This is a genomic window from Acutalibacter muris, from assembly GCF_002201475.1.
Classification (GTDB): Bacteria; Bacillota; Clostridia; order Oscillospirales; family Acutalibacteraceae; genus Acutalibacter; species Acutalibacter muris.
Genome location: NZ_CP021422.1, coordinates 2,607,570 through 2,665,240, shown reverse-complemented (window position 1 = coordinate 2,665,240; position 57,671 = coordinate 2,607,570). Strand labels below are relative to the sequence as shown.

Here is a 57,671-nt window from a genome sequence, read left to right as displayed (position 1 = left end):
ACGGAGGAGTTCAAGGAGAACATAGGCAAGGTCAACAGTATCCTCAAGAGTATCCGGGAGCTCAACGAGTCCATCAAAAAGGCGGAGATAAGCAGCGGCGCCATCAGCGACGCAGAGCGCAAGGAGGGCATGATAGGCGAAAGGGGCCAGCAGGCCCTGGAGCTTAGGGACCAGCGCAACGTGCTTATCGACGAGCTGTCGAAGCTTATCCCCATCGACGTGAAGTATTCCGACGAGTCCATCGGCGCGGGCATGACCGTGGAGAAGCTGACCATCACCTTGAAGGGCAATAGCGACGCTGTGCTGGTGGACGGCGTGTACTTCGGCCAGATATCCGTGCAGGAGGACCCCACAAAGCCCGGGAGCGGGGAGGAGGACCCCTATCTTCGTTTGCAGATCTCCGTGCTGGAGAACAACCTGGGCCAGAAAATGGCCAAGAACAAGCCCGGCGGGGAGATTTATAAGATAGGCGATCAGGAGCTAAAGGGCGGCACCATACAGGCTCAGCGGGAGATGCTCACAAAAACCGGCGAGTATTCGCCGGCGGGGGATGTGACGATGGACGCCGCCGCCACCACAAAGCGGGGCATAAGGTACTATCAGAACGTGCTGGACGCGCTGGCGAGAAAGACTGCGGAGATATTTAATAAGGCGAATACCACCGATAAGGATGGAAACTCACTGCTTGACGCCAATGGAAAGCCCCTCCTTGGGGCCGACGGCAAGCCCCTTATTAACGGCGCGGGAGTGCTGTTCAGCAGCGAGGGCGACGGGGATAACCCCAACGGCATTACCGCCAGCAATATCGCCATTTCCTACAGCTGGTCCCATGAGGAGGCGCATATTATCCAGACTCGTGACCCGGCGAAGAATGGCCTGAGCACCGCCAACGACAATATCATACACCTTATCGCCCAGATGCAGGCGAACCAGGACTTTAAACCCAGCGATATACTGGCGGATAACCATAACCCCCGGCCCGGCAGCCCGGCCAACAGCGACACGGTTTTCTTCAGCGGCAGCCTGCAGGGGATGCTCACGTACATCAACAATAACCTGGGCGGCGACAAGAAAACCACCATGGAGGTGCTGGACAATTACTACTCCTCCGCCGAGGAGCTGGACCTTGGTCGGATGTCCGTTTCCGGCGTGGACCTTAACGACGAGGCCATCAGCATGATGCAGTTCCAGAAGTCCTATTCCGCCTCCTGCCGTCTGCTGACGACCCTTGACGAGATACTGGATAAGCTTATTAACGGCACCGGGATAGCCGGGCGCTGATGGAGATAGATCAGATAAATTTTAGATAAAGAAAGAAGTGACAGCATATGGTACAACGCATAACCACAAACGGTATGATGACCAAGTATAAGACCAACCTTATGAAGTCCTATAATAACCTGGCGAAGGTCAGCGAAAAGGTCACCACCGAGCGCAACTTCAACTCCTATGCCGAGAGCCCCACCAAGGCCGCCCAGGCCTTCCAGCTGCGGCGCAACCGCTGGAACGTGGAGAACCAGATAGCGAACTCCAAGCAGGTGCGGCACAAGTTCCAGCAGGCCTGGGACTGCCTTGAGGACACCTATCAGGACATCGGCGTGAAGCTGGGCGATTATTCGGCCCTGATCGGGTTCAACGCCGCCAACGCCCCCGGCCGCAACGCCCTGGGCGAAGTTATGAAGGGCGCGGCGGAGTCCGTGATGCAGACCATGAACGCCCAGTACGGTGAAAACTTTATCTTCTCCGGCGCGGACGGCGCGACGGTGCCCTTTAGCTGGGGACAAAACGGCGAGGTCCTTTACCGGGGCCACCCGGTGGACTGTAAGGCTGGAGGCGCAGATGATGCTTGGTTTGAAAACTCCATTGAGAACGAGAAAACCTTTGTGGACCTGGGCATGGGTATGCAGGAGGACCCCAATGACGGCAAGTTCATTGAGGCCAGCGGCTTTGACACGGCGCTGAACGGCGCGGAGTATGCCGGGTACGGCTATCAGGAGGTTGAGCTGAACGACGGCAAGACTGTCAGTGTACCCAACAATATAATCTCGCTTTTGAACCAGATGGGCCAGATATTCTGCGACTGCGACCCGAACACCGGGGCTTATGACCCGAACAAGACCTATACCGATGGCAACGGTAATCAATTTACCGGCCAGCAGATGGCCGAGGCGCTGGAGACGGGCCTTAAAAATACCCTCAATGAGATACACGCCAACTATGTGGAGCTTGACACCCGGGCCACCTTCGTGAACACTAACCAGGAGCGGCTGGAGTCCCTGGATGATTCCATGAACGAGCAGATAGTCAGTATCGAGGATATAGACCCCGCCGAAGCCATAACCGCGCTGATGTGGGCACAGTATTCCTATAACGCCGCGCTGCGCATAGGCACCAATATCCTGTCGCAGTCGCTGATAGACTATATGAATTAAGCGATTCCTTTTAGCCATATTACTGAAGGAGGAGGATTATTGTGGGACCGTTGATTGAGATCACTACCGTACCTATCGAAATCGAGATGAAGACCACCAATGCCCATCTGGTATACTCCAGGGGCACCGCCGAAGTGGAGATATCCCGTGACAAGGGGGGCCTGAATATTAAGAGCAGGCCTATAAAGCTGAACGTGGACTCCTTCCAGGCCCAGAGCTCCATCCGCCCCACCACCGCCCAGAGCGTGAAGCAGGCGGCCCAGGCGGGCAAGCAGGCGGCCTATCAGGCCACGGCCACCTACGCCAAGCGGGGCCAGCTGGTGATGGACGCGAAGCTTGGCCAGGAGCTTATCACCCACTTTGCCCAGGAGACCCAGGACGCCCATCTGGGCCGCAGCCTGGACGAGTTCGGGCTGGGCTTTTTGCCCGAGGGGGGCATAGACCTGGACTGGGAGCCCGGGCAGATGCAGATACGCTATGAGATGGATAAGCTGAACTTTGACTGGAAGACCGGCGGCCAAGGCTTTGAGTTCGTGCCCGGGGACATCGAGTTCTCCGTGACCCAGCGGCCCGAGGTCATCATCAAGTACGTAGGCGGCGCGCTGTATGTCCCGCCCTCGGCCGACCCCAATTATGAGCCGGTGGATGTGCGCGCCTGATATAGGAGGGATAGCTTGAAGCTTTCGACAAAGTATTTTGGCGAGATAGATTACGGGGAGGAGGACGTTATCCGTTTTCCGGAGGGGATCTTTGCCTTTGAGGAGGAGAAGGAGTTTGTGCTCCTGCCCTTTTCCGGCAGCGACGGAACACTCCTCTGCCTGCAGAGCGTTGCGACCCCCCAGCTGGCTTTCGTGGTGATGAATCCTTTTGCCCTGCATTTGGAGTACGCGCCAGTGCTGCAGCCCGAGGAGCTGGAGGGGCTGGGCGTGAAGGACAGCCGGGAGCTGTGCTACTATGTGCTCTGCGTGGTGAAAAACCCGGTCTCCACCAGCACGGTGAATATGAAATGCCCGGTGGCCATCAACGACGAGACCCAGACCGGGGCTCAGGTGATCCTTGATACTGATGAGTATGGAATGAAGCACCTTCTGTCCGAGTTCCAGGCGGGGGAGGGGTCGTCATGCTGATCCTGCGCAGAAGGGCGGGGGAGTCCTTCCTCATCGGAGAGGGGGTCAAGGTGACCGTTATCGCCACAAAGGATAAAGAGGTGCAGCTGGCCATTGACGCGCCCAAGGAGGTGGCCGTGCTGCGTGCGGAGCTGGCCAACGCCATGCGCGAGAACCGGGAGGCCGCGGACGAAAAGAGTATGCCCCAGGAGCTTATCGCGGCGTTCTCAATGCTGAGGGAGAAGCCCGGGGAAAGCGAATAAAAAGCGCGGAGCTTTCGCTCCGCGTTCTTCGTTATCACTTATTCTTTGCCGCCCGGCGGGTCAGTCCTCCCGGCGCGGCGCGCCCAGGCGCAGCCGCCCGTCGCTTTCGCCGGAGTGCCTGGGGTTTGCCGACACCTTCTGGCAGGCGGCGATAAGCTGGGCGGTTACCGCCGCGCCATAGCGGCTCTCATAGATGGAGAGCATGGGCACGCTCTCGTGCTCGGGCACCACAATGTACTTTGCGGGCAGGGTGGTCAGGGCCAGGGCCACCACGTCGGTGCGGCAGCGGCGGCAGGCGCACATCTTGAACTGCTTCATATACTTGTCCACCTTGTCCTCTACCAGGGCCTGCAGCACATTGATATAGGTGATGTCCTCCATGGGATTTGCCTTCTGGGGGGGCTCCTGGGGCTGGGGTTCCGCCGCCTTTACAGGCTCCGGCTCGGGCTCGGGTTCGGGCTCTGGAAGGGGCTCCGGCTCTGGCTCCGGTACCGGCTCTTCTTCTGCCGGGGCGGGTTCAGGCTCGGGCGACTCTGCCGCCAGGGGGGGCTCCGCCGGGACGGGGGTCTCCTCAGAGAGCTCGGACAGCAGGTCCTCCTCAAGGGCGTCGCGGATGGCGCTTGCCACCTCCTCGGAGTTATCCGGGGTGGGGGCAGGGGCAGGGGCGGCCGCAGGGGTGCGCGCGGGCTCCTTCGAGGCCTCGCCGGGCTCGGTGAGCAGGTTCAGCACATGGGCGGTCTTGTTGGATCGGGAATTTTTTGTATTAGCCATAGCATTTTCTCCTTTCGGGGACGTTATCTGTATATATCACAAAAACTCCGAAGGTGCGTTTTACGTACATTATATCAGATACTCATAAGCTCGTCAAGCAGCGCCTGGAAATCCTGGGACGGGTTGGAGCGGGGGGCATAGGACAGCACGCTCTCCCCGTGGGCGGGGGCCTCGGCCACCACGACGCTTGTGCGTATCTTGGTGTCCAGCACCTTGGTGTCCAGCTTACGGGCAATCTCGCCGGAGAGCTCCAGCACCTCCCGGTTCAGGGTCAGGCGCTGGTTATACTTGTTCAGCAGGATGCCCAGCACCCGAAGGTCCGGGTTGTAATATTTCTTCACCGTATTGATGGTGTCCCGTATCTGGGAGATGCCCAGAAGGCTTAAGATCTCCGGGGCCATGGGGATTATCAGAGCCCCTGAGGCCACATAGGCGTTGATGGTCAGCACGTTCAGCGCCGGGGGGGTGTCGATGATGATATAGTCATAGCGGCTCTCCACCTTGTCCAGCTCGTTCTTCAAAAGATACTCCCGGCCGGGGGCGTTGAATTCCAGCTCGGCGGTGGACAGCAGTATGTTTGAGGGCAGTATGTCCCCAAGGTCCGTGGAGACTATCGCGTCACGGACCTCCGCCGTGCCCTTCATCACCTCATAAACCGTGTCCGAGTTCTCGATGTCAAGCCCGGCGGAAAAGCCCAGGCTGCCCTGTGGGTCCAGGTCCACGCCCAGGACCCGGTAGTTCCTAAGGCGCAGGGCGTTGATAAGGGAAAGCGCGGTGGTCGTCTTGCCGACGCCGCCTTTCTGGTTGGTGATGGCAATGATTTTTTCCATAGGAAGGCCCCTCTCAAAATGCAAAATTTTCGCGGAAAGCTCTTATCTTTCCCACACTAATGTCGATATAAATATAGAAGTTCCTAAAAGTTTTGTCAGGTTTTTTCTTCATGGGAATTATTCCCGGGGGATCGCCCACAAAAACAGCCTGTCCGTCCCTTCTATAAGATATGTTACCACAAAAAAGGAGTGAAATCAATGGCTTCTGTAACAAGTTTAATGAACAGCACCAGCAGCACCAGCAGCCTTTACGGCAACCGCAACGTTATAAGCGGCCTTGCCAGCGGCATGGACACCGAAGCGATGATTGAAAACAGCGTTGCGGGGTATAAGACCAAGATATCCTCGCTGCAGCAGAAGATGACCCAGATGCAGTGGAAACAGGATGCGTACCGCAGCCTTATCACCCAGATGAACAACCTGCTGAATAAGTACACCTCCTATACCAGCAGCACGAATTTGTTCAGCTCCAGCTTCTTCTCCAAGGCCATCAATACCGTGGCAAACGGTGCCAACGCCGCCAAGGTCAGCGCCACCGGGAAGAGCAGCAGCAACGTGTCTATCGACGCAATTAAGCAGCTGGCCGAGGCCGCAAGCTATACTGTCGGCACGAACCATCTGGTGGATAAAGGGTCCGACACCAGCAAGATAGAGTGGAACAAAAATGTGGAGACCAGCAAGGTGGCGGGCTCCATAACCCTTGAGTACGGTGGCGGCGACAAGAAGAGCGGCAGCACTATCAGGCTGAGCTTCGGCGAGGACGAGGTCTTTAACTCCGCCCAGGAGATGGCCGACGCCATCAACGCGAAGCTCAAGGAGGCGAAGATCACCACCAGCAGCGGCTCCAACTCGGCGGACAACTACCTGGAGGCTTCTGTGGACGCTACGGGCAGGGTTGTCATAAACGACAAAAAGAACAATAATTTCCGCATAACCGGCGTGTCCGGCGAGGGCATGGAGAAGATATTCGAGGAGACCGAGCGCGGCAGCCTTGCGGTGTCAAAGGCCCCGGTGAAGAAGGCTGACCTGGTGGACAGCGTCGGGCGTGAGGAGTACCTAAAGGACCAGACCATCTATGTGAACCTGGACGGAAAGACAAAGAGCATAAAGCTTGAGGATATTTTCAACAGCGACACATATAAGAACACCGCAAAGGGCACGGAGCAGGAGAAGAGCGAAGCCTTTGCAACGGCGCTGAACGAGCGCCTTAATAGCGAGTTCAACGGCAAGGTCAAGGTGGAGGCCAACGCTGACGGTTCCTTGAAGTTCACCGGCCCCGAGAACAACGGCTCCACCCTGACGATCAAGGGCGGCAGCGACGCGGTGAATAACGCCCTGGGCCTGGGCGAGGGCGGCTACAGCACCACGCTGCAGACCAGTTGGACCCTCAAGAAGGTGCTGGGCGATTCGGCGGCGGGCCTGTTTACCGAGGCGGCCACGAACGCGGACGGCGACTATGTCGACAGCGCCGACAAGGCGGCGAAGGTTGCCACCATTGAGATAAACGGCACCAAGCTCCAGTTCGGCGAGGACGACACCATACAGACCGTGATGGATAAGATAAACGGCTCCGACGCCGGGGTCGAGCTGAAATACTCCTCCATGACCGGCAACTTCGCCTTTACGGCTAAGGAGACCGGGGCGGACAGTAAGATAGATATCGGGGGGACGCTGGGCACGGCGCTGTTTGGCAGAGTGGATTCCTCCCAAATTGCGGACGACAAGGCCGAGGTCAACCCGGATATCAAGGGCACCTATACCAAGGGCAAGGACGCGGAGTTTGTAGCCACCGTCAACGGCGAGCGGCTCGAGCTGACCCGCTCCTCCAACACTGTCGACCTGGACGGCCTGTCCGTCACCCTGAAGGGCACCTTTGACGAGGGTTCGGAGAAGATAACCTTTACCACCACCTCCGATTCGGATAAGATAGTCGACACCGTAAAGGCCTTTGTAGAGGACTATAACAAGCTGGTCACCGAGCTGCACAACGCCTACAGCACCATGCCGTTACAGGACAGCAAGGGCAACGACTATCTCCCCCTGACTGAGGACGAAATATCCAAGAACAGCGAGAGCTATATCAAGAGCTATGAGGAGAAGGCCAAGACCGGCCTGCTGTTTGGCGACAGCGACCTGTCGAACCTGTACACCCGGCTGACCCAGTCCGTGCAGAGTTCCGGGGAGATAGGCGCGGCCCTTCGCAGCATAGGCCTCAGTGTGGAATACTCCTCTTCTAACGGCCTGTCCACCCTGAACCTGGACGAGGAGAAGCTGCGCAGCGCCCTGGACTCCGACCCCGACAAGGTAAAGAACGCCTTTACCGCCAGCACCTCCACGGGGGCGTCCTCCAACGGCATAATGGCCGGACTGAAGAGCACCCTGGAGATGTACGGCAAGACCTCCATAGGCAGCCCCGGAATCCTGGTGAAGAAGGCCGGCACCACCCTTTCCAGCTACTCCCTGAGCGACAACGAGATACAAGACAAGATAGACAGCCTGCAAAAGCAGATCGACAAGTGGCAGGATAAGATGAGCGACCGCATAGACTTCTACACGAACCAGTTCACACGGCTGGAAATGCTCATAAACCAGATGAACTCTCAGAGCTCCGCGCTGTCCGGCATGATGGGCGGCTGATGAATATATCTATAGAAACAGAAAAAGAGGGACCTAATGGAACACGATCCGATACAACAATATAAGGAACGATCCATAAGCACCATGACGCCCGATGAATTGCTCCTGCTGCTGTTTGATGAGCTGATGAAGGACCTTATGCGCTGCGGGCTGGCCATAGACCAGCAACAGTACGACCTGCTTGAGACCTACGCCGACAAGAGCGTGGCCATAATCAACTACCTGGACGATATCCTAGACGACCAGTACCCTATAAGCCAGAATATGCACAAGCTGTACGACTACTTCGGGTATCAGATGGCGCGGGTAAAGATAGGCCGGAACAAGCAGGTGCTGGAGGAGGTACACCGAATGATAGGCGAGCTGCGGGACAGCTTCCGTCAGGCTGAAAAGAACTGTGCCGAGGAAGCCGAGAGGAAGGCCGCCGGCGCGCGAAGCTAGGGGGCGGCAGATGGATATCCGGATATTGGAGGAACTGCTTTTAAAGGAGCGGCTCCTATATGTGAAGCTCAGTGAGTTTGAGGATTTGACCCGCCAGTTGGGCGAAGCCCTTGACCGCAGGGACGAGATATCTGTGCAGATGCTGCTGAATATGCGCGGCGAGCCCGCGAACCAGCTTCAGGAGGCGGACGGGCAGCTGCGCCGCCGGCTGCTGGAGCTCCCGGAGGAGGACGCCATACGGGCCAGAGAGCTTCTGGAGGGCGGAGAACAGCAGGGGCCCGAGGAGGCTGCCCTGTGCGCCCAAGTGAAGCAGAACCAAAGGCTTCTGCGGCGGTGCAGGGAGATGGATAAGCATATAAGCGTCAGGATGGGGGGCAATAAGTCCTTCTATAAGAAATATCGGTAAACCGAAGAAAAGCGCCGCCGGGATAACAATCCGGGCGGCGTTTTTGCAAAATTTGACTTGTAGAGGAAGGGAAAAGGTGCTATAATTTAGAAGCGGCAAATCGCGGCTTCACCCCAGCAGCCAGATACAGACCCCGTCGCCGCTGCTGGCCTTTGCCTCCTCAAGTATAACCTGGGGGTCCCAGAGGGCCAGGCTGTTCTTGCGGCTGTTGGGGTCCGCCACCAGCACCTCCCCCGCGGAGGAGGTGCCGTGGAGCAGTATGAAGTGCCCGCTTTTGGTGAAGTGCCCCGGGCCCACCAGGGCCACGGCAAGGCCGCCGCCCTCAAGGTGTGAGCGCAGCATTTTCGCGTCGCAGTCCTTTGCCTCGCGGCACTCTATGCCGAAGGTCTTTGAGGCCCCTTGGATAAGGCTGGGATAGGACCCGCTGCCGGAGCACCAGTAGCCGTTGTCATAGGCCCAGGCGGACATTTTCTCCGGGTCGGTATCCGTGTCCGTCAGTGTCGAAACTATAATGGCCATTACCGTGGGCCCGCAGGCGTATTTGCCTATGTAGTCCGTGCCGAAGGGCTTATCCCGCCACTGGGGGTCCCCCTGGTTATAGTAGACCACCGGGGTGCCGCCGGTGAGTATGCTTTGGCCGTTCTCCTCTGTGAATTCGGTCAGGGCGGGCTCGGCCGGCTCCGGCGGGGGCTCCAGCAGCTCGGGGTATATGGCGTACTGGGGCCGCTCTGGAAGGGGCATGGGCCGGGGCTGCTTATATTGAGCGGAGAACTCCCCGATATCGGCAAGGGTGCGGTCCAGACGCAGGTCGAACTCCCATTGGTCCAGCCGGGCCTTTACGGCCCGGGCCGCCCGGGTTACAGGCTCCACCACCGGGTCCGTTATCCTGTGGTACAGCGCCGGGGAGAAATGTGCGCAGAAGAGAAGCTCCATGCCGCCGACGCAGAACAGCGCCAGCAGCAGGGTGGGGATCAATAGGCTGTGGTTTTTTTTGTAACGCGGGTCTTTCACAGGCTCCTCCTTGAGACGGGGCGGGTCTTAAAACGAATATACCGACAAGATTATATCAAAAAACTTTGGTTTTGTAAAGGAGCCGTATCGGAGATGCCAACCATACGCTTGGAGGACGTTTCAAAAATATATAAGGGACAGAAAGGAGGAGGGGGGCTGCGGCCAGGCCGCCGGGGCTTTGAGACCCTCTCGAGGGTTAACCTGGAGATAGCCCAGGGGGAGTTCGTGTTCTTCGTGGGCAGCCGCGGGGCGGGCAGCAGCACCCTTCTTAACCTGATATCCGGCCTTTTGCAGCCCGACGAGGGCGCGGTCTACCTGGACCAGGTGAATCTCTCGAAGCTGAAGCGCCGCCAGGAGAAAAAGCTGCCCTATATCTTCGGCAGGGTGCCCCAGGAGCCAAGCCTTGTGCGCAGCGCCACCGTGTTCGAGAACCTGTGCCCCCCGGGGAGGTTCGGGAGGGTCGGCGGCACCCTTACCGACGGTCCGCTGATTGCGAAGGCCCTGGCCCTTGTGGGGCTGCCGGACAGCGAGGAGAAGTATCCGGGGGAGTTCAGCGCCTCGGAGCGCAGGAGGATAGAGCTTGCCAAGGCCATACTTTACAGCCCGCCCATACTTATACTGGACAGGATAACCGACGATATGGACGACGACAGCATCTGGGACATGATGCACCTTCTGGACGAGATGAACCACAGGGGGACAACGGTGCTTATGGCCACAGGGGCAAGGCAGTTCGTGAACCTCATGCGCCGGCGGGTGATAACCCTGGTGGACGGCCGGATAGTGGGCGACGTGCAGAAGGGCCGCTTTGGGGATATCGTGTGAAAAAATTTCTCTATACTGTACACCGCTATATAGTATGGCGGCGGGAGCGTACATAAAATGTTGTGGTGTGCGAAAAAATAACCATTTGACAATTCAGGGACCCGGGTCTATAATAGACGTTAGGGAAATGCTGAGGGAGTATTTTGCCGCCTTTACCGGACAAAGCTTATTGACAAACGCGGTGTAAAGGCTTATAATCTATTATGGCAGTTTCAAAGCCGCGCATGATGGAGCCTGCGCAGCGGCGGAGAGACCGGTGCTTTCTAAAAGAGAGCGCGTGAAAGCCGCTCTTTTTCACAAGGCACACCCTCGCTGCAACCGAGTCAATCAAGTCCAAAGAAAGAAGGAGGAGCAGTCATGCTCAAAAACATGAAGGTCAAGATGAGCCTTATCATGGGCTTCAGCGTCACAGTTCTGGTCAGCATCATCATCGTTGTGGTGTCGCTGGTAATCATGAACATCCAGTCATCCAGCTATCAGGGCATTATCGACACGGAAGTCCGCGCCAGCGACCTTGTAAGGACCTGCCGTCTTCAGGTCAACATGACGGCGCGTTACTTGAGGGACGTGGTTCTGGATCCCCAAGGGGAGAGCGGCCAGCAGTCCGCGACCAAAACCACAGATAGCCTTTCACCCCTCTCCGACTACATCACCGAGCTGAGGAGCCTCAACGTGCTGAGCGATTCAACTCTCATAGATGATTACATAAGCGCCGTGCAGGTTTGGGGAGAGGCAGTACCCAACATTATGAACACGGCCCTTGGCGGAGACCAGGAGGAGGCCATCCGTATGGTCCAAGAGGAGTGTACACCGGCACTCACGAAGGTCGACGACGCGGCCAGCGCCTTACAGACCGCCATTACCGCCGAGCAGGACAGCATTGTTAAGCGGCAGGAGAACCTGGTCACCATCTCCATCGTGGCTATTATCGCCGCGCTGATTCTGGGCACTGTACTGGTCATGCTGCTTGAGCTGCGCATCATCAGAAGCATTACCGGACCCGTTGAGGAGGTCCGCACCGCCCTTATCGGCTACAGCGAGGGCAAGCTGGACCTTCCGGTGCACTTTGAGAGCAAAAACGAACTGGGCGATATGTGCCATGCCCTTCGCACCAGCCAGACAGTCCTCAGCAACGTTATCAACGACACGAACCGGCTGCTGGAGGCTATGGCCGACGGCGACTTCGACGTGCGCACTAATGCCGAGGAGTCCTATGTGGGCGCTCTGAGCGGCCTGCTCAAGTCCATACGCGGCATCAACCGCAGCCTGTCCGTTGCCCTGACCCAGATACAGTCCTCTGCCGATCAGGTTTCCTCCGGCGCGGACCAGGTATCCAACAGCGCACAGACCCTGGCGCAGGGCGCCACCGAGCAGGCCAGCGCCGTGGAGGAGCTGTCCGCCACCATTACCGAGATTGCCCAGGGCGCCGAAGAGGGCGTTACCCTGGCACGGGATTCCAGCCAGCTGTCTAACGACGCCTCCGCCCAGATTACCGTGTGCAGCGACCTGATGCAGGGCACCGTTGGCGCTATGAACGACATAAAGGCCGCCGCCGAAGAGGTGGGCACCATTATCGATTCCATTTCCCAGATCGCTTTCCAGACCAACATTCTGGCCCTGAACGCCGCCGTCGAGGCTGCCCGCGCGGGCGTTGCCGGCAAGGGCTTTGCGGTTGTGGCCGATGAGGTGCGCGTGCTTGCCTCCAAGTCCGACGAGGCCAGCAACGCCACCAAGGAGCGCATCGAACACGCTATCTCCGCCGTGCAGAAGGGCAGCGAATACGTGGCCGAGGTGTCTGCGGCCCTTGATAAGACCGTGGGCATGGTGAACGGTGCCGTGGCCAAGATGGGCGACGTGGCCGACACCACCGAGCACCAGGCCGAGTCCATCGAGCAGATCCGCGAGGGCATCAGCCAGATTTCCGCCGTTGTACAGAGCAACTCTGCCACCAGCGAGGAGAGCGCCGCCGCCAGCGAGCAGCTGTCCTCTCAGGCCCAGATCATGAACCAGCTTATGTCAAAGTTCCGTATGCGGGACTATAGCGCAGAGGGTCCCATGGTCACCGCTCCCGTCCATACCAACAGCGGCAGCGTGAGCTCCAGCGACAGCTTCAACGGAGCAGGGTACGACAAGTATTAAGAGCTTGCCGCAGGCTGCTGTTAAATAAAGAACATAGCCGGACGGCCTATACTTATTGGGCCGTCCGGTTTCCTTTAGAGAGGTGAGGTTCATGATGAAAGAGCAGGAGGCCGGCACGGTATTTGCCCTGGATATCGGCACCCGGAGCATTATCGGTATGCTGGGCCGGGTGGAGCAGGGCCGCCTCTATGTGACGGCCATCGAGAAGGAGGAGCACGGCCGCCGGGCCATGCTGGACGGCCAGATTGTGGAGATCGAGCAGGTGGCCGCCGTGGCCGGGGAGGTCATACGGCGGCTGGAGGAGAAGTCCGGCACGAAGCTGAGAAGGGTGTGCGTGGCGGCGGCGGGTCGTGCCCTCAGGTCCCAGAGCGCCAGCTTCACCTTGAAATTCGATGAGCTGAGAAGGGCCGACGCGGACCTGATAGGACAGCTGGAGGCCGGGGCCGTCACCGAGGCGGAGCGGCTTATCGCCGGGGACAGCGCGGGCCAGGGCCGCTTCTACATGGTAGGGTATACCGCCAGGCAGTACACGGTGGACGGCTACCCCATGACAAACTTGATGGACCATAGGGGCCAGGTGTTCGAGGCCGACGTGGTGTCCACCTTCCTGCCCAGCGGGGTGGTGGAGAGCCTTTATGCCGTTACGAACCGGCTGGGACTGGAGGTCTCAAGCCTGACTTTAGAGCCCATCGCCGCTCTGAACGCGGCCATACCCGCCGGTATCAGGCTTTTGAACCTGGTGCTGGTGGACATAGGCGCGGGCACCTCGGATATTGCTGTCTGCCGGGAGGGCAGCGTGGTGGGGTACACCATGGCCACCGTGGCCGGGGACGAGATAACCGAGCTTTTGATGCGCAGCCTGCTGGTGGATTTCAAGACCGGCGAGCGGCTGAAGCTCTCCCTTGGGTCCATGGAGCCGGCGCAGTACCCGGATATCCTGGGAATAAAGCACGAGATAAGTCCGGCGAACCTCAGCGAGGTGATACAGCCCGCAGCCCAGAAGCTGGCCAAGGAGATTGCGGAGAAGATATTGGAGCTCAACGGCGGGGCGCCCTCGGCGGTGTTCCTGGCGGGGGGCGGGAGCAAGCTCCAGGGGCTGCCGGCGCTGGTGGCCGGGGAACTGGATATGAGCGAGGCCAGGGTGGCCTTGGCGGGGAACCACTTTACAAACAGCGCCTTCTCCGACGAGTACCAGCTGGAGGACCCGGAATACGCCACGCCCCTGGGCATTGGGGCCTCGGCAGCCCTGGGGATGATAAACGACAGCTATATGGTTACCCTGAACGGCTATCCGGCGAAGCTCTTTAGAAACGGCGCCTTAAGCCTGCGGGACGTGCTCTTGATGAACGGGTTCCACTACGGCGACATGATGGGCAGAACCGGGGCAAACCTCAGCTTCACCCTTAACGGCCAGCGGGAGTTCCTCCATGGGCTGCCGGGGGTGGAGTCGCAGATAAGCATAAACGGCCGGGAGGCCCAGTTCAGCACGGTGGTCCGGGCCGGGGACAGGATAGAGTTCACCCCCGCCCGTTCCGGTCAGGCGGCCGTCATGACCCTTGGAGAGCTGCTGGGGCAGGACTACCCCGGGGAGGTGACGGTGAACGGCCGTCCCCAGCCTATGGACTACTCCATACGCCAGGGGGATGAGGTGCAGGCCCAGGGCGCGCCGGTGCCCCCAAGGCAGCAGCGGCGGGTGCGGGCGCCAGAGCAGGCGAAGCCCCTGCCAAAGCCCGAGCCCCCAAGGCCGGTGTTTACGTCTAAACCGGAGCCAATTATGGAGCCGGCCGCAAAGACAGAGACAAAGCAAGAACCCGCCAAGGAGAAAGCGGCAGAGCCTAAGCCTAAACCAAAGCCGGGACCTATAGCGGAACAAAAGGTCAAGCCCCAGCCGGAGCAAAAGGCGGAACAGGAAGCAAAGACGGAGCCGAAGAGGCAGGCCGAGCCAAAGCCAAAGGAGCCGCCCGAGGAGCCCCTGCAGCTTTCCTTCGGGGGGCTGCCGGTGGTGCTCAACGGCGCGCCCCTGCGGCTGGAGCCAAAGGAGCAGGGGGGGGACTACTACCTTATGGACCTTCTGGAGCGCTCTGGCATGGACTTTTCAAAGCTTGACCGGCCGGTGGACCTGCTTGTAAACGGAGCGGAGGGGCAGTTCAGCCAGGTGCTGCGCCCCAACGACCAGGTGACCATACGGTATAAGGACCGGCAAACCACTTGACATAGATAAGCGTATAACGAAAGGAAGATTTCCATGAAACTGAACAGCCTTGCCCTGGCTGTCTGCGGGGCGGCCTTGGGGCTGATGCTGGCCGGGTGCGGCGGGGGAGGGAACTCCTCGTCCTCCTCTATTACCCTTGCCCAGGCCTCGGACCCGGCAGTGAACGGCTCCGGCTCCCTGGTGAGCTCTGCAGCCGCCAGCAGTGAAGTTAGCGAAGCCAACGGCGAGAAGCTGGTGATGATGACCGTGGACGAGGCCATCACGCGCTTCAAGAGCCTTGACCCTGAGATACTGGGGCTGCCGGGGGAGGATATGTCCGGCTATCAGATGTACCCCACAGAAAAGGCCGTGCCTGTGGACGGCCTTCCCTGTTTGAAAATTACAGTTTATGATGAGTCTGAGGTGGGCACAAACCACCCCGAGGGCACTTTCCTGATGGCCAGGGACGGCACCGCGCTCTACAAGCTGGAGGGCAATGAGGTGACGCGGCTGGAGATGGAATAGGCGGTATTTACAGGGAGCCCACAGCCGCCAAGGGCGTTATACTATAGCCGTCGACAGATTAGTAAAAATAATTCACTATAATATCTCATACACTGTTTCAGGCGCGGCTGTCCCCCGGTTTTTGGGTATTTTGCCGCTGGAGAAGAATCCCAGAGAAAAAATCCGGCCTGGGGGTTGAAGTTGGATTGAGATTGTGATATACTTTCTGAGGGACGGCGTGCGAAGCCGCTGGTTTCCAGATAGTATTTTTAAACAAGATATAGTGTAAACCCTGGCAGATATTCGGAAAATCTTGTTTTGCAAATAGGAGGACGCTATGGAGGGTATTACCAATAATAGTATGCGCATGATGGAGAAGTCCATGGAATTCCTGTGGACCAAGCAGACGGCGCTGCTGGACAATATTGCCAACGCGGAGACGCCAAACTACCGGGCCAAGCTGGTCACCTTTGAGGAGGAGTTCCAGCGGGAGCTGGAGGCCGCGGACCACGGGCGGAACAAGCTTACGAAGAAGACCATGCGGGAGGCCATTGAGAACTCCTCCTGGCAGGCAAGGGAGCTGGAGGAGGTGGCGCGCAGGGATGAGAACGGCGTGAACGTCACCGAGCAGATGACCGAGCTTGTGCGCAACGCCTATCAGATGCAGTATGTGTACCAAAGCCTGAACAGCGACCTGGCGGCACTGCGCACGGCTATCAGCGGATAAGGGTAAGCTTTACCGAATACTAATGGTAAATTGACTATATATTTATAGAAAGGCAAGGACATAGCCATGGCATTTTTAGGCACCATAAATATTGTAGGCTCGGGATTGACGGCCCAGCAGCTGAGGCTGGACGTGATATCCGAGAATATCACGAATATGAGCACAACACGCACGGAAAACGGCGAGGGGCCCTATCGCCGGAAGATGGTGGTGTTCGAGGCCGAGGGCGGCCGGAACAGCTTCCGCAGGGCTATGGCGGACGCGGCGGTGGGCGCCTCCAACCGTGGGGCGGAGAAGGCCGGGGGCGTGAAGGTCACCGACATAATCGAGGACGAGAGCGACTTTCCCATCAGCTATGACCCGACGCACCCCGACGCAAACGACCAGGGATATCTTGAGATGCCCAATGTGATCCTTGTAAAGGAGATTACGGACGCAATGGCGGCGACCCAGGCCTATTCGGCCAATGTCACGGCCTTTTCCACCCTAAAGACGGTTATCGCCAGGGGACTGGAGCTGGGCAGCAGATAAGGCCCTTTGGGCTTTTCTCGGAGAATTAGCTGAAAAGCGGAGCAAAAACGTGTCGAATTTTGGCTGAATTTGGAGGTTTCCAAGCCTTGAAATGAGCCGCGCAAAGAGTTATAATATATTTGTTTTATTGTCGAAATTCAGAAGAATTCTGCAACGGACTGTATAGGAGGTTTGCTTTATGCTTATAAATGAGATAACGCCGCTGTCCCCGCTATGGGAAACAGAGAAGCCTGAAGCCAAGACGGAGACAGGCTTTGAAAGTATGTTCGGCGGAATTTTTAAGTCTGCCATCGATAATGTGAAGGAGACCGACGCCCAGAAGACCCAACTGCAATATCTGATGGCCACGGGCCAGCTGGACAACCCGGCGGAGCTGACCTTGGCCAGCTCCAAGTATGAGATGTCCGTGAACCTTCTGGTGCAGCTTCGCAACAAGGCCGTAGAGGCGTATAACGAGATAATGCGTATCAGCCTGTAAAGCTGGAAAATAACTTGCTGTCGGGCTGAGGAGGTAACGGAAAATTGGAAGAAAAGGCAAAAGACGTTTGGCAAAAGGTTAAGGGGACCGTCGGCGGCCTTAGCAGGACCGTGAAGGGTATAATAATCGCGGGTGTCGTGGTTACCCTGGTGGTGGTGGCAATAGTGCTGGCCACCGGCTCCAAAACTGAATCCAAGGAGCTCTTTACCAATCTGACCGGCGAGGACATGACGAGGGTCTGCGCCTATCTGACCGAGATCGGGGCCGACTTCGAGGTCAGGGGTGAGGACACTATTATGGTGCCTGCCGACCAGGAGGCAAAGCTGAAGGCCGGGGTCATTGGCGGGGGCTATCTTGACTCGGGGGCAAACTATAACCTGTACCTGGACAATATCAGTTCCCTTTCCACGGAGTCGGACAGGGCACAGCTGACCCTTTATCAGATCCAAGAGCGGCTGGAGGCCACTATCCGCAACCTTGAGGGCGTGCACGACGCGACGGTGAATATAGCCCTGGGCGAGGACCGCAGGTTCGTCCTGAGCCAGGACAGCACCCTTGAGGCCAGCGCCTCGGTGATAGTGACCATGACCGACGACGCGCCCATCAACGCGAAGCTGGCCGAGGCCATCAAAAACGCCGTCAGCCACGCGGTGAAGGGCCTGGACATAGACCAGGTGGACATCAGGGATTCCCAGGGCAACACCTATGACGGCACCGACGGCGGGGACGTGAGCGACGTGGCCGCCAAGCGCATGGAGCTGGAGGATTCGATGAATAAGCGCCTTACCAGGCAGGTGCTGGGCTTGCTGGAGCCTATGTACGGCACGGGGAACGTGGCCGTGGCGGTGAACACCACCGTGGGCATGAGCAGTTCATATTCTGAGTCCACTGAATATTCGGTGCCGGACTGGGCCGAGGACAACGACTATGAAGGCATACTGAAAAGGAAAATTTGGGAGGGCTCCCTTGTCCCTGGCGACGACGCCGCGGGCGGCCCTGTGGGCACTCAGCCCAACGCGGACATTCCCGGTTATTTTGAGGATTACCAGCCCACTGGCGATGAGGATTCGCTCAGCGGAAGCGGAGAAAAGGAATTTGAAAATAACAAGACCGTCACCCAGTCCCAGCGTATGGCCGGGTATATCGAGGACGTGACGGTGTCTGTGACTATAAACAGCGACGTGCCGAACCAGGCTTCCATTGACGCGCTGGTGGGCCATGTAGCAAACGCCGTGGGGCTTACGCAGGACCAGACAGACAAGATATCCGTGCTGGCGGCGCCCTTCTGGAGCCCGGAGGAGAGCAACCAGCCGGCGGATACCCAGCCGATGCTCAATCCCCTTGGGGACGTGCCGCTCTGGGTGTACTTAGCGCTGCTTGCCGGACTGTTCCTGTTCATGACCCTGTTCGCAGTGTTCATCCTTCTGGGACGGCGGCGCAGCCGCAGGCAGATACAGCAGCTGGAGCCCGCCGTTGAGATGGGCCCGCCGGTGATACTTGAGCCCATAGAGGAGGAGCCCGAGCCTGCGGGAGCGGATATCATGGACGTACATACCGAGAAGAGCATGGAGCTGCGCCGCAGCGTGCGCGAGCTGGCCGAAAGCAATCCTGAGATAGCGGCCCAGGCCATCAAGGCGCTGCTGAGGGGAGATGAAGATTCCAATGCCTGATAAGGTGAAGGCGGAAAAGCCAAAGAAGCTGAAAAAGGGCGAACAGCCCCCCGAGGAACCGGCGGCGGAGGCCGCGGCGCCCCCGGCCCTGTCGGGCCCGTCCCTGATAGAAGCCATGAGTGGTGCCCAGAAGGCGGCGGCAGTCATAGTGTCTCTGGGGGTTGACAAGGCCTCGCAGCTGTACCAGTACATGGACCCCGAGGACGTGGAGATGATAACCCTCGAGGTGGCGAAGCTGGGGTATCTTGATTCAGACTCCACCGAGGCCATACTGAACGAATACTACCAGATGTGCATGACCAACAAGGCCGTGACCGAGGGCGGCCTTGAGTATGCGCGGACCGTACTTGAAAAGGCCTTCGGGGCCCAGACGGCCAACGAGCTTTTGGGGAAGGTGACGAAGTCCCTGAAGAACAGGGAGTTCTCCTTCATGAACAAGGCCGGGGAGAAGGACCTGTTTACGGCTTTGCAGAACGAGCGGCCCCAGACCATCGCCTTGGTGCTGTCGTACATAGAGCCGGACAAGGCGGCGGCGGTGATAGCCCAGCTGGAGCCGGACGCGCAGATAAAGGTGGTAGAGCGCATAGCCCTGATGGACAGCGCGTCGCCCACAGCAGTTAAGATAATAGAGAATGAAATGAGCAATAAATTCGCAAACATCTTCAGCAGCAACAACGTCCAGGTGGGCGGCATAGACTTCGTGGCCGACGTGATGAACAACGTGGACCGTGTCAGCGAGAAGAGCATTTTCGACGGCCTTACCATGTACGACGCGGGGCTGGCCGACGAGATCCGCAAGCGTATGTTCGTCTTCGAGGATATCCTCACTATGGACGACCGCTCCGTGCAGCGCTTTGTGCGTGACTGTGACACCCACGACCTGGTGCTGGCCCTCAAGTCCGCCACGGCGGAGCTGTCCAACAAGCTCTACAAGAATATGTCCACCCGTATGGCCGAGAGTATCCGGGACGACCTGGAGATCACCACCAATGTGCGCATGAAGGACGTGGACGACGCCCAGCAGCGCATTGTGGGCATTATCCGCGACCTGGAGGCCAAGAACGAGATTATCATACTCAAGGGCGGCAAGGACGATATTATTGCCTAATCTGCCCTGCTGGAACATGGATATAAACACAACTTGACGCATAAAGGAGGTCTTCTGTATGCCGGGAATATTCAAGCGCTTCACCAGCGTGAGTGCGGACAAATACGTTTTCCCGGACGCGGAGGACCTTAGCTTTCCCGCCGAGGCGGAATATGAGCCGCCGGCTCTGGAGGACTTGGGGGGGGGAGACGGGGAAAGCCCGCCGCCGGATACCGAGGAACAGGCCCGTGAGGCCGAGCAAAAGAAGCCGGTAAAGAAAAAGGAACCGGGTCCCATCGACTTTGCCCAGGTGCAGGCAGAAGCTATTCTTGCCGAAGCCGCCGAGGAGGCCCGGAAGCTTCGGGAAAAAGCCCTGGCCCAGGCAGAGGAGGAGGCCGAGGAGCTGAAAAGGCAGGCCCATACCGAGGGATATCAGGCCGGGTTCGCTCAGGGCATGGCCGAGGGGCGCCAGGAGGCCAAGGTCCAGCGGGAGCAGATGGCCGCCGCCCAGGAGAAGGAGATTACGGCGTTCCTAAAGGACGCGGTAAGGGCCCGGGACCAGCTTTTGGAGGACAGCAAGCAGGACCTTAAGGAGCTTGCCCTTGCTATCGCCGAGAAGGTTATCCACGTGAGTTTAAAAAGCAGCGGGGACATACTGATAAGGATGATAGAGGCCGCCACGGCCAAGAGAAGACGCTGCGAGTGGGTACAGGTGTATATCGCCGACTGCGACGCAAAGGCTTCGGTGAACACTGTGCCGGAGCTGACGGAGTATCTGTCGAGACTATCGGACCGGGTGCGGGTGATACCCATGACCGGGGACGAGAGCGGCACCTGCATTGTAGAGATGCCCGACGAGATAATCGACGCCAGCGTGTCCACCCAGCTTGACAACCTGCGGGGGATAATCACCGACGAGCCGGACCGCAGGCCGTAAGAGGTGGCGAGGATGTTTCAGGATACCATCAAGCGGGTGCGCCAGGCGGAGACCATCGGCCACACCGGGAAGATAGAGAACATTGTGGGTATGTCCATCGAGGCCAGCGGCGGCCGGGCCGCCGTGGGGGACATATGCCGCATATACAGCGGGGAGTCCGGCGGGCAGATACCGGCGGAGGTGGTGGGTTTCAAGAACGACCGTATGCTTCTTATGCCCTACGCCGAGATGACCGGGATTTCCTCGGGAAACTTTGTAAGGAATACAGGCAGGCAGCTCCAGCTGAAGGTGGGTCCCTTTTTAAAGGGGCGCATAATCAACGCGCTGGGACAGCCTATTGACGATAAAGGCCCCTTTGAGGGCGGCGAGTATTACTATCTTGGCAGCGGCTACATAAACCCCCTGACCCGCCCGCCCATTCGGGAGCGCATGGAGTTTGGTGTAAAGGCCATCGACGGACTGCTGACCATCGGCAAGGGCCAGCGTATGGGGATCTTCGCGGGCTCCGGCGTGGGTAAGAGCACCCTGATGGGAATGATCGCCAAGAACGTAAAGGCAGACATCAACGTGATAGCCCTGGTGGGCGAGCGCGGCCGCGAGGTGCTGGAGTTCGTGGAGAAGGACCTGGGCGAGGAGGGCATGGCCCGGTCGGTGCTGGTGGTGGCCACATCGGACCAGCCGGCAATGCTGAGAAAGAAGTGCCCGACGGTGGCCACGGGTATCGCGGAGTATTTCCGGGACCAGGGGCTGGACGTGCTCCTGATGATGGACTCTTTGACCCGCTTTGCCATGGCCCAGCGTGAGGTGGGCTTGGCCGTGGGCGAGCCGCCGGTGGCAAGAGGGTATACGCCCTCTATCTACGCGGAGCTGCCGAAGCTTTTGGAGCGCAGCGGCAATTTTCAGCGGGGCTCTATCACCGGCATCTACACAGTGCTTGTAGAGGGTGACGACACCAACGAGCCCATAGCGGATACTGTACGCGGAATCCTTGACGGGCATATAGTGTTAACAAGGAGCCTTGCGGCGGCAAACCACTACCCGGCCATAGACATTGGGGCAAGCATTTCCCGACTGATGGTGGAGATAGTGGACGAGAGCCACCGGCAGATGGCCTCAAGACTTCGGGATATATTGAGCACCTATAACCAGAACGCGGACCTGGTGTCCATCGGCGCGTATAAGGCGGGGACCAATCCCAAGCTGGATTTCGCGCTGACAAAGATAGACAAGATAAATGAATTTTTGATGCAGGGCACCACGGAGGCTTTCAGCTATGAGGAGTGCCTGGAGCGTATGAACGCGATACTGACAAGATAAGTATAAAGGAGGGCGGCGGCCATGAAGAAGTTTAAATTCCAGCTGGATACCGTCTTGAGGTACAAGACTCAGGTGCTGGATATCCGGCTGGCGGAGCACGGCACCGCCCTTGCCAATGTGCGCCGGCAGGAGGGCGTGCTGGAACAGGCCGTAAAGCATAGGGAGGCCTGCGAGGAGGAGTATAGGGAGATGAAGGAGCAGGGGCTGACCATAGCCGACGCCATGAAATATGAGACCGGCATAGAGGTGCTGGAGCGCACGGTGCAGAGGGAAACGGAGAAGCTCCGCGAGCTGCGCAAGATAGAGGAGCAGCGCCGGGCCGCCCTGGTACAGGCCAAGCAGGAGACCCAATCCCTGGAGAAGCTTCGGGAGATGAAGCGCGGGGAGTACGACAGCATGGTGGCCAAGGCCGAGGAGAAGGAGATAGACGACCTGGTGATGGCCAGGCGCTCGGCGAGCCTGAGAGAGGCCGGGGAGCCGGGCTGAACGGTTTAATTTATGATAACAAGGCCCGCACTTTGGGCAGTATATACAGCATATATTTTGAAAGGAGGTGAAAGAAAATGAACATCGATCTGTTATTCCCGACCCTTACCGGGGACTTGGCAAAGCTGCCAAAGGCGGATCCCGCGGGCTCTGAGGGCGCAGGCCAGGAGTTCGAGGAGATGCTTGTGCAGCAGAGCGAGGCCCAACAGGGGAACAGCCGCCCCCAGAAAAAGGCGGAGGAAAAGGAGGCCCCGGAGAAGCCGGAGCAGAAAAGCACCCAGGAGGAGAAGACGGCAGAGGAGGGCGGTCAGCTGGCCGCAGCCCTGGTGACCTCTCAGCCCGTGGTGCCTATTGCTGCTTTTGAGGAGGCACAGGTTACCGTTTCCGAGGACGGCACGGTTATCCTGGAGCCCGCCATAGCGGAGGGCATTGGCCAGGAGCAGGCCGCCGGGGTAGTCGAAACCGTGGAGATGCAGCCGGAGGAGACCGTGCAGCAGGAGCAGCCAGTAGAGGCCCAGTTCCAGCAGACGGCCGAAACCGTACAGGAGGCTCCGGTTGAGGAGCAGCCCAAGGCAGAGGCGGAGGTCACCAACGTGGAGCCCGGAGCCAAAGAGACCGGCAGGCCCGAGGTCACCGTGCAGAGGTCCAAGGAGGGCGATAGGCCCCAGGACGAGGACATGGACGCGGACGCCGGGCAGCAGAGCCAGCCGGTATTCCATGACGTGAAGTCAGCACCCGTGAAGGTGGGCGACACCCGCCTGACACACCTTGAGCCCGAGCCCGTAGAGCCTCAGAACGCCCAGCAGATGGCGGGGGTGCTGTCCCGCGCCATACAGGGAGGCGCGGACCTGGTGCGTATACAGCTTAACCCGGCGAACCTGGGCAGCGTGACCATCGAGCTCACCAGGGACGCGGCGGGAGCCATCTCCATCGTCATGACCCCCGAGACCGCCAGGGCGGCGGACCTTCTCAGCTCCCACACGACCAACCTTATGGCCAGCCTTGCACAGCGCGGCGAGAACGTGGCAAACGTCCAGGTGAATATGCCGGAGAACTCTGAGAACGCCGGCATGATGATGAACCCCGACGGCCATAACGGCAACGCCCCCGAGAACGAGGAGGACGGGAGGAAAAAGAAGCGCGAGAACCGCACCGAGGGCGTGAACGCCGCGGACTTCCTGTCACAGCTCAGGCTTGGGCTGATAGGCAGGGCGGAATGAACGCTCAAATACCTGACGGAAAGGCAGTGATACAATGGCAAATACAGCGATGAACGACCTGAGCAATATTCTGGGCACCACAGCACCCATAAAGCAGGCCCAGAACAGCACCAACAAGAAGGCCGGCTCCAGCCTGGACATGACGGATTTCCTGACGCTGATGGTGGCAATGTTCCAGAACCAGGACATCGACAACGCCGCGTCCACCACGGACATGATGAACCAGTTTGTACAGATGTCCGTGGTCCAGGCCATCACCAACATCAGCACCCTTATCGACGACTCCACCGTGCTGACCTACGCCGCGTCCCTTGTGGGCAAGGAGGTCACCATAGGCGAGGTGGTGGGCAAGGAGATGGTGGAGACCGTGGGCACGGTCATAGGCACCGGTACCCTTAACGGCCAGCAGGTCATCTTCCTGGACAACGACAAGAGCTACTACCTCAACCAGATACTGGCCGTGGGCCGCCTTCCTGAGAAGCAGGAGGACGTGGACCCGGACAAGGACGAGGGTGACGGTGACGGCGACGGCACAGGGGAGACCACGGGGCCCGAAAAGCCGGGAGAGGTGACAGCGTAAGCAAGCAGAAAGGAGGAGGGGTATGATCGAACGCGTGCAAAGCGCTGCTGCGGCTATAGGGCAGCAACAGCAGCACAGCGCCCAGAGTACCGCGCCAAAGACAGGCTTTACCGAGCTTATGCGGCAGGTACAGGACGGGAGCCTCAAGGCCCCGGCCACGCCGCAGCAGGCCGCCCAGCAGGAGCAGTCTGTGGAGTCGGTGATAAACTTCTCCAAGCACGCCATGAGCCGCGCCCAGGAGCGGGGCATAGAGCTTACCCCCGACCTGATGGAGAAGCTCTCGGGCTCGGTGGAAAAGGCCCAGGAGAAGGGCGCGAAGAACATCCTGGCGTTTAACGCCACCCAGGCCTTCATCATCAACGTCCCCTACGGCAGGGTGATAACCACCATGAACCAGGACGAGATGAAGGAGAATATCTTTACAAATATAGACGGCGCGGTTTTGATCTGAACCGGACCCGAAATTCCGGGAGGTTCGGGCGGCAGGCCCGAATGGTCTGCCGCCGCACCCCCGCCGTTTTAAAGCAGAAAAGGAGCATGAGCTAATGACAGGAGCAATGTATGCGGCCGTGTCGGGTCTTAAAGCGCACATGAGCGCCCTGAACGTCATCGGCCAGAACATCTCAAACGTAAACACAAACGCCTATAAGGCCACCCGCTATACCTTCCTGGAGGCCCTCTACACCAGCGTGCGCGGCGGCAGCGACGGCTCGAACCTTCTGGGCGGCAAGAACCCCGCCCAGGTGGGCTACGGTTCGTCCATAGGCACCATTGACCTTGATATGAGCACAAAGAACTATACGCCAACAGGCCGCCCTACGGACATTATGATAGACGGCGACGGTATGCTGATCGTGGGGGATAAGGGAGCGACATTTGGTTCTACGACCGGCAATAAGGAGCTTAAAGACATGTACCTGACGAGACTTGGCAACCTGGAGTTTGATCGTAACGGTTATCTGGTTGACGGTCAAGGGCAGGTCGTGTATGGTTTCCTTGCTGTTGAAAGCCCGGCCTATAAGGCGGCTGTGGCATATGGTAACACAATTGAGGCCGATAAGGGTGTTGATGCATTAAAAAATATTAAGGACATTACAGACGCTGAAATTGAGGCCGCCTATGGAGCAACATCTCCAGTTTTCTATGTCAATGATAAAGACCAGATTGTCATGTTGACACCAAAGAAATTAGGCGACGGCCAGACTGCACCCGCTCCGCCGAAATTGTCTGACCTAGACGTAACGGTGGTGGAGCAATATATAGAAGCCCCTGTGCTTACGCCTATTCGCGCACCAATGGCTAATGCTGACGGCGGCGCGTCATATCCTACTTGGGATAGGGACCCAGCCAGCGCAACTTATGGGCAGATTATTGATTCCGACCAGGGGGCCGGCCGTATTGTAAAGCACAGCGTCAGTATTGATGAAAACACCGGGCGCATCACCTGCACGACAGGGAACGGCGAAGCGGTTGTAATCGGTGCAATCGCCATTGCTCAGGTTGAGAACCCCAACGGCCTTACCCACGTTGACGGACACTATTATCAGGCTTTGGGCGGCGCGGGCCGTGTTACGCTGACTTCAGTGGGCCATGCAGTTAAGAACAGCAGCGACCCGTTGAGTCTGTTCTATATGTTTGATGAAAATGGTGATGTCATACCGGAGGACCAGAGAGGCAAGACCATTGAAGGCGAAAGTGGTATAAGTTCTTCTGGCAGCACCAAGGTTATCAGCAATGGCCTTGAGAGTTCTGGCACGGACCTTGCCAACGAGATAAGCAATATGATCATGATCCAGCGCGGCTATCAGGCAAACACCCGTATCGTCACCGTTACAGACAGTATGCTCGAAGAACTGGTGAACATGAAGCGCTAAAGCTAGTTTGACGTAAGAGGGAACCCTGCCGGACCCGGGAGGGCGCACGTTGGACGCTCTCTTCGGGGGGCCGGCTGATATAAGGAGGAGTTATCTATGATAATGCTCACGAAGACCAGCGGCGAGCGGTTTTTGGTGAACCACCTGCAAATCGAGTGCATCGAGCTGATTCCCGAGACTAAAATAGTCATGATGAACCGGGACTTCTATCTGGTGCTGGAATCAGTGCAGGACATCACCGCGCGCATTGCCGACTATAATGCCAAGGTCATGGATGTGCACCGCATAGTGACCGTAAACGAGAACCCAAATTCCGGGGCCCCCGCGGCCCGGAGCTCTACCCAGCGGCCGGGTTTCAGGCGATAAGGCGCTGGAAATAAGGAAATGAAGGTGAAGGACCAATGAATATAGCTTATATTATCGGCATGGTGATATGTATCGCGGTGCTGGTGCTGGGCCTTGCAGGAGGCCTGCCACCCTATCACTTTGAGCAGATAGGGAACTTCTTCGACCCCTCCAGTATTATGATAGTTATAGGCTGCTCCATCGCCATCGTGCTGGCGAGCTTCCCGCTGAAGACCTTCCTGAGCATACCCAAGCACTTTGCCGTTATGCTCAAGAACCCTAAGCAGAAGCCCGAGACCATTATCGACGCCCTGGTGGACCTGGCGCAGATAGCCCGTAAGGACGGCCTTCTGGCCCTGGAGGAGAAGGCCGGCGAGCAGGAGGACCCCTTCTTCAAGCAGGCCATCATGCTCATTGTGGACGCCAACGATCCCGACCGGGTGCGGGCCACTTTGGAGAACGACATCGAGTGCATGTCGGACCGGCACAACGCCGCGGCGGCCCTGTACGACAAGGCCTCGGCGGTGTCCCCGGCCTTCGGCATGGTGGGCACGCTGGTGGGACTTATCAATATGCTCAAGCAGATGGACCCCACAGAAGGCTCCTCGGACCTTGGGGCGAACATGAGCGTGGCCCTGATTACCACCTTCTACGGCTGCCTTCTGGCCCATATGATATTCGGGCCCGTGGCCAACAACCTGCGCATAAGGGACAGCGAGGAGGTCCTCAACAAGATGATAATCGTCGAGGGCATCACCTGCATCCAGGCCGGCGAGAACCCCAAGATGCTAAGGGAAAAGCTTTTGACCTTTGTGGCCCAGAAGCAGCGGGAGAAGCTGGCCGAGGGCTCGGGCAGCTCCGGCGGCGAGGGCTGATTTTGGCCAAAATGTACAGCATATTGTGTGTACGCAATTTAGAATATGTAACAGAACTTTCCTATAAAAGCTTCCCCGTGGTACTTGACGCGGGGGGTGCAAGTTTGGTATAATAACACGATGGAACGCTTCCCTGCGGCCACGGCACCGGCTGGCTTCGAGTGCCGCTTCGCTGGCCATGGCGTTATCCATGCCCAGCGAAGCGGTATTGAACGGTAAATAGCAGGGGCGCGGGGACTATAAGAAGTTTTTAGAAGAAACGGAGGTGTCACGTCAATATGAAAAAGAAAAGCGGCGGCGGTGAAGGCGGCGGCGCGAACTGGATGGACACCTATGGCGACATGGTCACGCTTCTGTTATGCTTTTTTGTGCTGCTGTACTCCATGTCAACCATCGACGAAAACAAGTGGAAGGCCCTGGTCCAGAGCTTCAACCCCAACGCCACTCCCTCGGAAACGGAGATAGAGGCGGGCGACGAGCACGGCCCCTTTGCCGACCCCAACGAGCTGGAGGCGGGCATTATGGACCCCAATATGCTCAAGGAGCTGATGGAGGCGGCCCAGGAGGCCTCCATGGCGGGACAGCAGGGACAGGTGGATAAGGAGATAGACCAGCTCTATGAGCAGCTAAAGAGCCTGGTGGAGGCTTCCGGCGCGAACATAGAGATAACAAAGGGCGACGGCTATGTGTTCCTGTCCCTGGTGGATACGGTGTTCTTCTACCCTGACCAGTATGTGATGCTGCCCGAGGGCCGGGAGCTCTTAAACCAGATAGCCCCGATACTGAAGGCGGCAGCCCCGTCCATTGACGAGATACGCATATCGGGACACACGGCCCAGGGCCAGGACGACGCGGAAAACGACCCCGAGGGCGACCGTATGCTTTCGGCCCAGAGGGCGGCGCAGGTGTCCTACTATCTGCAGCAGCTCTGCCGGCCAAAGGACAGTTCGGACCAGGGACTGGATCCCGCCAGGATAGTGGGACAGTCCTTCGGCCAGTGGAGGCCCATTGCGGCCAATGACGACGATAACCGCCGCAAGAACAGGCGGGTGGAGATGACCATCACCGGCAAGGACCTGGGCAGCAAGCTTGGCGACGCGCTTGAACAATACTATACCCAGCGCGAGGGCGGTTCTTTGAAGGAAGACGAGAGCTCTGCCCCGGCGGAGAGCGCGGGCGCGACGGACCAAAGCGGTCAGGAGGGTTAAACCAATGCCAGAGGTATTATCCCAAAGCCAGATAGACGCCCTGCTGAACTCCATGAACAGCGGGGGCGCAGGGCAGGCCCCCGCTGAGGAGGAGCCGCAGGAAAAGAAATACAGAAAGTACGACTTCAGCAGCCCGAGGAAATTTACCAAAGACAGGCTGAAGATGCTCAACTCCATCTTTGACAACTACTCCCGAGTGCTGACCACCAGGATAAACGGTCTGGTCCACGCCACCTGCGAGATCAGTGTGGAGTCGGTGGAGGAACAAAGGTATTTTGAATTCTCCAACGCCCTTTCGGACAGCGCGGTGCTGACCACGGCCCACCTGATACTCAAAGAGGAGATGGAGGACACCCCGGTGCTGTTCTACGCCTCGGCACCCATAATGGTGAGCATGATGGACCGCATGACCGGCGGCAATGGGGACGTGGACAGCCTGCCGGACGAGTACACATATACCGAACTTGACCTTAAGCTCTTTGAGGTGCTTATGAAGGACTTTATAAGCATGATGGGCGTCACCTGGGAGAACTACATACAGCTGGAGTTCGAGTTCGGCCGGGTGGAGAACAACCCGACTCTTGTGCAGCTTATCGGCCTTGAGGAGACGGTGGTGCTGATAGATATGAAGGTGGCCTTCTCCAACGTGGAGGGGAGCATAAGCGTGGTGCTGCCCGAGGCCGTACTGTCGGAGATATTTACACAGATAAACGCCGGCACCGCCAGCAAGAGGAGCAGCGAGGACAACTCTGAGGAGATCTTCGACAACCTGAGGGAATCCACCCTTGAGATTCGGGCGGAGCTTGCCCGGACCACTCTGCGGCTGGACGATGTGTACAGGCTGAACGTGGGAGACGTGATAGACCTGAACCAGAAGAAGGACAGCACCCTTAACCTGTATGTAGGCGGGCAGAGGTGGTTTAACGGACTGATGGGGGTCAGCGATAAAAAGCTGGCCGTGAAGATAAAAGAGGTGTACCATAACGCCGGAAGAAGGGACAGAATAGCAAATGAGCAATGATGTTTTTAAACCAATGGAGATAAGCGCCATCGGGGAAATTATGAACATAAGCCTCGGGTCCTCGGCAACGGCGGTATCCAATCTGCTGGACCACCGGGTGGACATCACCACGCCGACAGTAACCGTGGTGGATGTGAAGGATTTCGAGCTGGGGGATATTGAGCCGGCTGTTGGCGTAGAGATCAAGTACGTCTCGGGCCTTGACGGCAGCAACCTGATGCTGCTGCGCATGAACGATATCAAGGTCATCGTTGATATCCTGATGGGCACGGACACGCCGCTGGAGGAATTCGAGCTGGATGAGCTGAGCCTGAGCGCCGTTTGCGAGGTCATGAACCAGATGATGGGCGCGGCCTCCACAGCCCTTTCGGACTTCCTTGGCCGGGTGGTAAATATATCCACCCCGGAGACCTTCGACGTGTATGACCAGGAGGCCATGAAGCGGGATAGGATGCCCGTGCAGGAGGGCCCGATAGTTGTAGTGCGCTTTGCCTTGAGCATTGAGGACCAGCTGCAGAGCGAGTTTATGAACGTAATATCGGTGGATCTTGCGAAGGAACTGGTAAGGGGCTTCGGCCTTGAGGACGACGAGCCGGAACCCGCGCCAATGCCTGCTCCCGCCCCGGCCCCCGCGCCCTCGGAGAGCGGCGGGGTGATGAGCCAGGAGGAGATAGAAAAGCTCATGGCGGGCGGGGCAGCTGCACCCGCTCCCGCGGCGCCGGCCCCGGCTCCCGCGCCCTCGGCGGGCGGCGGGGTGATGAGCCAGGAGGAGATAGAGAAGCTTCTGGCGGGCGGCGGGGCGGCAGCGCCAGCCCCTGCGGCTCCGGCCGTGCAGCCTCCCGCCGCACCGGCCCAGCAGCCCGTGGCGGCCCAGCCCGGAGCCCAGGCGCAGATGCCAATGATGCCGCCCATGATGCCTATGCAGGAGGGCCAGCAGGCCTACCCGGGATATCCGTACTACCCGCCCTATCCGGGCTATCCATATTATCCGCCCCAGCCGCCTGAACCCAAGGTGATAGCTACAACCTCGCCCTCAATGCCAAGGCTGGAGAACGGCGAGGAGCTCACCCAGGAGCAGAACCAGAACCTTGACCTTATCATGGGCGTGCCCCTGGAGGTCACCGTGGAGATAGGCCGCACCAGGAAGCGGGTGCAGGAGATACTCTCCTTCTCAAAGGGCTCCCTGGTGGTGCTCGACAAGCTGGCGGGGGACCAGGTGGACCTGTTCGTAAACGGCAAGTGTATTGCCCGGGGCGACGTGGTGGTGATCGACGATAACTTCGGCATCAGGGTCACCGAGATCATTAAGCGGCCCGATATCGAGGACATCACCGGCAAGTAAAAATGCGAAACCATAATCAAGTCGCAAAAATATATGAAAAGAGGATGAAACATTATGGCAAAGATCTTACTGGTTGACGACGCTGCTTTCATGCGCAAGGTCATCAAGGACACCCTGACAAAGAACGGCTACACTGACCTGTACGAGGCCGTTGACGGGGCCGACGCCGTGGAGAAGTTCTCCGAGATCAACCCGGACCTGGTAATAATGGACATCACCATGCCCAATATGGACGGTCTGGAGGCCTTAAAGGCCATGCGTGCCAAGAACAGCTCGGCGAACATCGTCATGTGCTCTGCCATGGGCCAGGAGGCCATGGTCATCGAGGCTATCCAGTCCGGGGCCAAGGACTTCATCGTCAAGCCCTTCAAGTCCGACCGTATCATGAAGACGGTCACCTCCATTGTGGGCGCGCCCTGATTTGCCTTAAGCGGTGTTTAGGGAGTTAGCGGCCCACAGGGCTCTTGCGAGCCTGGACAGAAACGTGTTCTCCCTTCTGGGTATGCTGATAACAGTCCTACTGATACTGCTGCTGGCCTATTGGGTCACAAGGTTCATCGGCCAGCGGGGTCTGCCCGGCTGGGCCCGGGGGGTTCAGAATTCCGGCGGGCTGCGTGTAATGTGGCAGTTAAGCCTTGGCAAAGGGGAGCGGCTGGTGCTGGTCCGCCTGCACGAGCGCTGCCTTTTGCTGGGAGTATCCGGTGGAGGAATCACGGTTCTGACAGAGCTGACCCAGGAGGAGGCGGCCCAGTGGCTGCAAAAAGACGGGGAGGTCACCAAGGCGCCCAGTTTCCTAGAGGTGCTGAGGGATAACCTTCCCAAAAAGAAATGAGCGTGATAGATTGCCTGAAACTATGGATGGAATAGTCAATATAAACGGGGACAGCGTCCAGGCGCTGGAGATAATAATCCTCACTACCCTGATCACATTGCTGCCCTCGCTGGTGATAATGTGTTCCTCCTTCACAAGGTACATCATCACGCTCTCATTTTTGCGCAACGCCATGGGCACCCAGCAGACGCCGCCCAATATGGTGCTGGTGGGTGTCGCCCTGTTTTTGACGCTCTTTACAATGGGCCCGGTGATAGACCAGGTGAACCAGGTGGCGTATCAGCCGTATATAAACGAGGAGATAGGACAGGACGAGTTTTTTGACCTGGCCCAGGAGCCCTTAAAGGAGTTCATGCTTCGGAACACGGAGCCCTCGTCCCTGAATATGTACTGCGACCTGTCACAGCTGGAGCGCCCAGGGGACCAGGAGGCGGCAGTGGACCTGCCCCTTCGCACCATCATACCGGCCTTTATCACCACGGAGCTCAAGCACGCCTTTGAGATAGGCTTCTATCTCTATATCCCGTTTTTGCTGCTGGACATTATTGTGGCCTCCACACTGATGTCCATGGGCATGGTGATGCTGCCGCCGTCCATGATCTCCACGCCCTTCAAGCTGCTGCTGTTTATCAGCATAAACGGCTGGGAGATGGTGTTCTCAACGCTGGTCCAGACGGTGAATTAGGAAAGACAAAACGACGGCATATAACGGCGAAGGACAGGAGGTGGCCTAGATATGGATCTGCCGGTGGTTGACGTTTTCCGGGACGCTATAGGGGTGGTTATACGGCTGGCCGCGCCCATGCTGCTGCTGAGCATGGTGGTGGGCGTTATCGTAGCTATCCTTCAGGCGGTCACGCAGATACATGAACAGACCATCTCCTTTGTATTGAAGCTGATAGTTGTGGTGCTGTTCCTTGTGATAGGGGGCAGCTGGATGATGACGAACCTTCAGGACTTTGCCCTGGAGCTGTTCGAGCTGATGAAGGGGTAGTGCCATGCTGGATTGGGATAGGCTGACGCTGTTCCTGTACATTACGGTGCGCATGGCCGGGTTTGTGCTGTTTACGCCCTTCTTCGGGCGCGCTAATGTCCCCAATACCTTCAAGGCCGGGTTTACCCTGGTGCTGGCTATGGCGGCAAACGGCATATATACCGGGGAGGTGCTCCCGATGCCGGTGACCCTCCTGGAGTTCGCCGTGCGGCTCATACTGGAGCTGGGCATGGGGTTCCTGGTGGGGGTGGTCATGAACATCTTTCTGTTTGTGCCCTCATACGCCGGGCATATCATGGATGAGCAGATGGGCATGGCCATGGCCCAGACCTATGACCCCAGCTTCCAGGGTCAGGCCACGCCGGCCTCTAACGTGCTGAATATCTTCAGCCTCCTGATATTCTTCTCGGCCAACGGCCACCATACGCTGTTAAGGCTGATGCTGGATTCCGGGGGCGTGGTGCCCTTCGGGACGGCGGCCCTTGGAAGTCAGGCGGCCGAAAAGGTGGCGGCGCTCTTTATCGACTGCACGCTGCTCTCCATAAAGCTTTGCCTGCCTGTACTGGGGGCCGAGCTGATGGGACAGGTGGGCATGGGGGTGCTGATGAAGGCCATCCCCCAGATAAACGTGTTTGCCATAAACATCGAGCTGAAGGTGCTCATAGGACTGTCTATGCTCTACTTCCTCTTGGCACCTATAAGCGAGTTCCTGCTGACGATGGAGAACACAATGCTGTTGGAAGTGGAAAAAGCCATCGCCCTGGCAACGGGGGGATAGGAGAAAAGTGAGGTGGTCAGATGCCCGGTGAGGATAAAACCGAAAAGGCTACCCCGAAACGGCGAAACGATGAACGAAAGAAGGGCAATATACTCTTCTGCCAGGATATTATCGCGGTGTCCACGCTTATAGGCAGTGTGGTGATGCTGCGGGTGATGTTCGGCACCTTTGTAACGGAGATTTCGGAATTTTTCGCCAAGTGTTCCCGGTTTGCGGTGGGCACCATGGACAGCGAGCCCGGCTACTATATGGGGGAGATGGTATTCGAGGGGGTGAAGGTCTTTGTCTCCACAGCGGGCCCCATGCTGCTGGCGACCATATTTGTAGCCCTGGCCGCGACCTTTGCCCAGACGCGCTTTCTGGTGGCCGGGGAGAGGATAAAGCCGAAGCTTAACAAGATAAGCCCCATAAGCGGCTTCAAGAGGGTGTTTTCGGCCAGAAGCCTTGTGGAGGCCTTAAAGGGCCTTATAAAGATAGTAATCCTGTTGGTGTTCATATATAACAGTCTTGTGAGCCTGATGAATATCGCCGCAGGGTTCATGTATTCCGACATAGGTTCCGCCTGTAAGACGCTGTTTGAAGCGATTTTTAATATGCTCATGCAGGTCTGCCTTGCCTTTATAGTTATCGCGTTCTTTGACTTTCTCTACCAGCGCTGGGAGTTCGAGCGCCAGATGAAGATGTCGAAGCAGGAGATAAAGGAGGAGTACAAGCAGACAGAGGGCGACCCCCAGATAAAGAACCGCATACGGCAGGTCCAGCGGAGCATGGCTCAGCAGAGGATGATGCAGCAGGTGCCCGAGGCCGACGTTATCATCCGAAACCCCACCCACTTCGCGGTGGCCCTGCGGTATAAGCAGGGAGAGGACGCCGCGCCGGTGGTGCTGGCGAAGGGCCAGGATGAGCTGGCGGCCCGGATAGTGGCAAAGGGCGAGGAGGCCAAGGTTCCCATTATCGAGAACGTGCCTTTGGCAAGGGCGCTGTACGCCCAGGCCGAGGTGGACCATGAGATTCCACCTGACCTGTACGCCGCGGTGGCGGAGGTGCTGGTGTACGTCTATAAACTTGAAAACAAGCTGGTAATAGAAAACCGTTGATATATATTATGAAATTAAAAGCTATTTTGTATTTTAAGCCCGTTACGGCATATGGAAAGGAGGAGAGTAGATGAAACGGATACTGAATAACTCTATCTCCCTGTTCGTGGTCGTGGTAGTGCTGTTCCTTATCCTGCCCCTGCCCACCTTCCTTCTGGACATCCTCCTGGTGATAAACATATCCCTGTCCATAGTGATACTGCTTATCACCATGAACATAAAGGAGACACTGGAGTTCTCCATATACCCGTCGCTGCTCCTTATCACCACCCTGTTCCGCCTGGGCCTTAACGTGTCCTCCACCCGGATGATACTGCGGGACGGCTTTGCCGGGGACGTTATCGCGGCCTTCGGCCAGCTTATCACCAGCGGCAATGTTGTGATAGGCTTTATAATCTTCTTCATTATAGTTATGGTGCAGTTTATCGTCATCACCAAGGGCGCGGAGCGCGTGGCCGAGGTGGCGGCGCGTTTCACTTTGGACGCAATGCCCGGCAAGCAGATGGCCATTGACGCGGACCTGAACACCGGCCTTATCGACGAGCAGCAGGCCCGCATACGCCGGGAGAAGATACAGCGTGAGGCCGACTTCTACGGGGCCATGGACGGCGCCACGAAGATAGTCAAGGGCGACGCTGTCATGTCCCTTATCATAACCGCCGTGAACCTTATCGGCGGGGTGATAATCGGCATGGTGTCAAGGGGCATGGACATCGGCACGGTGTTCACCGAGTATTCCATCGTCACCATCGGCGACGGCCTTGTGAGCCAGCTGCCCGCCCTGATGATCTCCACGGCCACGGGTATGATAGTCACCCGCTCGGTGTCGGACGGCAGCCTGAACACCGACATGATAAAGCAGTTTACCGCCCAGCCCAGGGCTATTATCACCGCAGGCGCGGCGCTTATTTTCCTGGCCCTTATGCCCAACACCCCCCATCTTGCCCTTGGAGTGGTGGCGGCCATACTGATAGTGTTCGGTCTGCTTTTGAGCCGCAAAATGCGCGCGGAGCAGCAGGCTCAGGAGGCCCTGGAGGCCCCCTCACAGGAGCCGGAGCCCGAGGCCGCCCCTGCCGAGGCCGACTACTACCGGGACGTGAGCAACGTCTATTCGCTCCTCACGGTGGAGCCCATTGAAATGGAGGTGGGCTACAGCCTTATCCCTCTGGTGGACGAGAGCAGCGGAGGCAAGCTTATAAACCGCATAGTCATCTTCCGGCGGCAGTATGCCCAGGAGATGGGCTTTGTGGTGCCCACGGTGCGTATGCACGACAGCTCGGTTATAGGCACGAACCAGTACACCATAAGGATAAAGGGCGAGGAGGTCGCCAAGGGCGAGATACTTGTGGACTACTACCTGGCCCTGGAGCCCTCGAAGCCTTTGGGGGAGATAGACGGCATAGAGACCGTGGAGCCCGCCTATGGCATACCCTCCAGGTGGATACTGCCCGAGAACAAGGAGATGGCCGAGATATACGGCTATACGGTTATCGATCCCCTGTCGGTGGTACTGACCCACCTTTCGGAGACCATAAAGAAACACGCCTACGAGCTTTTGACCCGCACGGAGACTATCCAGCTGGTGGAGAATCTGAAAAAGACCTCCCCGGAGCTGGTGGAGGAGGCCTGCCCGTCGGTGATCTCCTACGCCCTTTTGGAGAAGGTGCTCAGAAACCTTCTGATGGAGGGCATACCCATAAGGGATATGCAGACTATCCTCGAGACCATGGTGGACGCCATGGGCACCACCAGGGACCCGGATCTTATTACCGAGAGCGTGCGCAACGCCCTGAGCCGCACCATCACCCGCCGGTTCTGCGAGGACGGGCAGCTTCGCGCCATCACCCTGGACGCGGAGGTGGAGCGCCGGGTGGTGGCCTCCCTTACAAAGAACGAGCACGGCATATACCTTGCCATGGAGCCCGACCTGATACAGGCCCTGATAACTCAGCTGGCGGAGCATATGCCCAAGTTCGCGGAGCTGGGCCAGCCACCTATACTGCTTACGAGCCAGGTGGTGCGCATATATCTCAGCCGCTTGCTGTCACAGTATTTTGCCAACCTCTACGTGCTCTCCTTCAGCGAGATAGTGGGCACGGTACAGATACAGTCCCTTGGTAACGTGACCATGCAGCAGTCCGCGGCCAGAAGGGCGGTGGGCACATGACCGCCCCCCTAAAGGATCGTGGCGGAGGGACCACCGAGGAGCTGTTCGCTCTTTACCGCGAGAGCGGGGACCAGAAGCTGAAATGGGAGATAGCCATGCGCTATACGGGGCTGATAAAGAGCATAGCCCTACAGATACGGGGGGTGTTCTGCAGCTTTACCCAGCTGGACGACATCATCAACGAGGGCCTTATCGTGCTGGCCGAGGCCGTGGACAAATTCGACCCGGAGAAGGGCCGGTTCGAGGTATATGTGGCAAAGCGCATAAGGGGCATGATAGTGGACCTTGCCCGGCGGCAGGACTGGGTGCCCCGCACGGTGCGCCAGAAGGCCCAGAGGATAGAGCGGGCCGCCACTGAGCTGTATAATGAGACGGGCCGCTACCCCAGCGACGAGCAGATAGCGGAGCATCTGGGCATGAGTATGGGGGATTATCAGGAGACCCTGGCAAACTCCTCCTTACAGAGCATACTGTCGTTGCAGGAGCTGTTTGACAGCAGCGATATGTGGCCCTCGGACCCGGGCACAGAGGAGGGAGCACAGAGCTCCCCGGAGCAGAGGCTCATGGACGAGGAGCTGACGGACACCCTGGCAAAGGCCATCGGCGGCATGAAGGAGAACGAGCAGCTGGTGCTGTCGCTGTATTATGAGAAGAACCTAAAGATGAAGGACATCGCGGCGGTGATGGATATTACCCCCCCAAGGGTGTCCCAAATACACGCCAGGGCCGTGCAGAAGCTGAAGGTGCTGATGGAGAGCTACCTTAGGGGCGAGTGAAAATTTTTGATTTTTTCGTAAAAATATTTCATTTACCTAGTGCAATGAACCACGGAACGTGGTATAATTATATATAGGTCAATTTATGGAGGACAAGGATTATGTTTAGCGGCTTTTACAATCTGGTCTCAGGGATGATCACCCACGGCAAGAACCTGGATGTGATCTCCAACAATATGGCAAACGTCGCCACCACCGGCTTTAAGGTGGACACCTTTACCGGGCAGACCTTCGACGAGGTGATGTACAGTCTGGTGGGCAATAAAAACAAGACTTATACGGATATCGGGGAGCGTAGCTATGCCACCGTGCCCTCTGAGCTCTATACCGACTATACCCAGGGCAGCTTCGATGAAACCGGTATGCCCCTGGACTTTGCCATCGACGACGACGGCCGGGGTTTCTTCGCCATACAGACCGAAAACGGCATAAGGTACACCCGGGCGGGCGACTTCTCCCTGGACGAGGAGGGGTACTTGAGCCTTCCCGACCACGGCCGGGTGCTGGACGTGGACGGCGAGGAGATACTCCTTTTGACGGATAAGATAACCACGGACGATTTCGGGCGGATATACACCCAGAACGGAGGCTTTTTGGGGCAGATAGGAGTATATGTCTTCGAGGACACGGCGGGCCTTGTGAAGGACCCCATGGGTATGTTCGACGCGAACGGGGCCCAGCCCCAGGCGGACGCGGTCCTGCTGCACCACAGTATGCTGGAGCGCTCCAACGTAGGGCTCGTCCAGCAGATGGTAAAGATGATAAGCACCCAGCGGGCCTATCAGAGCTCGGCCTCGCTTACAAAGATGTACGATCAGGTCATGGGCCACGCGGCCAGCGACCTGGGAAGATTACAGTAAGGAGGCGGTAAGGTTATGAACCAGTCATTTTATACGGCGGCGGTGGGCGCATGGCAGCAGCAGCAGCGGCTGAACGTCCACGGCAACAACATTGCTAACGTGAACAATTACGGCTTCAAGGCCAAGCGCCCGGTGTTCTCCGATCTGATGTACGGCTACGTTCAGGGGGCGCAGCAGGACGAGATGCCCCGGGGCACCGGCGCGTATATGGTGTCGGCGGACACGGACTTCCATCAGAGCGGCTTTGCGGACACGGGCAGGGCTTTGGACTATGCCATAAACGGCGACGGCTTCTTTGCTTTGTGGGATCCCTCCAGCGGCGAGTACACCTATACCCGGGACGGCTCCTTCACCATGTCCCAGTATATGCTGGAAAACGGCGACGGCGAACTTGAGTCCCGCTGGTACCTGTCGGACGGCCTGGGCCGCTTTGTTATGGGCACCAACGGCCAGCTTATCGAGGTGGACGCAGAGGACTCCACCAACATGGCGGAGATGCTGCCGGTGGGAATATTCGACTTTGTGAATACCAACGGTATGCTGAGCCTTAATGAAAACAGGTTTTCGCCCATAGAGAAGAACGGTAACCTTCGGGTGGGCAGCGGCAAGCTGGTCCAGGGAAAGCTGGAGCAGTCCAACGCGGACCTTGCCAACGAACTGAGTAAGGTGATAGAGTCCCAGCGGTCCTTCACCTACGCTTTGAAGATGATACAGACCTCTGACGAGATAGAGACCACAGTAAACGACTTGCGCAGATAATTATATAGGCTGGAGGTAATCGGATGACTATAAAGAACTACCAGGATTTGAACAGCCTGGAGATAGACACCCTTAGGGAGATAGGCAGTATAGGCACCGGCAACGCGGCCACGGCCCTGTCGGGTATGCTGGGGTGCACTGTGCATATCACCATGCCCGAGGTGCGCATCATGGAGTATAACGAGGCTATCGAGTGGATAGGGGGACCGGAGCCCGTCACAGCGGGGGTGCTGGTGCATATCGGCGGGCAGATGAACGGCTTAATGCTCTCGGTGCAGCCCCTTGAGTTTATAAACATTATCCTAGAGCGTATGCTCTCTGTCTCCATCAAGGACTACAGCCAGCTCCAGGAGTTGGAGCGCTCGGCCCTGGTGGAGGTGGGGAACATCATGATATCCACTTTTATAAACGCCATGTCGAACCTGGCGGACATAAAGGTGGATTTGACGGTGCCCTGTCTGACGGTGGATATGCAGGGCGCGATACTGACGGTGCCCATGGCCGAGTACGGCGGGCAGTCGGACTATCTGATGACAATCGGGGGTAATTTCTCCTGCGACGGACATGAGCTGCCCTGCCGCCTGATACTGTCCCCCGATATCAGGTCACTCAATTTCCTTTTGAGAAAGCTGGGCGTGGAAGATGGCTAACAGTTCTAAAATAGTTATAGGCATTGCGGACATGAAAATGACAAACCAGGGCAACGAGCTTATCACCTATGCGCTGGGCTCCTGCTGCGGCATATGCCTTCTGGACCTCAATGTGCGGCTTGCGGCCATGATACATATAATGCTGCCGCTGAACATGGAGGCGGGGCGCACCAACACCATGAAGTATGCCGACACGGGCATCCGCGAAACCCTCAAGCAGATGGAGGCAAGGGGCGCAAGAAGGCCGCGGATAACCGCAAAGGTGGCCGGAGGGGCCAAGATGTTCTCGGTGTCCGGGTCCGGGGCACTGGGAAATATAGGCCAGAGGAATATCGAGAGCGTGCACAAGGTGCTGAGGGCCGAGGGTATCCGGCTGATAGCTGAGGATGTAGGGGGTTCGGTGGCGCGCACGCTGTCCTTCGATCCCGCAACAGGTAAGGCCACTATAAAAAGCTACGGAAAACAGGATATTATACTGTAACGAAGGGAGTCAAGGATTATGGCCATAGTAATGAACGACGAGATACTGCTGGAGTCCGGCACAAATGAGATGCAGATAATGGAGTTCTCCATTGACGGGGTCCTCTACGGCATCAACGTGGCAAAGGTGCAGCAGATCATGATTTCGGAGCCGGTGAAGTTTATGCCCCACACCCATGAGGCTGTGGAGGGTATCTTCAAGCCCAGGGAAGAGGTGATAACGGTCATAAACCTTCCCAAGTACCTGGGCGTTGACGACTGCGAGCCCAAGCCTGCCGACCTGTTTATCCTCACTGGCTTTAACAAGATGACGGTGGCCTTCCGCATACATACGGTGGAGGGGATCTCCACCGTATCTTGGAAGGATATCAAAAAACCCGACAATACCATCAACGGCGGCAATGACGGCGTGGCCACGGGTATCGCCCAGTGCGGCAAGGACCTGGTGACTATACTGGACTTCGAACGTATAGTGGCGGAGATCTCCCCTTCAACCTCCATAAAGGTCAGCGAAATCGAGCAGATGGGCGAGCGCCAGCGCAACGAAGCTCCCATCCTGGTGGCGGAGGACTCCATACTGCTGTCTCATATGATACAGGAGTGCCTTAATAAGGCCGGATATACCAACCTGCATATGTTCCCCAACGGCTATGACCTTTGGAACTATCTGTCCCAGGCCAAGAAGGACGGTGATCTGGACGGGCAGGCCGCTCTGATAGTCACGGATATCGAGATGCCCCAGATGGACGGCCATAGGCTGACAAAGCTTGTTAAGAACGACCCGGAGATGAAGCATATCCCGCTGATAATATTCTCGTCGCTGATAAACGAGGAGATGAGAATAAAGGGCAAGGAGCTGGGCGCCGACGAGCAGATGAGCAAGCCCGAGATTGGCAAGCTGGTCCATGTGATGGACATTCTGCTGGAGAAGAAGAAGGAAGCCCAGGCGGCGCGCCCGGCGGTGTAAGGGAAGGCGCAGACTATGAGAGAGAGATACATTGTCCGCCAGCCGGTCAAGAATGAAAAAAACCAGATCATAGCGTATGAGATACTGTACTACGGCGAGAACCAGGCCTATGGCAACAGCGACGAGAGCTCCAACGAGTTCGCCGTGGCCGACACGGTATACAGTTTCCTGATGCACAACGTGGAGAAGTCGCTGACGGACGCGGTGCACTTCATGACCTTTACCACCACGCTGCTGATGAAAAAGACCCCGGCCCTCTTCCCAAAGGAAAAGCTGGTCATACAGATAGACGACAGCGTGGTGATACATCCCCTGGCCCTGCGTTTTGTACAGCAGTATGCCCGGGACGGCTATAAGATAGCGGTGAACGAGTTTCAGTTCGCGCCGCGGTATCTGTCGCTGATCGATTTTATCGATTATATCAAGCTGAATGTCAAGACCATAAGCGGAGCCAGCGCCGAAAATATCGTCAACCTTGCCAGGAGCATGAACAAGAAGGTGATTGCCACCAATGTGGACAATAAGGAGTTGTACGATACGGCCCTGCGCATGGGTATGGACGCCATGGAGGGCAGCTATGTGGCAAAGCAGATGGCCACAAAGGCCCACTCCAGCGGCTATCTCCAGAGCAACTTCTTCCGGCTCATGGTGGCCGTGGTCAAGGAGGAGCCGGACATGGAGGAGATAGAGCAGATAATCTCTATGGACGCTACCCTTACATATGGCCTTTTGCGAGTGGCGAACTCCGCCTATTTCACCACCAACAAAATAACCACCATCCGCCAGGGCCTTGTGACTCTGGGCATCTCCCAGCTGAAGCAGTGGATATACCTTCTCAGCACCACCAACGCCAACGACGAGATAGACGAGACCGCCGAGGAGTTTCTGAAGCTCTCCTTCATGCGGGCCAGCTTTTGCAGCGAGCTCATGCGCTACGCCAAGAATATGCCCATTTCCCGCTCGGACGCGTACCTTATGGGTATGTTCTCTACCCTGGAGCACCTTATCGACGCGCCCATGGAGGAGATACTCTCCACGGTGCCCATCGCCGAGGAGATAAAGGCCGCCATACTGCGCCACGAGGGCCGCTGCGGACAGCTCTATGACCTGACTCTCAGCTATGAGGAGGCGGATTGGGAAAAGATAACCAAGCACGCCGAGGAGCTGGGTATACCTACCCACACTCTGACCACGGTGTATTTCAACTGTACCGAGTCGGTAAACGCCACCTGGAAACAGATGATCTCCCCACAGCAGCCCGGCACGGAGGAACTGGAAGGATAAGAGAAGTGCCCCTCGCTGCGGGGGCATTTTTGCTATACGCCCCGTAGCATAAAATATCACGAAAGGAAGACCCCCATGGAAGCAAACCGCCATCACCTGGACGTGCATACCCTGAATAAGAGCGACGCTGTAGCGGCAATGAGGCTGCCCAGCAACATACATCTGGTGCCTTTGGACTTTATCGAGTGCAACGGCGTCACCTACTCCATCCGCCCCGGCTTCTACGAGATAAACGGCGCCACCGCCATCCCCGGCGGCGTGAACTTCACCGTACACTCCAACGGGGCCACGGCCATCTCCCTTCTGCTGTACCATCCCGGCGAGGACCAGCCCTATGGGGAGATACCCTTCCCGGAGCCCTATAGGATAGGCAACGTGTACTCCATGATAGTGTTCCGCCTGGATATTGCCGAGTTCGAGTACGCCTACCGGGTGGACGGCCCCTACGACCCAAGGAAGGGCCTTATCTTCGACCGCAGCAAGCCTCTTCTGGACCCCTACGCCAAGGCGGTCACCGGCCAGCGTGAGTGGGGAGAGAACCAACCGGGTATGCAGCAGTATAAGGCCCGGGTCGTGAAAAACGACTTTGACTGGGGCAACTTCTCACAGCCTATGGTGCCAAATGAAGATCTGATAATCTATGAGCTGCACGTGCGGGGTTTTACAAAGGACAGCTCCTCAGGGGTGGCGAACCCCGGCACCTTCGAGGGCCTTCGGGAGAAGATACCATATCTTAAGGAGCTGGGCGTAAACGCCGTGGAGCTTATGCCCATCTTCGAGTTCGACGAGATGCAGGACTACCGCGAGCACAACGGAAATAAGCTCTACAACTACTGGGGCTACAGCACCGTCAGCTTCTTTGCCCCCAACACCAGCTACACCGCCACCACCGAGCATAACCGGGAGGGCAACGAGCTAAAGCGCCTTATCCGTGAGCTTAACGAGAACGGTATAGAGGTGTACCTGGACGTGGTCTTCAACCACACGGCAGAGGGCAATGAGCAGGGTCCCTTCTTCTCCTTCAAGGGCTTTGACAACAATATCTACTATCTTCTGACCCCCGAGGGCTATTACTATAATTTCAGCGGCTGCGGCAATACCTTGAACTGCAACCACCCCATAGTCCACCAGATGATATTGGACTGCCTGCGCTATTGGGTCACCACCTACAGGGTAAACGGCTTTCGCTTCGACCTGGCCTCTATCCTGGGGCGCAACGAGGACGGCTCCCCCATGGATAAGCCGCCGTTATTGCAGTCCCTGGCCTTCGACCCCATCCTGGGCGGGGTGAAGCTCATTGCTGAGGCCTGGGACGCGGGCGGGCTCTATCAGGTGGGCAGCTTCCCCTCCTGGAACCGCTGGGCAGAGTGGAACGGAAAGTATAGGGACGATATGCGCGCCTATATCAAGGGCGACAACGGTACGGCGAATCTGGCGGCCCAGCGCATTTCCGGCTCCCGGGACATATATGAGTCCAAGGGCCGGGAAAATGCCTCGGTAAATTTTCTGACCTGTCACGACGGCTTCACCTTATACGACCTCTTCGCCTATAACGACAAGCATAACGATGCTAATGGCTGGGGCAATACCGACGGCAACAACAATAATTGCAGCTGGAACTGCGGGGCCGAGGGGGAGACCAGCGACCCGGCGGTGAACGAGCTCAGGCTTCGGATGGTGCGCAACTCCTTCGCCCTTCTAATGTGCAGCCGGGGCATACCCATGTTCCTCTCCGGCGACGAGTTCTGCAACACCCAGTTTGGCAACAATAACGCCTACTGCCAGGACAATATCACCTCGTGGCTTGACTGGCGGCGGCTCGACAAGTACCGAGATATGTTCGGCTTTTTCAAGTATATGATAGCCTTTAGAAAGGCCCACCGGGTCCTGCGGGCGGACCTCAGCGGCGGGGTCATGGGTTTCCCGGACGTGAGCTTCCACGGGGTCACCCCCTGGAGGAAGGACGGCTTCGGCGGCGACGAGCACTATGTGGGCGTGATGTTCGCGGGCTACGAGCGGGATAAGGGGGCAGAGGTGGTCTATGTGGCCTCCAACGCCTACTGGGGCGAGCTGGACGTGACCCTGCCCGAGCTGCCCCTTTCCATGCACTGGGAGCTGGTGTGCAGCACCTGGCAGGCCGAACAGAAGGCCCAACACTTTGAAAGCCGCAGTTTCCGTATCGGGCCCCGGTCGGTGATGGTGTTCCTGGGACGTTAAAGCAATAAACCGATAGAAGAATCCCTCTCCGGTGTGAAGAGCATCGGGGAGGGATTTTTATGTTTCTATTGGGCGGGTTCGGGTATGGCTTGGTTTTCCCGAAGCTTCTCCGGCAGCTCCGGCTTGCCCACATACTGCATATGCGGGTATATCACCTTGAGCACCTCGTCCGGGAAGGTCCTGTCAAAAAACTCCTGTACGCTGTTTGTGGCCGGGACCCCGTCCACCCGCTCATACTGGCGGTACACCGCCCCTGCGGATACCGCCATATCCACTGCCATAAATACTGTAAAAAACACTGTAAGCGCCCGCCCCAGCTTCTTCGGGGTCCGCTCTATCCTTCTTGACACCACCGGGTACAGGTCCTTTACCCACACAAGGCCAAGTATGCCCCAGAAGACGGAGTACATCAGATTCGTGCGCCCGCCCACGTTGAAGGGGGAGTCGCTGTACTCCCAGGACACGGTGCCGAAGGCCGCCTGTTGGACAAAGCTGCAAAAATACTCAAAGGTCGCGCCCACCACCATGCTGGCGATGAATATCAGCACGTCCCTTTGGTTGTACATCCTGCGAAGGAACAGGGTTATGGCCACGGCCCCGAAGCCGTACACCAGGATAAAGGGGCCCAGCACCACGCTTACCCGCAGCTCAAACTGATGGGGCGGCAGGATAAGGGCGTATACGGTCTCAAGAAAACAGCCCACCACGTTGCCCGCCATGAATATCCAAAAGAGCTTCTCATAGCATATCATGTACCCAAAGGGCTTCTCCTGGCCCTCGTTGAGATGTGGCTCATAGGCCTCTATAGCCGCCTGGTTGCGGCGTATACTGGCGTCCCGGGACTTGCGGCGGAACACGTCGATGCTCTCCCGCAGGGCCTCCAGCTGCTCGTTATGCCTGAGGGATTTAAGGTCCGGGAAGGCCTTCAGCAGGCGGCGGTGCAGCACATTGGAGTGCAGGGCCTGCTCATATCTCTCGTGGAGCTTTTCAGCGTCTAGCTGCATGACCTCGGCCCGCTTTTTGGCGCTGGCGGCGTGCTCAAACAGCCCCTTGCCCAGCTTGTCGGAGTCGGCTTTAAGCCGCGCGGCCACCAGGTCGAGCATTTTCAGCTTGCGGTTGAGCCCTATGATGGACACCACGGTTACCGACAGGTCCGCAATAAGGAGACCGCCCAGCACTGCCAGCAGCACCCACCCCAGGGGCTGAGGCATAAGGTGCGCCAGGCGGCTGGTGGAGGGCACGATAAAGCGCACCACCACCGCGCCCGCAAAGCCCCAGAGTACGGAGAATTTCAAGCAGACATAGCCGTTCAGGTTGTGGGGTTCATTGGAATAGTCCCACCACTTCTGACGGAATATCTTTTCCAGCAGGAAACCCGCCGTCCACTCGAGAGCCGAGCCCAGTATCATGGAGCCTATAAACAGCGCCAGCAGGTTGCCCGAGAAGGGGCCCATAAGCAGGGCGATAAGCGCCACGCCTACGCCGTAGATGGGACAGACGGGACCGTTGAGGAAACCCCGGTTCACAAAGCGCTTCTCCACGGCCGCGGCATAGAGCACCTCTGCGCACCAGCCGAGGAACGCGTAAATGAAAAAGCAGTACAGGTAAGTATAAAGCATAATAAGCCCTCCGCACGGCGCAGATACGCCGGAACTCAGACTATTTTACCAAAATATAAATAAATTGTAAACCCCTTAATCCCTTTCAAAATCCTTAAAGATTTCTAAAAGCTCCGAGGAAAGATCCGTGGGCAGCATACCCCGGGCGGACAGCCTGTCCCTGCACCTGTCCCCGGCAAGGCCGTGGAGATAGGCCGCGCCCCGGGCGGCCTCAAAGGGCTCCGCGCCCTGGCTGAGGAACGCGCCTATCATGCCTGCGAGCACGTCCCCGCTGCCGCCCTTGGCCATACCGGGATTGCCGGTGGGGTTTATGGCAAAGCGGCCGTCCGGCCGGGCTGTGACCGTAGCTGCGCCCTTCAGAAGCGCCGGGCCATCGGAAAGCTTTGCCAGCTCCAAAGCGGCGGGTATGCGCCCGGCCTGAATTTCAGCAACGCTTCTGCCCAGCAGCCGTGCGGCTTCGCCGGGGTGGGGGGTGATAACGTGGGGGACCGGGAGAGCGGAGAGGTCAAACCCGGTGCGGGCGCAGAAGTTCAGGCCGTCCGCATCTATCACCAGGGGGACGGGGCAGCACCCCAGCACCTGGCGTATGAGCGACTCCTGCCCGTTTCCAAGTCCGCAGCCCAGCACGCAGGCGTTGGCGGCCTTAAGGGACCCGAAAAGCCTGTCCGGGCCGTCAAGGACGGTAAAGACGGCCTCGGGCACGGCCCCGGCCAAAAGGGGATAGACCCGCTCCTCACAGACTATGTCCAGGAGCCCCACTCCGCACCGAAGGGCCGCCCTGGCCGCCATAACGCAGGCCCCGGCCATGCCCCAGCTGCCGCAGACCATCAGGAGCCGCCCCTGGCTGCCCTTATGCGCCTGGATGTCAAGGGGCCGGAGAAGGGCCCTCAGGTGCTCGGAGCCGGTAACCTCTCCAGAGGTCCCGGCCTTTGAAACCAGCTCCGGGGGTATGCCCACCGGGCATATCCGCACCTCGCCACAGTATTCCTTGGCCGGGTAGCTCTCGTGGGCGGGCTTTGCCCCGGTGAAGGCTATTGTCAGCTCCGCCCGGAGGGTATCCGGCGATACCCGCCCGGTATCGCACTCGGCCCCGCTGGGCAGGTCGGCGGCTATCCTGTGGCAGGGAAGGGAGTTGGCAAGGCGCAGGTACCCGGTGGAAATCCTGTCCAGCTCCCCACGAAACCCGAAGCCGAACACGCAGTCCACCACCAGCCACGCGCCCATAAGGGCGGCTTCTGCCTCCGCTCCGGGGGAGAGCACCTTTACAGAGGGCGGCAGCCTGGCAAAGGCAGCGGCGGCAAGGTCCGTATTGGGGCCGCCGTGCAGCAGGAGCACGGCACACTCTGCCCCCAGTTCCGCCAGCTCCCGGGCGCACACAAAGCCGTCGCCGCCGTTATTGCCCTTTCCGCAGAGCACGACCGCCGGTCCCTTTGGCTGACCCCACTTATCTATGGCCGCCCGGGCAAGCTGCGCCCCGGCCCCCGCCATCATCTCCCAAAGGCTTACCCCCGCGTATACGCCCTCCGACTCCAGGCTCTGCATCTCGGTTTTAGAAAAAAGCTTCATCTTTACCCTCCGTCCGTCTTGACAATCCGCAGGTCATATACTATAATTATACCAGCAAAAGGTCTTCGGGGCAAGGTGAAATTCCTTACCGGCAGTAAAGTCTGCGAGCGGAGCCGAAGCGGAGAGTTTCGGCGCGTTGAACCGGTGTGATTCCGGTACCGACGGTTAGAGTCCGGAGGAGAGAAGATTTTGGCGGCTGTATTTGCCGTCGTGTTTCCTGACGCATAGCCCCGGGCGTTTTTACGTCCGGGGATTTTTATTTGCGCAAAGGCCTTTGCAAATTCATATGAAAGGTCCTGATATCATGGAACAGGTAAGAGAAGTCAAGAGAGTAAACATACGCGCCCTGGCGGTGACGGCGGTGCTGGGGGCGGTGGCCTCGGCGCTGATGTTCGTGGGGGTGCACGTGCCGCTGATGCCCAGCTTTTTGCAGCTGGATTTCAGCGAGCTGCCCGCGCTGATAGCCTCCTTCAGCCTTGGGCCCCTGTCCGGCGTGGCAGTGTGCCTGATAAAGAACCTGGTACACCTTCTGGCCACCAGCACCGGCGGGGTGGGGGAGCTGAGCAACTTCCTTTTGGGCGCCGCCTTTGTCCTGCCGGCGGGCATAATCTACCGGGTGAAGAAGACTCGCTTGGGGGCCCTTGCGGGCGCGCTCATCGGCTCTGCGGCCATGGCCCTTTTGAGCCTTCCCAGCAACTATTTCATCGTGTACCCGGCCTATGGCCTTGTGATGCCCATGGAGGCCATACTGGATATGTACAGGGCCATTAACCCCAAGGTAAAGACCCTCTGGGACGCGCTTATCTGGTTCAATATGCCCTTCACCTTCGTCAAGGGGCTTCTGAGCACGGCGGTCACCCTCCTGATATACAAGCGCATATCGCCCCTCCTAAAGGGCACAAAATAACAGGCGCACAGCAAAAGTACCGGCCGCATATGCGGCCGGTACTTTACTTTATAGCTGGTCCGCGGGGAGCTCCAGGCCCTCCTTATAGAACCTGCACCCGCCGTGGCCGTCCCGCTTCACGCCGTTCAGCGCGGCGTTTGCCCTCTGGTACAGCTCCTCTGTGAACCCCTCGGGAGAAAAGGCCCCGCCCACTCTGATGGAGACCGGCGGAAGCCCGTCCTTGGGGTGGGAAAGCTGGCGGTTTATGTCCTTGAGCTTTTGGACTATATTTGCCTGTCTGCCGGGTTCCACCTCGTCCATGATAAGGGCAAACTGGTCCCCGTCCGTGCGCGCCGGGAAGTCGGAGGCTCTGAAGTGCTCGTTGAGCATACGGCCCACCTTTTTCAGCGCTTTATCGCCGGTCTCATACCCATATCTGCGGCTTACCTGACCGGCAATATCCGTGTCTATCAGCAAAAGCGCGATGGGCCGGGGCTTCAGCCGGGTCAGCTCCTTGACCTTTTCAAAGCAGCTGCGGCTCAGAACGCCGGTAAGAGGGTCATACTCGGCCTGGTGCTGCTTCAACACCTGATTAACGCCGTTCAGTTCATAAATATCGTTATAGGTAAGGGCCAGATACTTGAATTCATAGGCCCCGGTGATTTCCATGCGCCGGTCCTCTTTGATGCATTTTATGTACACCTTCAGGGGCTTTACAATAAGGAAAGCTATCATGACAAATATAATAATGTTCATCAGAAGCAGCAGACTGCACGCTATGCGCTGGGTGGTCATGGCCTGGTCCAGGTCGGACATGGCAGCTCCCTGCCTATTATGGGTGGTGGACATGACGTCGCCGATAAAGGCGTATACATTGTCGTTAATAAGAGCTTTCTTTGCCTGATACTCCTCGCCGAAAACCTTATCTCTGGCAAGCTCTATCTTTTCCTCCTCCGAAAGGCGCTTATGTCCCGGGAAAAGCTCCGTGTCCTCCACCTCCTGGGGCAGGCCGTCAAGTCCCGCCCCCTCCGCCGCCAGGCGCATGGCGTATATCTCCAGCTCCGTCAGCTGGTTCGAGCGCTCCAGCGCCCGGCTGAGGTACTCACGGGCGGTATCCCCGGCCTGGCCGCTGAGCTGCTCCAGGGCCAGCTCACGGCGGCGGTCCACGTGTATCTCATGAAAATAGTTCTCCATATACTCCGGCTTCAGGGTAAAGGTGAACATACGCACCTGCTCCGTAAGATAGTCTGAGCCCGCCGTCACCAGGGCGGCGTTCTCCTGGCAGGAGATATACAGGTCGGTGGCGGTCTTCATATCCTTATATTCTTTTGCCGCGTGGAAACTGAGCGCCAGCAGGGCCGCGTACAGCAGCACCGACAGCAGCAGGATCCCAAAGTTCACTTGGCGCACGCTTACGCCGCGGACATTGCTTTTTTTCTCCTGGGTCTGCATATGACCATCAACTCCTGAAAGTTAGACTTCCCAAGGTCTTATATCAATCTGTTATAAGCGCTATATGCTGAACATCAGGTCGGCATAGGTGGGATAGGGCCAGTGCTCTCTGGCCGCGTTCTGCTCAAGCTCATCTATCGTCAGCCGCAGCCGCTCCATGGCCGGAATGACCGTGTCCCGGTAGTGGGTGGCGGCGCTGAGGATATTCTCGCTGGCGGCCCGGGGGTCGCCGAGGCTCTCCTCCAGCTCCTCCACCTGGGCATAGGCCCGGTCCAGAAGGGTCGAGAGCTTCTCTATAAGCTGGCTCTCAGCCGTGCAGGGCAGCCCGGAGAGCACCGCACGCTTACCGGCAACAGCCTGGGCAAGCTCCGAGACATACCCGCTCACCGCCGGTATGATCTCCTGGCGCACCATGCCGGTCATGGTAAGGCTCTCGATGTTAAGGGTCTTTACGTATTCCTCCATGATGGTCTCATACCGGGCCTCCATCTCGGCCTCCGTGTATATCCTGTGCCGCCGGAAAAGCTCCACGTTTTTCTGATCCAGGTATCTCGGCAGGGCGTCCACGGTGGTGCGCAGGTTCAGAAGCCCCCGGCGGCGCGCTTCTTCGACCCACTGCTCGGAGTAGCCGTCGCCGTTGAAGATTATGCGCTTGTGCCCGCTTACCACCCGGCGCACCAGGGCGTTCACGGCCTTTGGCATATCCGCCTGACCCTTAAGCTCCTGGGAGAACTGCCTGAGTTCCTCGGCCACGATGGTATTGAGCATTATATTTGGACAGGCGATGGAGATGGCCGAGCCCAGAGAGCGGAACTCGAACTTGTTCCCCGTAAAGGCGAAGGGGGAGGTGCGGTTGCGGTCGGTGTTGTCCATATTAAGGTCCGGCAGCACCCGCACGCCGGTCTGAAGCTTTTTCTCAGCCAGATTCCCGCAGGGCTTGCCGGTCTCGATATCCGTAAGCAGCGCCGTCAGGTCATCTCCCAGGAACATGGAGATTATGGCGGGGGGAGCCTCGTTGGCCCCCAGCCGGTGGTCGTTGCCCGCCGAGGCCACGGATATCCGAAGAAGGTCCTGGTACTCGTCCACGCCCTTTACCACGGCGGCCAGTATCAGCAGGAAGGGCAGGTTCTCCCAGGGCCGCTTGCCCGGGTCCAGAAGGTTTTTGCCCGTGTCCGTCTGAAGGGACCAGTTGTTGTGCTTGCCGCTGCCGTTGACCCCGGCAAAGGGCTTCTCGTGCAGCAGGCAGACAAGGCCGTGCCTGTCGGCCACGTTGCGCATGACCTCCATGGTCAGCTGGTTGTGGTCGCAGGCGGTATTGGTGGTGCTGAAAATGGGGGCCAGCTCGTGCTGGGCGGGGGCCACCTCGTTGTGCTTGGTCTTGGCCAAAATCCCCAGCTTCCAGAGCTCCCGGTCCAGGTCCCGCATGAACTCGGCCACCCTGGGCTTTATGGCCCCGTAGTAGTGGTCCTCCAGCTCCTGACCCTTGGGGGCCCTTGCCCCAAAGAGGGTGCGGCCGGTGAACATCAGGTCCCGCCGCTTTTTATAGAGCTCCTTGTCTATAAGGAAATACTCCTGCTCGGGCCCCACGGTGGTGATGACCTGCTGGGTCTTGTCATCCCCCAAAAGCCGCAGTATTCCCAGGGCCTGGGTGGAGAGCGCCTCCATAGAGCGCAGAAGCGGGGTCTTCTTGTCAAGTACCTCTCCGCTGTAGGAGCAGAAGGCGGTGGGTATGTACAGCGAGCCGCCCTTTACAAAGGCATAGGAGGTGGGGTCCCAGGCCGTGTAGCCCCGGGCCTCGAAGGTGGCCCGAAGGCCCCCCGAGGGGAAACTGGAGGCGTCCGGCTCGCCCTTAATGAGCTCTTTGCCGGAGAACTGCATTATCACCCGGCCGTCGCTGGTGGGGGAGATGAAGCTGTCGTGCTTCTCGGCGGTGACGCCGTTTAAAGGCTGGAACCAGTGGGTATAGTGGGTGGCGCCCAGCTCCACGGCCCAGTCCTTCATGGCCGTGGCCACGGCGTTTGCGACGGTCAGGTCCAGGTCCTTGCCCTCGTCGATGGTCTTGCGCAGGGAACGGTACACGTCCTTGGGGAGGCGCTCCATCATCACGTCGTCGTTAAAGACGGCGCTGCCGAACAGCTCCGGGACGGACTTGCGGTTTTCGGAACAGTTTGCCATAAACAGACCACTCTTTCTATCAGGTTTCATATCATTATAAGACATTATAAGAAGGAAGGCGAAGAAGGGTTACCCTTCAACGCCTGAAATTTTGGACTAAGCTTTGTCTGCTCCCGCGATGTACGCTCTGATAAGCGCTTTAATTTCCTCAGTGGTATAGTGGTCTTTGTCCGAGGTGGTGTCGAGGATGTTAAACAGGTCATAGGCCATGGACTTCTTTATTTCTGTGGACTCTCTGTCAGTAGGCATATGTCTGCCCTCCTTTCTTTTTCTACACTTATTTTACCAACGCCACAGGGATTTGTCAAGCCGCCAGAGCGCGGAACATTAAAAAAGTGAAAATTACCCCTTGCGCTCCGGCGGCTTTTCCTGTACAATATATAAGATTGAATAGGTCAAAAGAAAGGGACGTGTTGCGTATGGAGCGTATAGGCGAAAAAGCGTATCTGGTGCTGGAAAACGGCCGGGTCTTCCAGGGGCGAAGGTTCGGGGCCCCGGGGGAGCTTATGGCGGAGGTGGTTTTCACCACCGGCATGGGCGGGTATCTTGAGACCATAACCGACCCCAGCTATTGGGGGCAGATAGTGGTTCAGACCTTCCCCCTTATTGGCAATTACGGTGTGATACCCGCCGACTTTGAGAGCGGCGTGGTGGGCCCCCGGGGATATATCGTTAAAGCTTGGTGCCAAGCTCCTTCTAACTTCCGTTCAGAGGGCAGCCTTGACGCCTTTTTTAAAGACCGGGGACTTTGCGCCCTGGAGGGCATAGACACCCGGACCCTCACAAAGATAATACGGGAGAAGGGGGTCATGAACGGCATGATAACCTCGGACCCTGATAAGGCCGATATCGGGGCCATAAGGGCCTATAAGGTGCAGGGCGTGGTGCGGGAGGTTTCCACCAAAGAGCCCTATGCAATGGGCAGTTCTGACGCGAGGCTCCATATAGCCCTGATGGACTACGGCATGAAGAAAAGCATAGGGGAGTGCCTTGTGAAGCGCGGGGCGAAGGTCACGGTATGCCCATGTACCACCACCGCCCGGGAGCTCTCTGATATGGGCGTAGACGGCATAATGCTCTCAAACGGCCCCGGGGACCCGGCGGAGAACGTGGAGCTTATAGAGAACCTTAAAGAGATATACAAGCTGGGCAAGCCCATGTTCGGCATATGTTTAGGACACCAGCTGCTGGCCCTGGCCCACGGTGCCCGGACCGAGAAGCTCAAGTACGGACATAGGGGCGAGAACCAGCCGGTGAAGGACCTGGAGACCGGCCGGGTGTACATCACCAGCCAGAACCACGGCTATGCCGTTGTGGGCGGCAGCATACCGGCTGAAAAGGGCCGGGAGCTCTATGTGAACGTGAACGACGGCACCTGCGAGGGTGTGCGGTACACCGACTGCAACGCCTTTACCACCCAGTTTCATCCGGAGGCCTGCGCGGGGCCCCTGGACACGGAGTGGCTGTTTGACAGGTTCTTTAGTATGATAGGAGGGTCATCTGTATGCCGCTGAATAAAGACATCAAGAAAGTTTTAGTCATAGGCTCCGGCCCCATAGTCATAGGCCAGGCCGCAGAGTTCGACTACGCCGGGACCCAGGCCTGCCGGGCCCTTCGGGAGGACGGCATAGAGATAGTGCTGGTGAACTCTAACCCGGCCACCATCATGACCGACCAGGCCATGGCCGACCGCATATATATCGAGCCGCTTAATCTTACCACCGTCAAGCGCATCATCGAGAAGGAGAGGCCTGACAGCATACTCTCCGGCTTCGGCGGACAGACGGGGCTGACCCTCTCCATGCAGCTTGCCAAAGAGGGCTTTTTGGATAAGCACAACGTGCGGCTGCTGGGCGCGGGCCCGGAGACCATAGACAAGGCCGAGGACAGGCAGCTCTTCAAGGACGCCATGGAACGCATCGGCCAGCCCTGTGTGCCCTCAAAGGTGGTGACCACCGTGGAGGACGCGGAGGCCTTTGCCGGTGAGATAGGCTACCCGGTGATAATCCGGCCGGCCTTCACCCTGGGCGGCACCGGCGGCGGCATAGTAAACGACCCCCATGAACTTAGGGAGATAACCGCCAACGGCCTGGCCCTGTCGCCCATCACCCAGGTGCTGGTGGAAAAAAGCATTGCCGGGTGGAAGGAGATAGAGTTCGAGGTCATGCGGGACGGCGCGGGCAACGCCATCACCATCTGCTCCATGGAGAACCTGGACCCGGTGGGGGTGCACACCGGCGACTCCATAGTCATCGCCCCGGCGGTGACCCTCTCGGACAAGGAGTACCAGATGCTGCGCACGGCGGCTTTGGATATAGTAAACGAGCTGGGAGTAGAGGGCGGCTGCAACTGCCAGTTTGCCCTGCATCCCACCAGCTTCGAGTACGCCGTCATAGAGGTGAACCCCCGGGTCAGCCGCTCCTCGGCCCTGGCCTCAAAGGCCACGGGCTATCCCATAGCGAAGGTTGCCACCAAGATAGCCATCGGCTACAGGCTGGACGAGATAAAGAACGCGGTCACCGGCGTGACCTACGCGGCCTTTGAGCCCACCATAGACTATGTGGCGGTGAAGTTCCCCAAGTGGCCCTTTGACAAGTTCGTGTACGCCAAGCGGGACCTGGGCACCCAGATGAAGGCCACCGGCGAGGTTATGAGCATTGCCGACAGCTTCGAGATGGCCCTGATGAAGGCCGTGCGCGGGGCGGAGATAGGGCTTGACACCCTGAATATGAAGAAGTTTGCGGACGAGGACGAGAACACCCTTCTGCGCATAGCTGAGCACGCCACCGACGAGAGGCTGTTCGCCGTGTATGAGCTCCTAAAGCGCGGGAAGACCGTGGACGAGCTCTATGAACTGACCATGATAGACCGGTGGTTCCTCTCGAAGCTTATGAACCTGCTGGACTACGAGCGGGAGCTTATGAAAGGCCAGCTTACCGAGGAACTCTACACCAGGGGCAAGCGGCGGGGATACCCGGACGCGGCCATAGCAAGGCTCTCGGGCTGCAAGGTGGACTATAAGCGCCAGACCACCTTCAAGATGGTGGACACCTGCGCGGGAGAGTTCGCCGCCCATACCCCCTACTTTTACGCTACCTATGACACCCCGGAAAGCGGCGGGGAGGACGAGGCCGCGGAGTTTATCCGTGATAAAGGGGACAAACAGACCATTATGGTGCTGGGCTCCGGGCCCATACGCATAGGCCAGGGCATTGAGTTCGACTACGCCAGCGTACACTGCGTTATGGCCCTGCAAAAGCTGGGCTATCAGGTGGTGATAGTCAACAATAACCCCGAGACCGTCTCCACTGACTTCGACACCGGCGACAGGCTGTACTTCGAGCCCCTGTCCCCCGAGGACGTGATGGACATTATAAATATCGAGAAGCCCCTCGGCGTGGTGGTGGCCTTCGGCGGGCAGACGGCCATAAAGCTTACAAAGACCCTGGCGGCAAACAATATACCCATTCTGGGCTCCTCTGCCGACACCATAGACATGGCCGAGGACAGGGAGCGTTTTGACGAATTGCTGGAGCGCTCGGGCATAAAGCGCCCCAGGGGTTCCACGGTGATGACCGCCGGGGAGGCGTTGGAGGCGGCGGAGCAGCTGGGCTATCCCGTGCTTATGCGGCCCTCCTACGTGCTGGGCGGACAGAACATGATAATCGCCACCTGCCCGGAGGACATTGAGGAGTATATGCGGATAATCCTCTCCACCAAGCAGGACAACCCGGTGCTTATCGACAAGTACCTCTCGGGCATGGAGATAGAGGTGGACGCCATCTGCGACGGCGAGGAGATACTGATCCCCGGCATCATGGAGCACGTGGAGCGCACAGGAATACACTCCGGCGACAGTATAGCCGTATACCCGGCCTCGGACATTGACGACGGCATGAGCGCGAAGATAGTGGCCACCACCGAGACCCTCTGCCGGGAGCTCCACGGCATAGGGCTTATAAACCTACAGTATATCATAATGGACGGCGAGATATATGTGATAGAGGTGAACCCCCGGGCCTCCCGGACGGTGCCCTATATCAGCAAGGTCACCGGCGTGCCCATGTGCGACCTGGCAACTAAGGTGAGCCTTGGGTATAAGCTCCGGGACCTGGGCTTCGGCACAGGGCTCTATAAGCCCTCGCCCTACGTAGCGGTGAAGGTGCCGGTGTTCTCCTTCGAGAAGCTGGCGGACGTGGACACCCACCTGGGGCCGGAGATGAAGTCCACCGGCGAGGTATTGGGCATCGGCACAAGCCTTGAGGAGGCCCTCTATAAGGGGCTGGTGGCCTCGGGCCACAATATGCACAAGGGCGGCGGCGTATTTATAACCGTCCGGGACCAGGACAAGTCGGAGATTGCCGAGATAGCAAAGAAATTCGACCGGCTGGGCTTCAAGCTCTACGCCACGGGGGGCACGGCCCTGGTGCTCTTTAAGGCCGGGCTTAACGTGATGGTGGTGGACAAGATACACGAGAACTCCGGCCACAACACCATCACCCTTCTGGAGAGCGGGCAGGTGAACTATGTCATCTCCACCTCTGCCAAGGGCCGCAACCCCGCCCGGGACAGCGTGAAGATACGGCGCAAGGCAAGCCTTCTGGGCATACCCTGCCTTACGGCCATAGACACGGCCAACGCCCTGGCGGACTCCCTTATGAGCCGGTACACCCCCGAGAACATCGAGCTGGTGGATATCAACGACCTTAAAGAGGAGAAGCAGAGGATAAGGTTTACGAAGATGTCCGCCTGCTCCAACGACTATGTATATGTGAACTGCTTTGACCCAAAGAACCGGGTGTCCTCGCCCGAGTCCCTGGCGGTGAGCCTTTCGGACAGGCATAACGGCGTGGGCGGT

55 protein-coding genes and 1 riboswitch (2 of these 56 cut by a window edge) are annotated in these 57,671 nt (G+C 58.2%); of the genes, 47 read left to right on the top strand and 8 right to left on the bottom strand.

Annotation, left to right across the window (positions count from 1 at the left end):
- The 5 genes in view from flgK to ADH66_RS13490 are tightly spaced (at most 47 nt apart) and all read left to right on the top strand, a layout consistent with a single transcriptional unit that may run on beyond the window.
- A protein-coding gene (gene flgK, locus ADH66_RS13510; protein WP_066539643.1) for a flagellar hook-associated protein FlgK crosses the window boundary here: on the top strand, positions 1-1,281 show its 3' portion. 528 nt of this gene lie to the left of the window's left edge; the window shows 1,281 of its 1,809 coding nt (coding positions 529-1,809); its start codon lies off the left edge, out of view; its stop codon occupies positions 1,279-1,281.
- 47 nt (positions 1,282-1,328) lie between these two features.
- Positions 1,329-2,432 carry a hypothetical protein gene (locus ADH66_RS13505; RefSeq protein WP_066539646.1) on the top strand — a complete coding sequence of 368 codons (1,104 nt, stop codon included), beginning with the start codon at positions 1,329-1,331 and terminating at the stop codon, positions 2,430-2,432.
- Positions 2,433-2,473: 41 nt separating this feature from the next.
- Positions 2,474-3,091 (top strand): DUF6470 family protein, encoded by a 618-nt coding sequence (locus ADH66_RS13500; RefSeq protein ID WP_066539650.1) that lies wholly within the window; start codon positions 2,474-2,476, stop codon positions 3,089-3,091.
- A gap of 15 nt (positions 3,092-3,106) precedes the next feature.
- On the top strand, positions 3,107-3,559 hold the full coding sequence (gene fliW, locus ADH66_RS13495) for a flagellar assembly protein FliW (RefSeq protein ID WP_066539651.1): 453 nt from the start codon (positions 3,107-3,109) through the stop codon (positions 3,557-3,559).
- The gene (locus ADH66_RS13490; RefSeq protein WP_066539653.1) at positions 3,553-3,801 is read left to right on the top strand and encodes a carbon storage regulator; all 249 of its coding nucleotides are present in this window, start codon (positions 3,553-3,555) and stop codon (positions 3,799-3,801) included. Before fliW ends, ADH66_RS13490 begins: the two co-directional genes overlap by 7 nt.
- Positions 3,802-3,861: 60 nt before the next feature.
- Here ADH66_RS13490 and ADH66_RS13485 read toward each other — a convergent pair whose 3' ends face one another.
- Positions 3,862-4,572 (bottom strand): late competence development ComFB family protein, encoded by a 711-nt coding sequence (locus ADH66_RS13485; RefSeq protein ID WP_066539655.1) that lies wholly within the window; start codon positions 4,570-4,572, stop codon positions 3,862-3,864.
- A 74-nt stretch (positions 4,573-4,646) separates the two neighbouring features.
- Positions 4,647-5,402, bottom strand: a complete 756-nt coding sequence (locus tag ADH66_RS13480; protein WP_066539657.1) for a ParA family protein — start codon at positions 5,400-5,402, stop codon at positions 4,647-4,649.
- 198 nt (positions 5,403-5,600) lie between these two features.
- Here ADH66_RS13480 and fliD point away from each other — a divergent pair, with 198 nt between their 5' ends.
- The 3 genes from fliD to ADH66_RS13465 are packed head-to-tail and all read left to right on the top strand — an operon-like array spanning position 5,601 to position 8,886.
- A complete protein-coding gene (gene fliD, locus ADH66_RS13475; protein WP_066539663.1) occupies positions 5,601-8,039 on the top strand; it encodes a flagellar filament capping protein FliD in 2,439 nt (812 codons plus the stop codon).
- A 36-nt stretch (positions 8,040-8,075) separates the two neighbouring features.
- Complete coding sequence (locus tag ADH66_RS13470; protein WP_066539664.1) at positions 8,076-8,480, top strand: flagellar export chaperone FliS; 405 nt, start codon at positions 8,076-8,078, stop codon at positions 8,478-8,480.
- A gap of 10 nt (positions 8,481-8,490) precedes the next feature.
- The gene (locus ADH66_RS13465) at positions 8,491-8,886 is read left to right on the top strand and encodes a hypothetical protein (protein ID WP_066539665.1); all 396 of its coding nucleotides are present in this window, start codon (positions 8,491-8,493) and stop codon (positions 8,884-8,886) included.
- A gap of 108 nt (positions 8,887-8,994) precedes the next feature.
- Here the strand turns inward: ADH66_RS13465 and ADH66_RS13460 are convergent, their stop codons facing one another.
- The gene (locus ADH66_RS13460) at positions 8,995-9,897 is read right to left on the bottom strand and encodes a C39 family peptidase (protein ID WP_084384472.1); all 903 of its coding nucleotides are present in this window, start codon (positions 9,895-9,897) and stop codon (positions 8,995-8,997) included.
- Positions 9,898-9,990: 93 nt separating this feature from the next.
- Between ADH66_RS13460 and ADH66_RS13455 the strand changes: the two genes are divergently transcribed.
- From ADH66_RS13455 to ADH66_RS13280, 36 genes are all read left to right on the top strand, one after another.
- On the top strand, positions 9,991-10,722 hold the full coding sequence (locus ADH66_RS13455) for a cell division ATP-binding protein FtsE (protein ID WP_084384473.1): 732 nt from the start codon (positions 9,991-9,993) through the stop codon (positions 10,720-10,722).
- 357 nt (positions 10,723-11,079) lie between these two features.
- Entirely contained in the window at positions 11,080-12,861 is a 1,782-nt protein-coding gene (locus ADH66_RS13450) for a methyl-accepting chemotaxis protein (protein ID WP_066539667.1), read from the top strand.
- A 91-nt stretch (positions 12,862-12,952) separates the two neighbouring features.
- The gene (locus ADH66_RS13445) at positions 12,953-15,073 is read left to right on the top strand and encodes a cell division protein FtsA (RefSeq protein ID WP_066539668.1); all 2,121 of its coding nucleotides are present in this window, start codon (positions 12,953-12,955) and stop codon (positions 15,071-15,073) included.
- Positions 15,074-15,106: 33 nt separating this feature from the next.
- Positions 15,107-15,577 carry a hypothetical protein gene (locus ADH66_RS13440; RefSeq protein ID WP_066539669.1) on the top strand — a complete coding sequence of 157 codons (471 nt, stop codon included), beginning with the start codon at positions 15,107-15,109 and terminating at the stop codon, positions 15,575-15,577.
- Positions 15,578-15,893: 316 nt separating this feature from the next.
- On the top strand, positions 15,894-16,283 hold the full coding sequence (flgB, locus tag ADH66_RS13435; protein ID WP_066539670.1) for a flagellar basal body rod protein FlgB: 390 nt from the start codon (positions 15,894-15,896) through the stop codon (positions 16,281-16,283).
- A gap of 66 nt (positions 16,284-16,349) precedes the next feature.
- Positions 16,350-16,814: a flagellar basal body rod protein FlgC gene (flgC, locus tag ADH66_RS13430; RefSeq protein ID WP_066539671.1), complete on the top strand. Its 465-nt coding sequence runs from the start codon at positions 16,350-16,352 to the stop codon at positions 16,812-16,814.
- Positions 16,815-16,992: 178 nt separating this feature from the next.
- Entirely contained in the window at positions 16,993-17,292 is a 300-nt protein-coding gene (locus tag ADH66_RS13425; protein WP_066539674.1) for a flagellar hook-basal body complex protein FliE, read from the top strand.
- 44 nt (positions 17,293-17,336) lie between these two features.
- Positions 17,337-18,962, top strand: a complete 1,626-nt coding sequence (locus ADH66_RS13420; RefSeq protein ID WP_066539675.1) for a flagellar M-ring protein FliF C-terminal domain-containing protein — start codon at positions 17,337-17,339, stop codon at positions 18,960-18,962.
- 115 nt (positions 18,963-19,077) lie between these two features.
- On the top strand, positions 19,078-20,070 hold the full coding sequence (fliG, locus tag ADH66_RS13415) for a flagellar motor switch protein FliG (RefSeq protein WP_066541950.1): 993 nt from the start codon (positions 19,078-19,080) through the stop codon (positions 20,068-20,070).
- A 58-nt stretch (positions 20,071-20,128) separates the two neighbouring features.
- The gene (locus ADH66_RS13410) at positions 20,129-20,986 is read left to right on the top strand and encodes a FliH/SctL family protein (RefSeq protein WP_066539676.1); all 858 of its coding nucleotides are present in this window, start codon (positions 20,129-20,131) and stop codon (positions 20,984-20,986) included.
- A gap of 12 nt (positions 20,987-20,998) precedes the next feature.
- On the top strand, positions 20,999-22,303 hold the full coding sequence (gene fliI / locus ADH66_RS13405) for a flagellar protein export ATPase FliI (RefSeq protein WP_066539677.1): 1,305 nt from the start codon (positions 20,999-21,001) through the stop codon (positions 22,301-22,303).
- Between the two features lie 21 nt (positions 22,304-22,324).
- Complete coding sequence (gene fliJ, locus ADH66_RS13400) at positions 22,325-22,789, top strand: flagellar export protein FliJ (RefSeq protein WP_066539678.1); 465 nt, start codon at positions 22,325-22,327, stop codon at positions 22,787-22,789.
- Between the two features lie 77 nt (positions 22,790-22,866).
- Positions 22,867-24,009: a flagellar hook-length control protein FliK gene (locus ADH66_RS13395; protein ID WP_066539683.1), complete on the top strand. Its 1,143-nt coding sequence runs from the start codon at positions 22,867-22,869 to the stop codon at positions 24,007-24,009.
- 34 nt (positions 24,010-24,043) lie between these two features.
- The gene (locus tag ADH66_RS13390; protein ID WP_066539685.1) at positions 24,044-24,589 is read left to right on the top strand and encodes a flagellar hook capping FlgD N-terminal domain-containing protein; all 546 of its coding nucleotides are present in this window, start codon (positions 24,044-24,046) and stop codon (positions 24,587-24,589) included.
- A 22-nt stretch (positions 24,590-24,611) separates the two neighbouring features.
- Positions 24,612-25,040 carry a TIGR02530 family flagellar biosynthesis protein gene (locus ADH66_RS13385; protein ID WP_066539687.1) on the top strand — a complete coding sequence of 143 codons (429 nt, stop codon included), beginning with the start codon at positions 24,612-24,614 and terminating at the stop codon, positions 25,038-25,040.
- Positions 25,041-25,134: 94 nt separating this feature from the next.
- Positions 25,135-26,463, top strand: a complete 1,329-nt coding sequence (locus ADH66_RS13380; RefSeq protein WP_066539689.1) for a flagellar hook-basal body complex protein — start codon at positions 25,135-25,137, stop codon at positions 26,461-26,463.
- A 96-nt stretch (positions 26,464-26,559) separates the two neighbouring features.
- Positions 26,560-26,829 (top strand): flagellar FlbD family protein, encoded by a 270-nt coding sequence (locus ADH66_RS13375; protein WP_066539691.1) that lies wholly within the window; start codon positions 26,560-26,562, stop codon positions 26,827-26,829.
- A 35-nt stretch (positions 26,830-26,864) separates the two neighbouring features.
- Positions 26,865-27,683 carry a motility protein A gene (locus ADH66_RS13370; protein WP_066539693.1) on the top strand — a complete coding sequence of 273 codons (819 nt, stop codon included), beginning with the start codon at positions 26,865-26,867 and terminating at the stop codon, positions 27,681-27,683.
- A gap of 278 nt (positions 27,684-27,961) precedes the next feature.
- The gene (locus tag ADH66_RS13365; RefSeq protein WP_066539695.1) at positions 27,962-28,891 is read left to right on the top strand and encodes an OmpA/MotB family protein; all 930 of its coding nucleotides are present in this window, start codon (positions 27,962-27,964) and stop codon (positions 28,889-28,891) included.
- Positions 28,892-28,895: 4 nt separating this feature from the next.
- Positions 28,896-29,912 (top strand): flagellar motor switch protein FliM, encoded by a 1,017-nt coding sequence (locus tag ADH66_RS13360; protein ID WP_066539704.1) that lies wholly within the window; start codon positions 28,896-28,898, stop codon positions 29,910-29,912.
- Positions 29,902-31,254 (top strand): flagellar motor switch protein FliN, encoded by a 1,353-nt coding sequence (fliN, locus tag ADH66_RS13355; RefSeq protein ID WP_066539709.1) that lies wholly within the window; start codon positions 29,902-29,904, stop codon positions 31,252-31,254. The genes ADH66_RS13360 and fliN overlap by 11 nt, the downstream gene beginning before the upstream one ends.
- A gap of 54 nt (positions 31,255-31,308) precedes the next feature.
- Positions 31,309-31,674: a response regulator gene (locus tag ADH66_RS13350; protein ID WP_066539710.1), complete on the top strand. Its 366-nt coding sequence runs from the start codon at positions 31,309-31,311 to the stop codon at positions 31,672-31,674.
- A gap of 13 nt (positions 31,675-31,687) precedes the next feature.
- Positions 31,688-32,086, top strand: coding sequence for a FliO/MopB family protein (locus tag ADH66_RS13345; protein ID WP_066539711.1), 399 nt, complete (start codon positions 31,688-31,690; stop codon positions 32,084-32,086).
- Positions 32,087-32,108: 22 nt separating this feature from the next.
- Entirely contained in the window at positions 32,109-32,771 is a 663-nt protein-coding gene (fliP, locus tag ADH66_RS13340; RefSeq protein ID WP_066539716.1) for a flagellar type III secretion system pore protein FliP, read from the top strand.
- A 51-nt stretch (positions 32,772-32,822) separates the two neighbouring features.
- On the top strand, positions 32,823-33,080 hold the full coding sequence (fliQ, locus tag ADH66_RS13335) for a flagellar biosynthesis protein FliQ (protein ID WP_066539719.1): 258 nt from the start codon (positions 32,823-32,825) through the stop codon (positions 33,078-33,080).
- Between the two features lie 4 nt (positions 33,081-33,084).
- Positions 33,085-33,858 carry a flagellar biosynthetic protein FliR gene (locus tag ADH66_RS13330; RefSeq protein WP_066539721.1) on the top strand — a complete coding sequence of 258 codons (774 nt, stop codon included), beginning with the start codon at positions 33,085-33,087 and terminating at the stop codon, positions 33,856-33,858.
- A gap of 20 nt (positions 33,859-33,878) precedes the next feature.
- The gene (gene flhB, locus ADH66_RS13325; RefSeq protein WP_066539722.1) at positions 33,879-34,955 is read left to right on the top strand and encodes a flagellar biosynthesis protein FlhB; all 1,077 of its coding nucleotides are present in this window, start codon (positions 33,879-33,881) and stop codon (positions 34,953-34,955) included.
- Between the two features lie 70 nt (positions 34,956-35,025).
- Positions 35,026-37,122: a flagellar biosynthesis protein FlhA gene (gene flhA / locus ADH66_RS13320; protein WP_066539723.1), complete on the top strand. Its 2,097-nt coding sequence runs from the start codon at positions 35,026-35,028 to the stop codon at positions 37,120-37,122.
- Positions 37,119-37,898 (top strand): sigma-70 family RNA polymerase sigma factor, encoded by a 780-nt coding sequence (locus tag ADH66_RS13315; RefSeq protein WP_066539725.1) that lies wholly within the window; start codon positions 37,119-37,121, stop codon positions 37,896-37,898. The genes flhA and ADH66_RS13315 overlap by 4 nt, the downstream gene beginning before the upstream one ends.
- Before the next feature lie 101 nt (positions 37,899-37,999).
- Positions 38,000-38,758 (top strand): flagellar hook-basal body protein, encoded by a 759-nt coding sequence (locus tag ADH66_RS13310; protein WP_066539727.1) that lies wholly within the window; start codon positions 38,000-38,002, stop codon positions 38,756-38,758.
- A gap of 15 nt (positions 38,759-38,773) precedes the next feature.
- Positions 38,774-39,517, top strand: a complete 744-nt coding sequence (locus ADH66_RS13305) for a flagellar hook-basal body protein (RefSeq protein ID WP_066539730.1) — start codon at positions 38,774-38,776, stop codon at positions 39,515-39,517.
- A 23-nt stretch (positions 39,518-39,540) separates the two neighbouring features.
- Positions 39,541-40,167, top strand: a complete 627-nt coding sequence (locus tag ADH66_RS13300; RefSeq protein ID WP_066539737.1) for a chemotaxis protein CheC — start codon at positions 39,541-39,543, stop codon at positions 40,165-40,167.
- Positions 40,160-40,648 (top strand): chemotaxis protein CheD, encoded by a 489-nt coding sequence (locus tag ADH66_RS13295; protein WP_066539740.1) that lies wholly within the window; start codon positions 40,160-40,162, stop codon positions 40,646-40,648. Before ADH66_RS13300 ends, ADH66_RS13295 begins: the two co-directional genes overlap by 8 nt.
- Positions 40,649-40,666: 18 nt before the next feature.
- A complete protein-coding gene (locus tag ADH66_RS13290; protein WP_066539742.1) occupies positions 40,667-41,614 on the top strand; it encodes a chemotaxis protein in 948 nt (315 codons plus the stop codon).
- A gap of 15 nt (positions 41,615-41,629) precedes the next feature.
- Entirely contained in the window at positions 41,630-42,898 is a 1,269-nt protein-coding gene (locus tag ADH66_RS13285; protein ID WP_066539743.1) for an EAL and HDOD domain-containing protein, read from the top strand.
- 138 nt (positions 42,899-43,036) lie between these two features.
- Positions 43,037-45,115 carry a glycogen debranching protein gene (locus ADH66_RS13280; RefSeq protein ID WP_407922931.1) on the top strand — a complete coding sequence of 693 codons (2,079 nt, stop codon included), beginning with the start codon at positions 43,037-43,039 and terminating at the stop codon, positions 45,113-45,115.
- Positions 45,116-45,180: 65 nt separating this feature from the next.
- Here ADH66_RS13280 and ADH66_RS13275 read toward each other — a convergent pair whose 3' ends face one another.
- Together ADH66_RS13275 and ADH66_RS13270 are read right to left on the bottom strand one after the other, a co-directional pair.
- The gene (locus ADH66_RS13275; RefSeq protein WP_066539745.1) at positions 45,181-46,734 is read right to left on the bottom strand and encodes a putative ABC transporter permease; all 1,554 of its coding nucleotides are present in this window, start codon (positions 46,732-46,734) and stop codon (positions 45,181-45,183) included.
- A 75-nt stretch (positions 46,735-46,809) separates the two neighbouring features.
- A complete protein-coding gene (locus ADH66_RS13270) occupies positions 46,810-48,300 on the bottom strand; it encodes a bifunctional ADP-dependent NAD(P)H-hydrate dehydratase/NAD(P)H-hydrate epimerase (RefSeq protein ID WP_066539749.1) in 1,491 nt (496 codons plus the stop codon).
- Between the two features lie 57 nt (positions 48,301-48,357).
- Positions 48,358-48,492: riboswitch (FMN riboswitch) on the top strand.
- Positions 48,493-48,604: 112 nt separating this feature from the next.
- Here ADH66_RS13270 and ADH66_RS13265 point away from each other — a divergent pair.
- Positions 48,605-49,207 carry an ECF transporter S component gene (locus ADH66_RS13265; protein ID WP_088364449.1) on the top strand — a complete coding sequence of 201 codons (603 nt, stop codon included), beginning with the start codon at positions 48,605-48,607 and terminating at the stop codon, positions 49,205-49,207.
- A gap of 48 nt (positions 49,208-49,255) precedes the next feature.
- Here the strand turns inward: ADH66_RS13265 and ADH66_RS13260 are convergent, their stop codons facing one another.
- The 3 genes from ADH66_RS13260 to ADH66_RS20130 form a co-directional block, all read right to left on the bottom strand.
- On the bottom strand, positions 49,256-50,638 hold the full coding sequence (locus ADH66_RS13260; protein ID WP_066539754.1) for a sensor domain-containing diguanylate cyclase: 1,383 nt from the start codon (positions 50,636-50,638) through the stop codon (positions 49,256-49,258).
- Between the two features lie 60 nt (positions 50,639-50,698).
- Positions 50,699-52,813 (bottom strand): glutamine synthetase III family protein, encoded by a 2,115-nt coding sequence (locus tag ADH66_RS13255; RefSeq protein ID WP_066539756.1) that lies wholly within the window; start codon positions 52,811-52,813, stop codon positions 50,699-50,701.
- Between the two features lie 96 nt (positions 52,814-52,909).
- On the bottom strand, positions 52,910-53,062 hold the full coding sequence (locus ADH66_RS20130; RefSeq protein WP_157130680.1) for a hypothetical protein: 153 nt from the start codon (positions 53,060-53,062) through the stop codon (positions 52,910-52,912).
- Positions 53,063-53,232: 170 nt separating this feature from the next.
- Between ADH66_RS20130 and ADH66_RS13250 the strand changes: the two genes are divergently transcribed.
- Both ADH66_RS13250 and carB read left to right on the top strand, forming a co-directional pair.
- On the top strand, positions 53,233-54,327 hold the full coding sequence (locus tag ADH66_RS13250) for a carbamoyl phosphate synthase small subunit (RefSeq protein ID WP_066539759.1): 1,095 nt from the start codon (positions 53,233-53,235) through the stop codon (positions 54,325-54,327).
- A protein-coding gene (gene carB / locus ADH66_RS13245; RefSeq protein WP_084384475.1) for a carbamoyl-phosphate synthase large subunit crosses the window boundary here: on the top strand, positions 54,318-57,671 show its 5' portion. The gene runs 729 nt beyond the window's last position; the window shows 3,354 of its 4,083 coding nt (coding positions 1-3,354); the start codon lies at positions 54,318-54,320; its stop codon lies off the right edge, out of view. The genes ADH66_RS13250 and carB overlap by 10 nt, the downstream gene beginning before the upstream one ends.

Coding starts and splice junctions, on each gene's coding strand:
- ADH66_RS13250 (WP_066539759.1), top strand. CDS start 53,233: ATGGAGCGTATAGGCGAAAAAGCGTATCTGGTGCTGGAAAACGGCCGG.
- ADH66_RS13375 (WP_066539691.1), top strand. CDS start 26,560: ATGATAATGCTCACGAAGACCAGCGGCGAGCGGTTTTTGGTGAACCAC.
- ADH66_RS13315 (WP_066539725.1), top strand. CDS start 37,119: ATGACCGCCCCCCTAAAGGATCGTGGCGGAGGGACCACCGAGGAGCTG.
- ADH66_RS20130 (WP_157130680.1), bottom strand. CDS start 53,062: ATGCCTACTGACAGAGAGTCCACAGAAATAAAGAAGTCCATGGCCTAT.
- ADH66_RS13310 (WP_066539727.1), top strand. CDS start 38,000: ATGTTTAGCGGCTTTTACAATCTGGTCTCAGGGATGATCACCCACGGC.
- fliI (WP_066539677.1), top strand. CDS start 20,999: ATGTTTCAGGATACCATCAAGCGGGTGCGCCAGGCGGAGACCATCGGC.
- ADH66_RS13275 (WP_066539745.1), bottom strand. CDS start 46,734: ATGCTTTATACTTACCTGTACTGCTTTTTCATTTACGCGTTCCTCGGC.
- ADH66_RS13305 (WP_066539730.1), top strand. CDS start 38,774: ATGAACCAGTCATTTTATACGGCGGCGGTGGGCGCATGGCAGCAGCAG.
- fliP (WP_066539716.1), top strand. CDS start 32,109: ATGGATGGAATAGTCAATATAAACGGGGACAGCGTCCAGGCGCTGGAG.
- fliJ (WP_066539678.1), top strand. CDS start 22,325: ATGAAGAAGTTTAAATTCCAGCTGGATACCGTCTTGAGGTACAAGACT.
- ADH66_RS13270 (WP_066539749.1), bottom strand. CDS start 48,300: ATGAAGCTTTTTTCTAAAACCGAGATGCAGAGCCTGGAGTCGGAGGGC.
- ADH66_RS13255 (WP_066539756.1), bottom strand. CDS start 52,813: ATGGCAAACTGTTCCGAAAACCGCAAGTCCGTCCCGGAGCTGTTCGGC.
- ADH66_RS13450 (WP_066539667.1), top strand. CDS start 11,080: ATGCTCAAAAACATGAAGGTCAAGATGAGCCTTATCATGGGCTTCAGC.
- ADH66_RS13390 (WP_066539685.1), top strand. CDS start 24,044: ATGGCAAATACAGCGATGAACGACCTGAGCAATATTCTGGGCACCACA.
- ADH66_RS13440 (WP_066539669.1), top strand. CDS start 15,107: ATGAAACTGAACAGCCTTGCCCTGGCTGTCTGCGGGGCGGCCTTGGGG.
- ADH66_RS13290 (WP_066539742.1), top strand. CDS start 40,667: ATGGCCATAGTAATGAACGACGAGATACTGCTGGAGTCCGGCACAAAT.
- ADH66_RS13370 (WP_066539693.1), top strand. CDS start 26,865: ATGAATATAGCTTATATTATCGGCATGGTGATATGTATCGCGGTGCTG.
- flgB (WP_066539670.1), top strand. CDS start 15,894: ATGGAGGGTATTACCAATAATAGTATGCGCATGATGGAGAAGTCCATG.
- ADH66_RS13365 (WP_066539695.1), top strand. CDS start 27,962: ATGAAAAAGAAAAGCGGCGGCGGTGAAGGCGGCGGCGCGAACTGGATG.
- ADH66_RS13445 (WP_066539668.1), top strand. CDS start 12,953: ATGATGAAAGAGCAGGAGGCCGGCACGGTATTTGCCCTGGATATCGGC.
- ADH66_RS13455 (WP_084384473.1), top strand. CDS start 9,991: ATGCCAACCATACGCTTGGAGGACGTTTCAAAAATATATAAGGGACAG.
- ADH66_RS13385 (WP_066539687.1), top strand. CDS start 24,612: ATGATCGAACGCGTGCAAAGCGCTGCTGCGGCTATAGGGCAGCAACAG.
- ADH66_RS13485 (WP_066539655.1), bottom strand. CDS start 4,572: ATGGCTAATACAAAAAATTCCCGATCCAACAAGACCGCCCATGTGCTG.
- ADH66_RS13425 (WP_066539674.1), top strand. CDS start 16,993: ATGCTTATAAATGAGATAACGCCGCTGTCCCCGCTATGGGAAACAGAG.
- ADH66_RS13480 (WP_066539657.1), bottom strand. CDS start 5,402: ATGGAAAAAATCATTGCCATCACCAACCAGAAAGGCGGCGTCGGCAAG.
- flgC (WP_066539671.1), top strand. CDS start 16,350: ATGGCATTTTTAGGCACCATAAATATTGTAGGCTCGGGATTGACGGCC.
- ADH66_RS13410 (WP_066539676.1), top strand. CDS start 20,129: ATGCCGGGAATATTCAAGCGCTTCACCAGCGTGAGTGCGGACAAATAC.
- ADH66_RS13490 (WP_066539653.1), top strand. CDS start 3,553: ATGCTGATCCTGCGCAGAAGGGCGGGGGAGTCCTTCCTCATCGGAGAG.
- ADH66_RS13380 (WP_066539689.1), top strand. CDS start 25,135: ATGACAGGAGCAATGTATGCGGCCGTGTCGGGTCTTAAAGCGCACATG.
- ADH66_RS13260 (WP_066539754.1), bottom strand. CDS start 50,638: ATGCAGACCCAGGAGAAAAAAAGCAATGTCCGCGGCGTAAGCGTGCGC.
- ADH66_RS13360 (WP_066539704.1), top strand. CDS start 28,896: ATGCCAGAGGTATTATCCCAAAGCCAGATAGACGCCCTGCTGAACTCC.
- fliQ (WP_066539719.1), top strand. CDS start 32,823: ATGGATCTGCCGGTGGTTGACGTTTTCCGGGACGCTATAGGGGTGGTT.
- ADH66_RS13465 (WP_066539665.1), top strand. CDS start 8,491: ATGGATATCCGGATATTGGAGGAACTGCTTTTAAAGGAGCGGCTCCTA.
- ADH66_RS13350 (WP_066539710.1), top strand. CDS start 31,309: ATGGCAAAGATCTTACTGGTTGACGACGCTGCTTTCATGCGCAAGGTC.
- ADH66_RS13505 (WP_066539646.1), top strand. CDS start 1,329: ATGGTACAACGCATAACCACAAACGGTATGATGACCAAGTATAAGACC.
- fliD (WP_066539663.1), top strand. CDS start 5,601: ATGGCTTCTGTAACAAGTTTAATGAACAGCACCAGCAGCACCAGCAGC.
- ADH66_RS13300 (WP_066539737.1), top strand. CDS start 39,541: ATGACTATAAAGAACTACCAGGATTTGAACAGCCTGGAGATAGACACC.
- ADH66_RS13470 (WP_066539664.1), top strand. CDS start 8,076: ATGGAACACGATCCGATACAACAATATAAGGAACGATCCATAAGCACC.
- ADH66_RS13330 (WP_066539721.1), top strand. CDS start 33,085: ATGCTGGATTGGGATAGGCTGACGCTGTTCCTGTACATTACGGTGCGC.
- ADH66_RS13395 (WP_066539683.1), top strand. CDS start 22,867: ATGAACATCGATCTGTTATTCCCGACCCTTACCGGGGACTTGGCAAAG.
- flhB (WP_066539722.1), top strand. CDS start 33,879: ATGCCCGGTGAGGATAAAACCGAAAAGGCTACCCCGAAACGGCGAAAC.
- ADH66_RS13265 (WP_088364449.1), top strand. CDS start 48,605: ATGGAACAGGTAAGAGAAGTCAAGAGAGTAAACATACGCGCCCTGGCG.
- ADH66_RS13295 (WP_066539740.1), top strand. CDS start 40,160: ATGGCTAACAGTTCTAAAATAGTTATAGGCATTGCGGACATGAAAATG.
- ADH66_RS13280 (WP_407922931.1), top strand. CDS start 43,037: ATGAGGCTGCCCAGCAACATACATCTGGTGCCTTTGGACTTTATCGAG.
- fliG (WP_066541950.1), top strand. CDS start 19,078: ATGAGTGGTGCCCAGAAGGCGGCGGCAGTCATAGTGTCTCTGGGGGTT.
- ADH66_RS13285 (WP_066539743.1), top strand. CDS start 41,630: ATGAGAGAGAGATACATTGTCCGCCAGCCGGTCAAGAATGAAAAAAAC.
- fliN (WP_066539709.1), top strand. CDS start 29,902: ATGAGCAATGATGTTTTTAAACCAATGGAGATAAGCGCCATCGGGGAA.
- flhA (WP_066539723.1), top strand. CDS start 35,026: ATGAAACGGATACTGAATAACTCTATCTCCCTGTTCGTGGTCGTGGTA.